Annotated in this window: 54 protein-coding genes (1 of these 54 cut by a window edge); 21 read left to right on the top strand and 33 right to left on the bottom strand. The window is 60.1% G+C overall.

Annotated elements, in window-relative coordinates; all coding sequences use genetic code 11:
• Nucleotides 1-17: 17 nt before the first annotated feature.
• Both irrA and SLH49_RS06120 read left to right on the top strand, forming a co-directional pair.
• The gene (irrA, locus tag SLH49_RS06125) at nucleotides 18-434 is read left to right on the top strand and encodes an iron response transcriptional regulator IrrA (protein ID WP_320240529.1); all 417 of its coding nucleotides are present in this window, start codon (nucleotides 18-20) and stop codon (nucleotides 432-434) included.
• 92 nt (nucleotides 435-526) lie between these two features.
• The gene (locus tag SLH49_RS06120; RefSeq protein ID WP_320268255.1) at nucleotides 527-1,648 is read left to right on the top strand and encodes a beta-ketoacyl-ACP synthase III; all 1,122 of its coding nucleotides are present in this window, start codon (nucleotides 527-529) and stop codon (nucleotides 1,646-1,648) included.
• A gap of 67 nt (nucleotides 1,649-1,715) precedes the next feature.
• Here SLH49_RS06120 and arsH read toward each other — a convergent pair whose 3' ends face one another.
• A complete protein-coding gene (gene arsH, locus SLH49_RS06115; protein WP_320268254.1) occupies nucleotides 1,716-2,429 on the bottom strand; it encodes an arsenical resistance protein ArsH in 714 nt (237 codons plus the stop codon).
• On the bottom strand, nucleotides 2,426-2,881 hold the full coding sequence (locus tag SLH49_RS06110; RefSeq protein ID WP_320268253.1) for a hypothetical protein: 456 nt from the start codon (nucleotides 2,879-2,881) through the stop codon (nucleotides 2,426-2,428). Before SLH49_RS06110 ends, arsH begins: the two co-directional genes overlap by 4 nt.
• Before the next feature lie 241 nt (nucleotides 2,882-3,122).
• On the opposite strand from SLH49_RS06110, the gene SLH49_RS06105 reads away from it, so the two are divergent.
• The gene (locus SLH49_RS06105; RefSeq protein ID WP_320240535.1) at nucleotides 3,123-3,716 is read left to right on the top strand and encodes a thymidine kinase; all 594 of its coding nucleotides are present in this window, start codon (nucleotides 3,123-3,125) and stop codon (nucleotides 3,714-3,716) included.
• Here the strand turns inward: SLH49_RS06105 and SLH49_RS06100 are convergent.
• Both SLH49_RS06100 and SLH49_RS06095 read right to left on the bottom strand, forming a co-directional pair.
• Entirely contained in the window at nucleotides 3,710-5,902 is a 2,193-nt protein-coding gene (locus SLH49_RS06100) for a primosomal protein N' (RefSeq protein ID WP_320268252.1), read from the bottom strand. The two genes, SLH49_RS06105 and SLH49_RS06100, sit on opposite strands and share 7 nt — an antisense overlap.
• Nucleotides 5,892-6,521, bottom strand: a complete 630-nt coding sequence (locus tag SLH49_RS06095) for a LysE family translocator (protein WP_320268251.1) — start codon at nucleotides 6,519-6,521, stop codon at nucleotides 5,892-5,894. Before SLH49_RS06095 ends, SLH49_RS06100 begins: the two co-directional genes overlap by 11 nt.
• A gap of 97 nt (nucleotides 6,522-6,618) precedes the next feature.
• Here SLH49_RS06095 and fsa point away from each other — a divergent pair, with 97 nt between their 5' ends.
• The 5 genes from fsa (at nucleotide 6,619) to SLH49_RS06070 (ending at nucleotide 10,706) form a co-directional block, all read left to right on the top strand.
• Nucleotides 6,619-7,272: a fructose-6-phosphate aldolase gene (fsa, locus tag SLH49_RS06090; protein ID WP_320268250.1), complete on the top strand. Its 654-nt coding sequence runs from the start codon at nucleotides 6,619-6,621 to the stop codon at nucleotides 7,270-7,272.
• Nucleotides 7,273-7,282: 10 nt separating this feature from the next.
• On the top strand, nucleotides 7,283-8,179 hold the full coding sequence (locus SLH49_RS06085; protein ID WP_320268249.1) for a lysozyme inhibitor LprI family protein: 897 nt from the start codon (nucleotides 7,283-7,285) through the stop codon (nucleotides 8,177-8,179).
• 122 nt (nucleotides 8,180-8,301) lie between these two features.
• Nucleotides 8,302-8,997: a DUF484 family protein gene (locus tag SLH49_RS06080; RefSeq protein ID WP_320268248.1), complete on the top strand. Its 696-nt coding sequence runs from the start codon at nucleotides 8,302-8,304 to the stop codon at nucleotides 8,995-8,997.
• The gene (locus SLH49_RS06075) at nucleotides 8,994-9,908 is read left to right on the top strand and encodes a tyrosine recombinase XerC (RefSeq protein ID WP_320268527.1); all 915 of its coding nucleotides are present in this window, start codon (nucleotides 8,994-8,996) and stop codon (nucleotides 9,906-9,908) included. Before SLH49_RS06080 ends, SLH49_RS06075 begins: the two co-directional genes overlap by 4 nt.
• 99 nt (nucleotides 9,909-10,007) lie before the next feature.
• Entirely contained in the window at nucleotides 10,008-10,706 is a 699-nt protein-coding gene (locus SLH49_RS06070; protein ID WP_320268247.1) for a CDP-alcohol phosphatidyltransferase family protein, read from the top strand.
• Here the strand turns inward: SLH49_RS06070 and SLH49_RS06065 are convergent.
• From SLH49_RS06065 to ileS, 5 genes are read right to left on the bottom strand one after another with little or no spacing between them, the layout of a single operon-like run.
• Nucleotides 10,703-11,155, bottom strand: coding sequence for a methylated-DNA--[protein]-cysteine S-methyltransferase (locus SLH49_RS06065; RefSeq protein WP_320268246.1), 453 nt, complete (start codon nucleotides 11,153-11,155; stop codon nucleotides 10,703-10,705). The two genes, SLH49_RS06070 and SLH49_RS06065, sit on opposite strands and share 4 nt — an antisense overlap.
• Nucleotides 11,152-11,385 carry a DUF3253 domain-containing protein gene (locus SLH49_RS06060; protein WP_320268245.1) on the bottom strand — a complete coding sequence of 78 codons (234 nt, stop codon included), beginning with the start codon at nucleotides 11,383-11,385 and terminating at the stop codon, nucleotides 11,152-11,154. The genes SLH49_RS06065 and SLH49_RS06060 overlap by 4 nt, the downstream gene beginning before the upstream one ends.
• Nucleotides 11,382-11,816 carry a PaaI family thioesterase gene (locus SLH49_RS06055; protein ID WP_320268244.1) on the bottom strand — a complete coding sequence of 145 codons (435 nt, stop codon included), beginning with the start codon at nucleotides 11,814-11,816 and terminating at the stop codon, nucleotides 11,382-11,384. Before SLH49_RS06055 ends, SLH49_RS06060 begins: the two co-directional genes overlap by 4 nt.
• A gap of 4 nt (nucleotides 11,817-11,820) precedes the next feature.
• The gene (locus SLH49_RS06050; protein ID WP_320268243.1) at nucleotides 11,821-12,162 is read right to left on the bottom strand and encodes a hypothetical protein; all 342 of its coding nucleotides are present in this window, start codon (nucleotides 12,160-12,162) and stop codon (nucleotides 11,821-11,823) included.
• Complete coding sequence (gene ileS / locus SLH49_RS06045) at nucleotides 12,159-15,137, bottom strand: isoleucine--tRNA ligase (RefSeq protein WP_320268242.1); 2,979 nt, start codon at nucleotides 15,135-15,137, stop codon at nucleotides 12,159-12,161. The genes SLH49_RS06050 and ileS overlap by 4 nt, the downstream gene beginning before the upstream one ends.
• 297 nt (nucleotides 15,138-15,434) lie before the next feature.
• On the opposite strand from ileS, the gene SLH49_RS06040 reads away from it, so the two are divergent.
• Nucleotides 15,435-16,613: a hypothetical protein gene (locus SLH49_RS06040; RefSeq protein ID WP_320268241.1), complete on the top strand. Its 1,179-nt coding sequence runs from the start codon at nucleotides 15,435-15,437 to the stop codon at nucleotides 16,611-16,613.
• A 110-nt stretch (nucleotides 16,614-16,723) separates the two neighbouring features.
• Here SLH49_RS06040 and SLH49_RS06035 read toward each other — a convergent pair whose 3' ends face one another.
• Nucleotides 16,724-18,340 (bottom strand): FAD-dependent oxidoreductase, encoded by a 1,617-nt coding sequence (locus tag SLH49_RS06035; protein ID WP_320268240.1) that lies wholly within the window; start codon nucleotides 18,338-18,340, stop codon nucleotides 16,724-16,726.
• A 111-nt stretch (nucleotides 18,341-18,451) separates the two neighbouring features.
• Between SLH49_RS06035 and SLH49_RS06030 the strand changes: the two genes are divergently transcribed.
• Both SLH49_RS06030 and SLH49_RS06025 read left to right on the top strand, forming a co-directional pair.
• A complete protein-coding gene (locus SLH49_RS06030; protein ID WP_320268239.1) occupies nucleotides 18,452-19,672 on the top strand; it encodes an NAD(P)/FAD-dependent oxidoreductase in 1,221 nt (406 codons plus the stop codon).
• A gap of 177 nt (nucleotides 19,673-19,849) precedes the next feature.
• Nucleotides 19,850-20,893: an aspartate-semialdehyde dehydrogenase gene (locus SLH49_RS06025; RefSeq protein WP_320268238.1), complete on the top strand. Its 1,044-nt coding sequence runs from the start codon at nucleotides 19,850-19,852 to the stop codon at nucleotides 20,891-20,893.
• Here SLH49_RS06025 and SLH49_RS06020 read toward each other — a convergent pair.
• The 11 genes from SLH49_RS06020 to SLH49_RS05970 form a co-directional block, all read right to left on the bottom strand.
• Nucleotides 20,890-21,777: an extensin family protein gene (locus SLH49_RS06020; protein WP_320268237.1), complete on the bottom strand. Its 888-nt coding sequence runs from the start codon at nucleotides 21,775-21,777 to the stop codon at nucleotides 20,890-20,892. The genes SLH49_RS06025 and SLH49_RS06020 overlap by 4 nt on opposite strands.
• Entirely contained in the window at nucleotides 21,774-22,697 is a 924-nt protein-coding gene (locus tag SLH49_RS06015; RefSeq protein ID WP_320268236.1) for a prephenate/arogenate dehydrogenase family protein, read from the bottom strand. Before SLH49_RS06015 ends, SLH49_RS06020 begins: the two co-directional genes overlap by 4 nt.
• Entirely contained in the window at nucleotides 22,697-23,782 is a 1,086-nt protein-coding gene (gene hisC / locus SLH49_RS06010; RefSeq protein WP_320268235.1) for a histidinol-phosphate transaminase, read from the bottom strand. The genes SLH49_RS06015 and hisC overlap by 1 nt, the downstream gene beginning before the upstream one ends.
• A gap of 154 nt (nucleotides 23,783-23,936) precedes the next feature.
• Nucleotides 23,937-24,731 carry a creatininase family protein gene (locus SLH49_RS06005; protein ID WP_320268234.1) on the bottom strand — a complete coding sequence of 265 codons (795 nt, stop codon included), beginning with the start codon at nucleotides 24,729-24,731 and terminating at the stop codon, nucleotides 23,937-23,939.
• Nucleotides 24,728-25,363, bottom strand: coding sequence for an NAD(P)H-dependent oxidoreductase (locus SLH49_RS06000; protein WP_320268233.1), 636 nt, complete (start codon nucleotides 25,361-25,363; stop codon nucleotides 24,728-24,730). The genes SLH49_RS06005 and SLH49_RS06000 overlap by 4 nt, the downstream gene beginning before the upstream one ends.
• A gap of 1 nt (nucleotide 25,364) precedes the next feature.
• Nucleotides 25,365-25,946, bottom strand: a complete 582-nt coding sequence (locus SLH49_RS05995; protein ID WP_320268232.1) for an NAD(P)H-dependent oxidoreductase — start codon at nucleotides 25,944-25,946, stop codon at nucleotides 25,365-25,367.
• On the bottom strand, nucleotides 25,947-27,353 hold the full coding sequence (locus SLH49_RS05990) for an FAD-binding oxidoreductase (protein WP_320268231.1): 1,407 nt from the start codon (nucleotides 27,351-27,353) through the stop codon (nucleotides 25,947-25,949).
• The gene (locus SLH49_RS05985) at nucleotides 27,350-28,618 is read right to left on the bottom strand and encodes a cytosine deaminase (RefSeq protein ID WP_320268230.1); all 1,269 of its coding nucleotides are present in this window, start codon (nucleotides 28,616-28,618) and stop codon (nucleotides 27,350-27,352) included. The genes SLH49_RS05990 and SLH49_RS05985 overlap by 4 nt, the downstream gene beginning before the upstream one ends.
• 3 nt (nucleotides 28,619-28,621) lie before the next feature.
• Nucleotides 28,622-29,500: an ABC transporter permease gene (locus SLH49_RS05980; protein ID WP_320268229.1), complete on the bottom strand. Its 879-nt coding sequence runs from the start codon at nucleotides 29,498-29,500 to the stop codon at nucleotides 28,622-28,624.
• A complete protein-coding gene (locus SLH49_RS05975; RefSeq protein ID WP_320268228.1) occupies nucleotides 29,497-30,288 on the bottom strand; it encodes an ABC transporter ATP-binding protein in 792 nt (263 codons plus the stop codon). The genes SLH49_RS05980 and SLH49_RS05975 overlap by 4 nt, the downstream gene beginning before the upstream one ends.
• A gap of 9 nt (nucleotides 30,289-30,297) precedes the next feature.
• On the bottom strand, nucleotides 30,298-31,302 hold the full coding sequence (locus SLH49_RS05970) for an ABC transporter substrate-binding protein (RefSeq protein ID WP_320268227.1): 1,005 nt from the start codon (nucleotides 31,300-31,302) through the stop codon (nucleotides 30,298-30,300).
• Between the two features lie 224 nt (nucleotides 31,303-31,526).
• Here SLH49_RS05970 and SLH49_RS05965 point away from each other — a divergent pair, with 224 nt between their 5' ends.
• Complete coding sequence (locus SLH49_RS05965) at nucleotides 31,527-31,937, top strand: RidA family protein (protein ID WP_413785267.1); 411 nt, start codon at nucleotides 31,527-31,529, stop codon at nucleotides 31,935-31,937.
• A gap of 151 nt (nucleotides 31,938-32,088) precedes the next feature.
• Complete coding sequence (locus SLH49_RS05960; protein WP_320268226.1) at nucleotides 32,089-33,378, top strand: MFS transporter; 1,290 nt, start codon at nucleotides 32,089-32,091, stop codon at nucleotides 33,376-33,378.
• Between the two features lie 28 nt (nucleotides 33,379-33,406).
• Here the strand turns inward: SLH49_RS05960 and SLH49_RS05955 are convergent, their stop codons facing one another.
• A complete protein-coding gene (locus SLH49_RS05955; RefSeq protein ID WP_320268225.1) occupies nucleotides 33,407-34,225 on the bottom strand; it encodes a protein-L-isoaspartate O-methyltransferase family protein in 819 nt (272 codons plus the stop codon).
• Between the two features lie 35 nt (nucleotides 34,226-34,260).
• Entirely contained in the window at nucleotides 34,261-35,679 is a 1,419-nt protein-coding gene (locus SLH49_RS05950; protein WP_320268224.1) for a homospermidine synthase, read from the bottom strand.
• Between the two features lie 133 nt (nucleotides 35,680-35,812).
• On the opposite strand from SLH49_RS05950, the gene SLH49_RS05945 reads away from it, so the two are divergent.
• The gene (locus SLH49_RS05945) at nucleotides 35,813-36,241 is read left to right on the top strand and encodes a hypothetical protein (RefSeq protein WP_320268223.1); all 429 of its coding nucleotides are present in this window, start codon (nucleotides 35,813-35,815) and stop codon (nucleotides 36,239-36,241) included.
• A 66-nt stretch (nucleotides 36,242-36,307) separates the two neighbouring features.
• Here SLH49_RS05945 and rpsD read toward each other — a convergent pair whose 3' ends face one another.
• Complete coding sequence (gene rpsD / locus SLH49_RS05940; RefSeq protein WP_320268222.1) at nucleotides 36,308-36,928, bottom strand: 30S ribosomal protein S4; 621 nt, start codon at nucleotides 36,926-36,928, stop codon at nucleotides 36,308-36,310.
• Nucleotides 36,929-37,265: 337 nt separating this feature from the next.
• Here rpsD and SLH49_RS05935 point away from each other — a divergent pair, with 337 nt between their 5' ends.
• The 4 genes from SLH49_RS05935 to SLH49_RS05920 all read left to right on the top strand — a co-directional run bounded on the left by SLH49_RS05935 (nucleotide 37,266) and on the right by SLH49_RS05920 (nucleotide 39,429).
• Nucleotides 37,266-37,631: a hypothetical protein gene (locus SLH49_RS05935; RefSeq protein WP_320268221.1), complete on the top strand. Its 366-nt coding sequence runs from the start codon at nucleotides 37,266-37,268 to the stop codon at nucleotides 37,629-37,631.
• Nucleotides 37,632-37,759: 128 nt separating this feature from the next.
• Entirely contained in the window at nucleotides 37,760-38,458 is a 699-nt protein-coding gene (locus SLH49_RS05930; protein WP_320268220.1) for a hypothetical protein, read from the top strand.
• Nucleotides 38,459-38,527: 69 nt separating this feature from the next.
• A complete protein-coding gene (locus SLH49_RS05925; RefSeq protein WP_320268219.1) occupies nucleotides 38,528-38,989 on the top strand; it encodes a DMT family transporter in 462 nt (153 codons plus the stop codon).
• Nucleotides 38,986-39,429 (top strand): DMT family transporter, encoded by a 444-nt coding sequence (locus SLH49_RS05920; protein WP_320268218.1) that lies wholly within the window; start codon nucleotides 38,986-38,988, stop codon nucleotides 39,427-39,429. Before SLH49_RS05925 ends, SLH49_RS05920 begins: the two co-directional genes overlap by 4 nt.
• Here the strand turns inward: SLH49_RS05920 and SLH49_RS05915 are convergent.
• Genes SLH49_RS05915 through SLH49_RS05905 form a run of 3 tightly spaced genes read right to left on the bottom strand, consistent with a single transcriptional unit; the run spans nucleotide 39,426 to nucleotide 42,249 of the window.
• Nucleotides 39,426-40,262 carry an NAD(P)-dependent oxidoreductase gene (locus tag SLH49_RS05915; RefSeq protein ID WP_320268525.1) on the bottom strand — a complete coding sequence of 279 codons (837 nt, stop codon included), beginning with the start codon at nucleotides 40,260-40,262 and terminating at the stop codon, nucleotides 39,426-39,428. The two genes, SLH49_RS05920 and SLH49_RS05915, sit on opposite strands and share 4 nt — an antisense overlap.
• Before the next feature lie 8 nt (nucleotides 40,263-40,270).
• On the bottom strand, nucleotides 40,271-41,047 hold the full coding sequence (locus SLH49_RS05910; RefSeq protein ID WP_320268217.1) for an HpcH/HpaI aldolase/citrate lyase family protein: 777 nt from the start codon (nucleotides 41,045-41,047) through the stop codon (nucleotides 40,271-40,273).
• Nucleotides 41,044-42,249: an FAD-binding oxidoreductase gene (locus SLH49_RS05905; RefSeq protein ID WP_320268216.1), complete on the bottom strand. Its 1,206-nt coding sequence runs from the start codon at nucleotides 42,247-42,249 to the stop codon at nucleotides 41,044-41,046. Before SLH49_RS05905 ends, SLH49_RS05910 begins: the two co-directional genes overlap by 4 nt.
• Before the next feature lie 144 nt (nucleotides 42,250-42,393).
• Here SLH49_RS05905 and SLH49_RS05900 point away from each other — a divergent pair, with 144 nt between their 5' ends.
• From SLH49_RS05900 to SLH49_RS05890, 3 genes are all read left to right on the top strand, one after another.
• Nucleotides 42,394-43,533, top strand: coding sequence for an Acg family FMN-binding oxidoreductase (locus tag SLH49_RS05900; protein WP_320268215.1), 1,140 nt, complete (start codon nucleotides 42,394-42,396; stop codon nucleotides 43,531-43,533).
• 7 nt (nucleotides 43,534-43,540) lie between these two features.
• Complete coding sequence (locus SLH49_RS05895; RefSeq protein WP_320268214.1) at nucleotides 43,541-43,987, top strand: MarR family winged helix-turn-helix transcriptional regulator; 447 nt, start codon at nucleotides 43,541-43,543, stop codon at nucleotides 43,985-43,987.
• A 91-nt stretch (nucleotides 43,988-44,078) separates the two neighbouring features.
• Nucleotides 44,079-45,449, top strand: coding sequence for a GntP family permease (locus tag SLH49_RS05890; protein WP_320268213.1), 1,371 nt, complete (start codon nucleotides 44,079-44,081; stop codon nucleotides 45,447-45,449).
• Between the two features lie 71 nt (nucleotides 45,450-45,520).
• Here SLH49_RS05890 and SLH49_RS05885 read toward each other — a convergent pair whose 3' ends face one another.
• The 6 genes from SLH49_RS05885 to SLH49_RS05860 form a co-directional block, all read right to left on the bottom strand.
• The gene (locus SLH49_RS05885) at nucleotides 45,521-48,826 is read right to left on the bottom strand and encodes an error-prone DNA polymerase (protein ID WP_320268212.1); all 3,306 of its coding nucleotides are present in this window, start codon (nucleotides 48,824-48,826) and stop codon (nucleotides 45,521-45,523) included.
• 180 nt (nucleotides 48,827-49,006) lie between these two features.
• Entirely contained in the window at nucleotides 49,007-50,494 is a 1,488-nt protein-coding gene (locus tag SLH49_RS05880) for a DNA polymerase Y family protein (protein WP_320268211.1), read from the bottom strand.
• Complete coding sequence (locus tag SLH49_RS05875) at nucleotides 50,442-51,119, bottom strand: hypothetical protein (protein WP_320268210.1); 678 nt, start codon at nucleotides 51,117-51,119, stop codon at nucleotides 50,442-50,444. The genes SLH49_RS05880 and SLH49_RS05875 overlap by 53 nt, the downstream gene beginning before the upstream one ends.
• An 87-nt stretch (nucleotides 51,120-51,206) precedes the next feature.
• A complete protein-coding gene (locus SLH49_RS05870; RefSeq protein ID WP_320268209.1) occupies nucleotides 51,207-51,530 on the bottom strand; it encodes a hypothetical protein in 324 nt (107 codons plus the stop codon).
• A 15-nt stretch (nucleotides 51,531-51,545) separates the two neighbouring features.
• A complete protein-coding gene (locus tag SLH49_RS05865) occupies nucleotides 51,546-54,686 on the bottom strand; it encodes an efflux RND transporter permease subunit (protein ID WP_320268208.1) in 3,141 nt (1,046 codons plus the stop codon).
• Nucleotides 54,683-55,761 carry the 3' portion of an efflux RND transporter periplasmic adaptor subunit gene (locus SLH49_RS05860; RefSeq protein ID WP_320268207.1) on the bottom strand. Its footprint extends 265 nt past the window's final position, so 1,079 of the gene's 1,344 nt are visible here — the last part of the coding sequence; its start codon lies beyond the right edge, outside the window; it ends in the stop codon at nucleotides 54,683-54,685. The genes SLH49_RS05865 and SLH49_RS05860 overlap by 4 nt, the downstream gene beginning before the upstream one ends.

The raw sequence follows: 55,761 nt of genomic DNA, 5'->3' as shown, positions 1-55,761 counted from the left end.
GCAGCTGACGAGCGACCATGACCGAGATCGAAACAAAACGCAGTTCTGACTGGCTCGCTGGCGCGGGCCTGCGCCCGACGCGGCAGCGTATGACGCTGGCGGGTCTGCTTGTGGGCGATGGGCAGGATCGGCATGTGACGGCTGAAAGCCTCTATGAAGCGGCGTCGAATGTCGGCGCGAAAGTGTCGCTGGCCACGGTCTATAACACGCTGCGCGCGTTCTGCGATGCGGGGCTTGTGCGTGAGATTACAGTGGATGGGTCAAAAAGCTACTTCGACACTAATATGACCGACCATCCCCATTTCTATTGGGAAGACACCGCAAGCCTGAGCGATGCGCCAGCCGAAGAGCTGGAGATCTGCAAGCTGCCTGAGGCGCCCGAAGGGGCCGAGATCGCTTCGGTCGACGTCGTCATCCGGTTACGCCGCACCTGATCATCAAACACGCTGCAGGGTGACGCACCGCCACCGGTGGACATTTGATCCCTGCTCCCCCTATCTTCCCCGAACTAATTCGGGGGGAGCCCATGCACAACGTCGCCATCACCGGAACCGGGGTGTTCACACCTGATCAGGTCATTACAAACGATGAATTGGTCGTCGCGTTCAACGCCTATGCCGACCAGTGGAATGCCGAAAACGCGATGGCTATCGAGAGCGGCGAAGCAGAGGCGAAGGCGCATTCCTCAACTGATTTCATCGTGGCTGCATCAGGCATCGAACGCCGCTATGTACTGGACAAAGAGGGCGTTCTTGACCCCAAGCGTATGTTCCCGAGGCTTGCGCCGCGCGATGATGAAGCCCCCGGCTACATGGCCGAAATTGGTGTCGATGCTGCAAACAAGGCGCTCGCGCAGGCCGGTGTCGCCGCCGAGGATATTGATCTGGTGATCTGCGCTGCGTCGAATATGGAGCGCGCCTACCCCGCAATTGGTGTCGAAATTCAAGAGCTTCTGGGCGCGGGCGGCTTTGCCTTTGACATGAACGTAGCCTGTTCCAGCGCCACGTTCGGCATCCAAACCGCTGCCGACATGATCCGTTCTGGCTCGATCCGCCGGGCGTTGGTGATCAACCCCGAAATCTGCTCGGCCCATCTGGAATGGCGCGACCGCGATTGTCACTTCATCTTTGGCGACGTAGCGACTGCCGCAGTTCTGGAGCGTGACGACGACCTGAGCGGCGACCGGTTCAGCATCCTCTCCACCCGTTGCGCCACGCAATTCAGCAACAACATCCGCAACAACAATGGCTATCTGCGCCGCACGCAGGACCGGATGGAAGACCGGCGTGACATGCAATTCATGCAAAATGGGCGCAAAGTGTTCAAAGAGGTGTTGCCGCTCGTCAGCCAACATATCGCCGAGCATATGGACGATACAGGGATCACGGCGGGTGACCTGAAGCGGCTTTGGCTGCATCAGGCGAACAAGACGATGAACGACTATATCGGGAAAAAGGTGCTGGGGCGGAACCCAGAGGCAGGCGAGCAGCCCAATATCCTGCAGGATTACGCCAACACGTCGTCCGCCGGGTCGATGATCGCGTTCTCGAAATACTCCGATGATCTGGCGGATGGCGACAAAGGCATCATCTGCTCGTTCGGCGCGGGCTATTCCGTTGGTTCCGTGATTGTGGAGCGCCGCGCATGAAGACGACCCTGATCATCCTCGCATTTCTCACCCTCACCGCCTGCGGCGTGCCCTTCGTGCCGCTGGTCTAGCCACTCACGCGTTTGTGGACATCTTCAAGGCTTTCCACGCGCTCCGAATACCGATCCGTCAGCATCGCATCGCGACCACGGGTCATCAGCGTGAACCGCGCCAATTCCTCCATCACGTCCACGATGCGGTTATACATGGATGACGGCTTCATCCGCCCGTTCTCAAACTCTTTCCACGCCATCGGGACAGAGGATTGATTGGGGATTGTGATCATGCGCATCCAGCGCCCCAGGATACGTAACTGATTGACAGCATTGAAGGATTGCGACCCGCCAGAGACCTGCATGACCGCCAGCGTCTTGCCTTGCGTCGGGCGGATGCCGCCAATGGGTGACAACGGGACCCAATCCACCTGTGTCTTCATGATCCCCGTCATGGCGCCGTGCCGTTCGGGGCTCGACCAGACCATGCCTTCGCACCACATCACCAGATCGCGCAGCTCCGCCACTTTGGGATGATCCGCATCCACATCATCGGGCAACGGCAGGCCGGACGGGTTGAAAAACCGCGTCTCGCAGCCCAGCGCGCGCAGCACCCGCGCGCCTTCCTCCGCCGCAAGCCGCGAATAGCTGGTTTCGCGCAACGAGCCGTAAAGCAACAGGATACGCGGCGGATGCCCGAGATCATCGGGACCTGCAAGGGCAGCAAAATCAAGCGGTTGCAACGCCCCCGGAACAATATTGGGCATATCGGATGTATCGATGCTCATCGCCCGGCCTCTTCTTCCAGTCGCAGCTTCATGTCGATCAAAACCTTCTGCAGCGCCGTTGTTTCCCGCAAGAGCCTTTTGGCCTCATTCACCGTGATCACTCCGTCGGCAATCGACTGATTATACTCCGCCATCAGCAAGGCGAAACGCTGGCTCAGCTTGATCACATCGGTATTGATCTCACCTTCCGCATTATTGCGCGTGGTGTCGTAAGACATTGTAATGCCGCGAATTTCAGCGAGGGCCGAGGTCACATGCGGATAGGATGAGGCGGCCTCCAGCTTTGCCACGGTATCGATTGGCATGAACCGGTCGGCATGTTCGTCGTGATCCGAATAATAGCGGCCCAGCGTGGCCTTGGATTTACCGGTCAACTCGCAGGCGTTTTCGATCCCGACATCCTTGACCAGCGCCTCGCTATGTTTCTTCAGATACCCGACATAACTCGCCATGCGTGTACTCCTTCTTACGCCACTACCGCAGCCTTTGGGGAAACTTGCCCCCTTATTCCCATGCAAGATGAAGCGGACCTGTGCCATTGTAAAACAGTCCGCAGTTTTTGGACGCAAGGAACGCGTATGTGATGCCGACGGGTGTCATTTTGGTTACGGATCGCGATCCACAAGCGGCTTTGCCCGCACCTGCCGCAAGGTATCTTGCCAAAACGATAAAACCGGCGGTAAGCAGCCGCTTATGGCAAAACTGTACTTTAACTATTCCACCATGAACGCGGGCAAATCGACCGTGCTTTTGCAGGCCTCGCACAATTACATCGAACGGGGCATGAAGACCTATCTGATGATCGCGCAGCTTGATAACCGCGCCGGTGAAGGCCGGATCGGCAGCCGGATCGGGATTGGCGCCGCGGCCGATACATTTGCACCCGGCGAAGATCTGTTTGAAAAGATCAAGCGGCGTCTGGATGAGGGGCCATGTGCTTGTGTCTTCGTGGACGAGGCGCAGTTTCTCGAACGCAAACAGGTTTGGGAACTGGCCCGCGCGGTGGACGATCTGGAAGTCCCCGTCATGACTTACGGGCTGCGTGTCGATTTCATGGGCAAGCTTTTTCCGGGCTCTGCGGCGCTTTTGGCTTTGGCGGATGAAATGCGCGAGGTCCGCACGATCTGCCATTGCGGCAAGAAGGCCACGATGGTCGTGCGCAAGGATGAATACGGGCAGGTCCTCACCAGCGGCGAACAGATCGCCATCGGCGGGAATGATCGCTATGTCTCACTCTGCCGCCGCCATTGGCGCGAGGAAATGGGTGAAAAGATCAAGGATCAATAAAAGCTCTGCGGGTCGATATCGATCGCCATGCGCAGATTTGTGGGCAGCTTGAATTGCCCGACCCATTTTGACAGCGCTTGCTGCAGGGCGGCCGTTTTCTCTGCCTTGACCAAAAGGCGTACACGGTGCCGCCCCCTAACGCGCGCAATCGGGGCTGCCGCCGGGCCAAAAACCTGCGCACCGATCTGGCGCAAGGGCGCATCCAGCCGCGCCATCTCTCCACCCAGATCAAAGACTTCCTGCACATTCGGGCTGCTCAGGATAATCCCCGCCATACGTCCGTAAGGCGGCACACCCGCCGCTTTGCGCTCGGCGGCTTCTGCGGCCCAGAACGCCTCTTCATCGCCCGCAAGGATCGCCCCGATCACCGGGTGCTCCGGCTGATAGGTCTGCAACAAAGCCTCGCCTGGCGTGTCGCCACGCCCAGCACGGCCTGCCACCTGACGCATCAGCTGAAAGGTTCGCTCAGCGGCCCGCAAATCAGACCCTTGCAGGCCCAAATCAGCGTCAATCACACCCACCAGCGTCAGCAGCGGAAAGTTGTGCCCCTTCGCCACCAATTGCGTCCCGATGATGATGTCCGTCCCGCCTGCCGCGATCTCTTCGATATGCGCCTTCATCGCGCGGGCCGAGCCATAAAGGTCCGACGACAGCACCGCGATCCGGGCATCGGGAAACAGCCCCGCAATCTCTTCGCCCATCCGCTCAACGCCGGGGCCCACCGCGCTCAGCTTGTCTTCGGCACCGCAGGCCGGGCACACCGTTGGCATCGGCTTGGTCTCACCGCATTGGTGGCACATCAGCCGCTTGAGGAACCGGTGCTCGACCATGCGCGCATCGCAATGATCACAGCCGATCTGGTGGCCACAGGCGCGGCAGAGTGTAATCGGGGCGTAGCCCCGGCGATTTAAGAAGACGAGCGATTGCTCACCTTTCTCAAGGCGCGTCTGGATCGCTGCCTGTAGGGCGGGTGAAACCCACCGCCCCGATGGCACATCTTCGACCCGCATATCAATTGCCGTCATCTTCGGCATGACTGCCGCTCCAAAGCGCGACGTCAGTTCCAGCTTGGCGTATTTCCCCGCCTCCACATTCGCCCAACTTTCCAAGCTCGGCGTGGCGGAGGCGAGCACCACCTGCGCCCCATTGATCGCCGCCCGCAGCACGGCCATGTCGCGCGCGTTGTATAGGACCCCATCCTCCTGCTTATAGGATGTGTCATGTTCTTCATCGACGACGATCAGCCCGAGGTTCTGATAGGGCAGAAACAGCGCTGAACGGGCGCCCACAACCAGCTGCGCATCCCCTTGCCCGACCATGCGCCAGCAGCGGCGACGTTCGGTCATGGTCACACCGGAATGCCATTCGGCGGGTTTCATCCCAAACCGCGCCTCGACCCGTGTGATGAACTCTCCTGACAGCGCGATTTCCGGCAACAGCACCAACGCCTGCCGGCCCATGCGCAGGCATTCCGCCGCCGCCTCCAGATAGACCTCGGTTTTGCCCGATCCGGTCACCCCTTTCAGCAGGGTTGTGCTGTAGCTGTCCGACAGCAAGGCCTTGCGCAGCGCCTCCGCCCCCGCCGCCTGATCGGGACTCAGTTCCTTGCCGCCACAGTCGGGGTCGAGCCGGGGATAGGGCGTGTCGCGCGGTGCCTCTTCCTCGGACACGGCCCCCAGCTTGACGAGGCCTTTGACGACAGATGTCCCGACCCCCGCCATCTCGGCCAACTCGCGCAAGGTGAACGAAAGGCCGCCATAATCGCGCAAGACGCTCAAAACCTTTTGGCGGGCATCGGTCATGCGGTCCGCGTCGCCCGATCCCAGCCGATAAACCTTGCGCATCGATTGCGGATCACCCAGCCCCGGTGCCCGCGTGCCGAGCCGCAGCATCGCAGGCATCGGCGTCAGCGTATAATCCGCTGCCCGGCCCAGAAACTCCCGCATCTCATCGCGCATCGGGGCTACATCCAACACGCGGATCACCGACCGGATTTTTGCCCGGTCATAGTCTCCCTTGCCCGGCCCCCAGACGACGCCCAGCACCTTGCGCGGCCCCAGCGGCACCTCAACAAACGCGCCCAGATGGCAACCGCCTTCGGGCGCCTTGTAGTCCAGCAAACGGTCCAAGGGCTGTGTGGTCAGTACCCCGACCAGATCGCCCTCGTGAAAGAACTCAGTTGGCACGGCGTAAGGTAGCCGTCAGCGCCCCCATCGTGATCAGCGCCGCACCACCCGTACGGGTCATCCAGGTGAGGATCGCGGGTCGCCGGATCGTGGCACGCAGCCGGTCGGCCAAAAGGGCATAGGCCAGCGCATTCAACGCCGCCAACCCCACAAAGGTGCCGATCAGGATCGCGAATTGCGGCAAAAGCGGTGCGTCAGGACGAATGAACTGCGGGACAAAGGCGATGAAAAAGACAATCGATTTGGGGTTCAGCGCCGTCACCAATGTCGCGTTCCGAAAGATGCTTTTGGCTGGCAAGGCTGGCACATCCACCACGCTCAACCCCTTTTGACGACCCGCCGCTCTCAGCATGCCGATGCCCATCCAGATCAGATAGGCGGCACCGACCCACTTGATCGCCGTGAAGAGCGTGGCCGAAGTCAGCACGAGCGCGCCCAACCCGGCCAGCGAAGCCGTCATCGCGATCAGATCACCCAGCGCCACCCCTGCCGCTGACGCAACCGCCACCCTACGCCCTTGGCTCATCGCATAGCTCAGCACCAGGATCACCGTCGGGCCGGGGATCAGCAGCAAAGCAATTGAGGCCGATGTGAATGCAAGCCAGACCTGAGACTCCATGAGACCGCTCCGATTGACGTAGGGGCCTTTCCCCCCGGACCCCCTTGAGGTAAACGAGGCCTGAGCAAACGCCAACCCCTTCCCCGGAGCAGATGAGATGAAGTTTTTCGTAGACACCGCCGAGATCGACCAGATCAAGGAACTCAACGACCTTGGTATGGTGGACGGAGTCACGACAAACCCATCGCTGATCATGAAATCCGGGCGCGATATTCTCGAAGTGACCAAGGAAATCTGCGACATGGTTGACGGTCCTGTGTCCGCCGAAGTCGTCGCTCTCGAAGCAGACGACATGCTGGCGGAGGGCCGTAAACTGGCCAAGATCGCGGACAATATCGCCGTCAAAGTGCCGCTCACATGGGCGGGCCTGAAGACATGCAAAACGCTGACGGATGAGGGCACGATGGTCAACGTGACCCTCTGCTTCTCCGCCAATCAAGCGCTACTCGCGGCAAAGGCGGGTGCGACCTTCATCAGTCCTTTCATCGGGCGGCTCGATGACATCAACATGGATGGGCTGGACCTGATCGAAGATATCCGCACGATCTATGACAATTACGGGTTTGAGACCAATATACTCGCGGCCTCCATCCGCTCAGCCAATCATATGAGCGAATGCGCCAAGATCGGCGCTGATGTGGCCACCGCCCCGCCCGGCGTGATCAAAGCCATGGCCAATCACGTGCTGACGGACAAGGGCCTCGCGGCATTCATGGCGGATGCGGAAAAGGCCGGGATCAAGATCGTCTAGGGGGCTGCGCATGATCATCAGAGCCAAGACTCTGCTTGCGAAACTGGCTCTGCTGACGGCGCTTTGGCCCAACATTTCGGCGGCTCAGGTCGCCCATAGCTGCGGCTCTGCTGAGACCCTCTTGATGTATTGCACCGTTGAAGGTGGCGCGCGCACGCTGAACCTCTGTCGGTCGGGCGAGACGATCACCTACGCGTTTGGCCCCACAGGCGGCACGCCCACATTGGAAATGACGCGCGCTTTTGATGATGTCAGCTACACGCCGTCGGAAGACGATGACGGCACGGTTCGCGAGAATGTCACCCTCTTTAACGGCAATTACGGCTACGAGATGTTCACCGCATCCCGTATCCGCACCGACCCCTCAACCCTTGCCGAAGGCGGGATCATCGTGCGTCTGCCTGACGGGCGGACGCAGACGCTGCGCTGCGATGAAGGCAGTGTTGCGCCCAACGATCCGTTTGACGGAATAGGGCAGCTGGCCCGTTTAGGCGAGGAAGCACCGGACGACCCGCTTGGCTTTTGTCTGAGCACACGCAGCCCTGAGGCACCTGCCAGCCAATGCCTGGGCCGCCTGCGCGACAGCGTCATCGCCGCAGGCACTTGCAACCCGGCAAGCCACACTACCAATTGCTGGCAGGCCGAGGCCACGGCCTGGGACGCGCTGATGGACGAGCAACTGACCGAAACGCTTACCGCGCTCAGCCTCGTTGTGAACCTGCAATTCATGGAAACATTTCTTGTGGCGCAGGAAACCTGGAACACTGGCCGCGACCTGGATTGCGAGATCAACAGACGCAACCCGGGCGCCATTGATCAGGGGCAGGCCCAGTGTCGGGCCGAGTATGCCGCGCGGCGGATCAGTTTCTTTGAAAGCGTTCTTGCTGGCGCAGAGGCTGGCCGCTAGCGCCCGCCTTGCCTTTCCAGGTGCGGCGCAAAAACCACCGTCGCATGCACAATGCAAATTAAGTGAAGAAATCCCTGCAACCCTCTGCTAACCTGTCAAAAACAAATAATGAGCAGGCAGACATGAACAAACAAATCATGGCCGATGATCTTCGTGAAAAGATCATCGCAAATCCCAATGTCCTTTTGGAAGATGCTGATGTGATGCGCGCGCTTGTTGGCGCAAATGATGATGCTCTGGGCAGTAACATCGTCGATCTGCGTGGCGTCGCAATGGAGCGGCTGGAGGCGCGGTTCGACCGGCTGGAAGACACACACCGCAATGTCATCGCTGCCGCTTATGACAATCTGGCCGGCACCAACCAGGTGCATCGCGCGATCCTGCGGATGATGGATGCGCAATCCTTTGATCAATTCCTGATCGATTTAACGGGCGATGTGGCAGATATCTTGCGGGTCGATGCGATCCGGCTGGTGCTGGAAAGCGCTGATCCGCAAGCATCAGATGATCTGCGCCCGACCGTTGCGGTGATGCCTGAAGACTTTATCGAAGGCTACATCACCCTTGGCCGCAACATGCCCGCGCGGCAAGTCACGTTGCGCAAGTTCCACAAGGTCGGCGGCAGTCTTTATGGCGAGCGTGCTGGCTATATCCAATCAGAGGCCTGCCTGAAACTCGACCTTGGGCGTGACCGCCTGCCGGGCCTCCTGGTGATGGGCAGCGGCGATCCGCAGCAATTCACACCGCAACAGGGCACCGATCTGCTCGGCTTTTTCGCGGGCGTTTTTGAGCGGTGCCTGCAGCGCTGGCTGGGATGATCTCACCGGCGCTCAGCGATGCGTTGGCACGGTGGCTGGATCATGAACGGGCGCTGGCCGGAGCGGCGGAGAACACGTTGAAGGCCTATCAGACGGATGTTCTGGGCTTTCTCGCCTTCATGACGCAGCATCATGGCGCGATGCAAGGGCTTGCCCCCATCGCACGAATCTCGGTCCGCGACATGCGGTCATGGATGGCGCATGAGCGGGGACGCGGGATCGGTGTCCGCTCGCTCGCGCGGGCGCTTTCGGCGGTGAAATCCTTCTATCGCTGGCTTTCCGAACGTGAGGGGTTTGAGCCGACAGCGGTCCTCTCAACCCGCGCGCCGAAATTTCAGAAGAAACTCCCGCGACCTTTGGCGCCTGATGCGGCCAGTGCGATGATCGACACCGTCGAATTCCAAGCGACAGAGCCTTGGGTGGCTGCCCGCGACAGCGCCGTGGTCACGCTGCTTTACGGCTGTGGCCTGCGGATTTCGGAGGCGCTGGGACTGAAAGGCAAGGATGCTCCCCTGCCCGATGTGCTGCGGATCACCGGCAAAGGCGGCAAGGAGCGGATCGTGCCGGTTATCGATGCCGCGCGCGACGCCGTTGACGCCTATCTGCGCCTTTGCCCCTATCCGCTTGAAAACGACAAACCGCTCTTCCGCGCCTTGCGCAGCGGGCCATTGTCGCCTCGCGCGATCCAAAAGGTGATGGCGCAGGCGCGCATGCAGCTGGGCCTGCCCGCCACCGCCACGCCGCACGCGATGCGTCATTCTTTTGCCACCCATCTGCTGGCTGCGGGGGGTGATCTGCGGGCGATCCAGGAACTGCTCGGCCACGCATCACTTTCGACCACGCAGGCTTACACCGCCGTGGACGCCGCGAAGCTGATGGAGGTCTATGACAAGGCACATCCCAAAGCATAAGGGTGCCACAAAACGGCCCGCTTCTTGCGTCATTTGCCCGCGATGACCACATCACGAACGACCATTGCCCCCGCCTCCATTTTCGACCATGAAGCCCCGATGACCTTACGCGCCAAAGCCCTATTCGTTCATCTGCTGACCGCCACTGGAGCCGTTTTCGCGATGCTCGCCATGCTGGCTGCGGTGGAAGAGGAATGGAGCCTCATGTTCCTCTGGCTGGTCGTGGCCTTCTTCGTTGACGGCATCGATGGCCCGCTGGCGCGGCGCTATGATGTCAAGACCAACTCACCCTCCTTCGACGGCGTGCTGCTGGACCTGATCATCGACTACCTGACTTATGTTTTCGTACCCGCCTATGCGCTTTTCAAATCTGGGCTGCTGCCTGGCTGGACAGGGTGGTTTGCGATCATCATCATCACCTTCGCCTCGGCGATGTATTTCGCAGACACCCGCATGAAAACAAAGGACAATTCCTTTTCCGGCTTCCCGGGATGCTGGAACATGCTGGTGCTTGTGATCTTTGCGCTGCAGCCCAATTTCTGGGTCTCGCTCTTTCTCGTCGGAAGCCTCGCGATTGCGATGTTCCTGCCGCTGAAATTCGTGCATCCCGTGCGGACCGAGCGCTGGCGGGCAATTACCCTGCCGATGGCGCTGGCCTGGACTGGCTTTGCGGGTTGGGCGGCTTGGGTGGATTTCGACCCCAATAGCTGGGCGCATTGGGGCTTGGTGGTGACATCCGTCTATCTGCTGGTGGCTGGGGTTGCGCAGCAGATCATCCCGGCCCGCAAGCCCGGCTAAATCAACAAACCCGCCGCCCCTTCCAGCCGGAGCAGCTTCACCTTTGACTCAATCCCACCCTCACCCGAATAACCGCCAAGACCATTCGCGGCGAGCACGCGGTGGCAAGGGATCAGGATCGCAATCGGGTTCGCACCGCAGGCTTGTCCGATCGCCTGGGCAGAGACGCCAAGATCGCCCGCCAGATCGCCATATGTCCGGGTTTCGCCATAGGGAATGGCCAGAAGGGCAGCGTAGAAATCCTTCTGAAAGGCGGAGCCTTTCGGCGCAAGCGGCAGGGTGAAGTCCTGCCTTTCACCGGCAAAATAACCCGTCATCTCATCCACAAACTGCGTGGCGAGTGGCCCTTCTGTCAGGTTGCCCGCCCGCCCCCAAATCAGATGGGTGATCGCCTGCCCGTCGCTATTAGCGCCCAGACGGCCAACAGGGGTTTCCACAATTCCACTCATGCGCGGCCCAGCCGAATTGGCCCTTTGGCCGCGAGAGGATCGACGTCTCGACCCTTTTGCGTGGCGATGATCTGCGGCATCTCCCCCGCCACCTCCCTCACCAAAGGCATCAAGGGTCGCCAGTCCTCCGCGAGGTCACGCGCCACTTCCGAGGGGCAAAAGGTCGTGCCTGGTCTTAACCTGGCCGACCGTTCCAGCAACGCGGCAGTGACGGCCTCTCGCCTAATCATTGCAACCCGCGCACGGCCATCATCGTGGCCGAGATCGTCGCGACCAATTTCTCCTGCCCAGCTTCAATCGCCACCGCCCTCCCTTCGGTGAAGGTCAGTGTCCGGCCCGCCTTGACGACATTGCCCTCAAACCGGAACGCCTCCCCCTTGGCCGGAGCCATGAAGTTGCATTTGAACTCCACGGTCAGCACTTCGGCGTCGGCCTCCATCAGCGTAAAGGCAGCAAAACCGCAAGCGCTGTCCATGACGGTGGTGATCACACCGGCATGCATGAAGCCGTGATGCTGGCTGAAATCCGCATTAAACGGCATCTCCAGCACCACGCGCCCCGGCGCCACATCGCCAACCGTAATCCCCATCGCGGCCATCGCGCCCTGACGGTCAAAATCCGCCTTCATGCGCGCGACGGCCTCTGGGTTGCGGTATTGCATCAGATCAGCAGGAAACGGGGACGTTGCCCACGCCGATGTCCCCCAAAATCTGATTTTCCGGCACCGGTGCCCCGCGATAGCGGCAGCCTGTCACCTGTTCGACCGTAGGGATCACATCGCGGCTGATACTCAGCCAATTCGCCATGCCCGGAACAGGCTCGGCATAGGTAACGAAGACGACCCCCTCGGTCATGGCCGTATCGTACTGAATGCGGAGGTTGACCCCACGCACCTGTGCCACAACCGCCCGCTCGCTCGCGCTGGTCATCGGAGGTGGTCCGTCATTGCCGCCGCCGCAAGCGGCTAGTGCGACAAGGCAAACAAGGCTGGCGAGGATGTTCTTCATGATCCGTTTCCTTCCACTTCGCTCAATGCATCGTTGCAGCGGCCACAGACACCAGCATAGGCATACATGCCCACATCCGGCAGGATCTTCCAGCAGCGTTGACATTTGGTGCCTTCCGCGCGGGCAAAGACCACCGCAATGTCCGGCACATCCTCCAACCGGAACGCATCTGCAGGCGCGGCTTCGGTGCTGATTTTGATGCCGGAGGTGATGCAAAGATCCTCAAAGCTGACCGTTTCCAGCACCGCCGCCACATCAGCCGCGACATAGACGGTCGGCGCCGCCTCCAGCGAGGCGCCGATCACCTTGTTTGTCCGCTGAACCTCCAACGCGCCGGTCACAACCCGGCGGGCCTTGCGGACGATTGCCCATTTCTCGGCCAGTTCCGCGTCGCGCCAGGTGGCAGGCGTCTCGGCGAAGTCCTCCAGATGCACGGAGCTGTCGTCACCGGGGAACCGCTCCAGCCAAACCTCTTCCATCGTGAAAGTGAGCATCGGTGCGAGCCAACGCGTCAGGCGATGGAACAGGATGTCCAGCACAGTCCGCGCCGACCGCCGCCGCAGCGTATCGCCATCGCAATAAAGCGCATCCTTGCGGATATCGAAATAGAAGGCCGAGAGGTCCACGGTCGCAAAGGTAAAGATCGCCTGGAATACGCCCTGGAAGTCGTATTTCGCATAACCGTCCCGCACGACCTCATCGAGTTCGGCCAGACGATGCAGCACCCAGCGCTCAAGCTCCGGCATCTCCGCCGCCTCAACGCGGTCGCCTTCCGTGAAATCGCTTAGCGATCCCAGCATGAACCGCAGCGTGTTGCGCAAACGGCGATAGCTGTCGGCCACCCCTTTCAGGATCTCGTCGCCGATCCGGTGGTCGTGCTTATAGTCGGTCGTCGCCACCCAGAGCCGCAGGATATCGGCCCCATATTGCTTCACGACTTCCGCAGGGGCGATGATGTTGCCCAGCGATTTGGACATCTTCTCGCCCTTCGCATCGAGCGTGAAGGCGTGGGTGACAACCGCCCGATAAGGCGCATGGCCCATCGTCCCGCAAGCCTGCAGCATCGAGGAATGGAACCACCCGCGATGCTGGTCGGTGCCCTCAAGATAGACATCGGCCATGCCGTCATCAGAACCGTCCTCGCGGTCGCGCAACACAAATGAATGCGTCGAACCAGAATCGAACCACACATCCAGAATGTCAAAGACCTGCTCATACTCGTCATGCGGCACGTCATTGCCTAGGAATCGCGCCTTCGCGCCGTCCTGATACCAGGCGTCCGCACCCTCGGCCTCAAACGCCTCCAGAATGCGCACATTCACCGCCGCATTGCGGAGCAGGTAATCGGGGTCGGTCGGTTGAGCCCCTTTCTTGACGAAACATGTCAGCGGCACACCCCAGGCGCGCTGGCGCGACAGTACCCAATCTGGCCGCGCTTCGATCATGGAAAAAAGGCGATTGCGCCCGGTCTTTGGCGTCCACGTCACAAGCTCGTCGATAGAGCGCAACGCCCGCTCGCGGATCGTCGTGCCATAGGTGTCGTTGTCATCACCCACGGTCTTGTCAATCGCTGCAAACCACTGAGGCCGGTTGAGCCGGATCACTGGCGCCTTCGACCGCCAGGAATGCGCGTCCGAGATCGCGATACGCTTGCGGGCGAGCAGGGCACCCACCTCAACCAGCTTGTCGATGACCACCTTGTTGGCGCCACCGGGTTTGCCATTGGGTTTGAGGATTGCCTCACCGGCAAAGAACGGCAAATCAGCGCGATAGGAGCTGTCATCGAGGATGTTATAGGTCATCGGCAGGCCATGCTTGATGCCGATGGCGTAGTCGTCATCGCCGTGTGAGGGGGCCGTGTGGACAAAGCCCGTACCCGCGTCATCAGTCACGTGATCGCCGGACAGCATCGGCACGTCGTAATCCCATTCGCCGTCCGCACCAGCGGCACCGCGCAACGGATGGGCCAGCGTCAACATGGCAAGCTCATCCACCGACACATCCCGCAAACGCCGGATCATCTCATCACCCTGCAAACGACCAGCAGCAAAAACCTCTTCGGCCAGCTTGTCCGCCACGATCATCGTTTCACCGATTGTGGCCCAGCATTCCTCGGGCCGCCCGATCACTTCGTAAAGCCCGTAAGTGATGTTCGGCCCGTAGCAAACCGCGCGGTTCTGCGGGATGGTCCAGGGGGTCGTTGTCCAGATCAGGACCTTCGCCTTTTTCAGATCGGTCGCGATATCGAAGAGCGCATCATCGAAATCCGTCGCCTCGTCCAGAAGCGCCAACGCCTCGGACTTTGGGACGACCGGAAACCGCACCCAGATCGCATCGGTCTGGCGGTCGTGATACTCCACCTCAGCCTCGGCCAGCGCAGTCTTCTCCACCGGAGACCACATCACAGGCTTGGAGCCCTGATAAAGCGTGCCGTTCATCAGGAATTTCTGGAATTCCTCGGCGATCACACGCTCGGCGTGGAAATTCATCGTCAGGTACGGATCGGCCCAGTTGCCGGTCACGCCCAGCCGTTTGAACTCATCGCGCTGCACATCCACCCAATGCTCGGCAAACTTGCGGCATTCCTGACGGAAATCGACGACATCCACATCGTCCTTGTTTTGCCCCTTGGCGCGATACTGCTCTTCGATCTTCCATTCGATGGGCAGGCCGTGACAGTCCCAGCCGGGCACATAGCGGGAATCATGGCCCATCATCTGGCGCGAGCGGACGACGATATCTTTCAGGATCTTGTTGAGCGCATGGCCGATATGCAGATGGCCATTCGCATAGGGCGGGCCGTCATGCAGGGTAAAGGGCGGGCGGCCCTCCTTTTCGCGCAGGCGGTCATAAACGCCAATCTCTTCCCAGCGCGCCAGCCAATCGGGTTCGCGTTTGGGCAATCCCGCGCGCATGGGAAAATCGGTGCGAGGCAGGTTCAGGGTATCTTTATAGTCGGGTGTGTCGGCGCACATCTTGGGCGTCCTTTAACTACGGTGATTGGGTAAAACAAAGGGCGGTGCGCAGGCGCAGACACCTTGTCCCGGCAGGCGCATCAGGCCGCCGGGCAAATAATGCCTATGATCATGTTCCACAACATGCGCCGCTTATAGGCAGGGACCCGCCAAGGGTAAAGAGGGGCAAACCCGGTGCGAAGCATCTCATCAAACCGCGCCGTCTGTGCCCCTCGCATTTCTTGACGCAAAATGACCCGGCGGTGTATTTTGCCGGTATTTCAAGACCAATTTCGCACAGTTATTCAGGATCTCCATATGACCGATCAAACCACCAATCCGGCCCGCGTTTCCGCACAAGCCGACGCAACGACCAGCCACACCCCTGCCACGCGCCCCTTTTGGGAAGACCGTCACGTCGATGTGTCTGCCCGCAGGAACTGGCTGTTTTTGTATTCGACGGAAGCAACCCGCTGCCAGCCCGATCAGGATTATCTGGACAAGGGCATGCTTTTGGTTGGGACAAAGGATGATGCCTTGCCGCTGGTCATCGGCGGGTTGAGCCTGACTTTGGCCACGCTGGTTGCGACACTGGATGCGACCTATGGCGCCACCTGCCCACGCGACAGTATCAGCCACTATTTCTATGCGCCGATTGCCGGATCGGCGTTTATCATCATTTTGGGCTTTATCGCGGCTTTCATGTTCGCTTATCGCGGGCAAAGCCGATGGGACGGCTGGATCACAACAATCGGCGCATTCGGCGCGATTGGGACAGCGGCATTTCCGACCACCGGTCTTGGTTGCCCGGATGGGCAACTCTTTGATCTCAAACTGATACAGAACAGCGCTGTTATCCTCGAAAGCGGGCGCTACTATGCCGCCCAAATGCCCGAAATCGACACGCTCGGCAGCCAAATCGTGGGCCGGTTTACCGAAGCGATCACGATTTTTGATACCGAGCAAGCGACCGCAGCCAATGACGTCACTCAGATCACGACCTATACGATCGCAAACAAGACATCGCAGTCAGTGCACCAGATATCAGCAGCCGTGCTGATCGGCAGCCTGATCGTGCTCAGCATCCGGCACCTGCTACGCTGCAATTGGGTCGTCTACAACGCCAGGTCCGACACGTATCTGATCCGCAAAGTGCAGTGGGGAGAGACATTCGCCACAGGCATAGCGGTGTTTTTCATGATCATCGGCGGGGTGATGGCTGCCGGGCTCTTTCCTGCAATCGCGGAAACGGCAAGCCTGATCGTCGCCAGATTGGGTGTGATCGGATATTGGCTCTCGGGCGCCGACTATTCCGCCGTGCCCCGCCCCGTTTTTCATGGAGAGCTTGTGGCACTTGTCGCCTTTGGCGCCGCATGGATCACCCAATGGATTTTCTATTTCCGCTTTACCCGCAAATTCGCCGGGGCGCAGGTCAACGATGCCATCGCCGAGCGGAACCACAAATATCAGGACACGATCCGCAGCGGCGCAAAATAGGGCATCTTCAAGGGCTGTCTGCGAGGGCCCTGCTGCCCGAGCAGCATACAAAGTTTGGTTCGTCATTTACCCGCCAAGCCGGATCTTGCGATCCGGCAGCACACTATTCTTTAAGCGTTCACAACGTCCCAGACCTTGGAAATCACGACCGATCCTTCGCCGACGGCAGAAGCCACGCGTTTGACCGATCCCGCGCGCACATCACCCACCGCAAAAATACCATCATGCGATGTCTCATAGGGGGTTTGGCGCCCCACTGCCTCGCCGGTCAGGACAAAGCCCTTTTCATCCAATTCCACCAGCCCCGATAACCAGCCGGTATTCGGGGCGGCCCCCACCATGATAAAGGCCGCGCGGGCACCGATCTCTTGCTTGCTGCCATCTGCCTTATGCAGGACCGTCACTTTCTCAAGTTGTTTGTCGCCCTCCAACGCGCAGATCTCGCTTTGATAATGGATTGTAATTGCCGGGTCCGCCTCAAGACGCGAAAGGAGATAATCCGACATTGAGGCCGCAAGGCTTGGTCCTCGCACCAGCACATGAACATGGCGGGCCGTGCGCGACAGGTACATCGCCGCCTGCCCTGCCGAGTTGCCGCCCCCGACGACAACGGCATCTGTGTCGCGGCAATAGCGGGCCTCCACATCAGTAGCGGCGTAATAGATGCCCGCCCCCTCAAATTCTTCAAGCCCGTCGAGCGGCAATCTGCGATACTGGACACCCGTCGCCACGACGACCGCCTTGGCACACACCTCATCGCCGTCATCGAGTGTTGCGCAAAACACGTCGTCCTCGCGTTGCATGAGCGCACGCACGCGACGCGGTACCGCGAATTGCGTGCCGAACTTCATCGCCTGCACCTCACCCCGCCAAACCAGATCCGCACCCGAAATGCCGGTCGGGAAGCCCATGTAGTTTTCGATCCGCGAGGACGTCCCCGCCTGCCCACCGATGGTCAGATCTTCAACCACCAGCGCACAAAGACCCTCGGTACCAGCATAAACACCTGCAGCGACACCTGCAGGGCCGCCGCCCACTATCAGCACATCAAAAACCCGCTCATCGCGCACAGCCATATCGAGGCCCAGCATCCGCGCGATTTTTGAGGGCGTGGGATCAGGGACAACATCATGTTTGCCAAAAATAACCGCCGGCTTGGCCTCACCAATGTTACAGGAATGGGCGACCGCCTCAGCCTCATGTTCGCCAAGGGTCAAGCTGCGCACGGGGATTTTGTTGCGCCCGGCAAAGGCCGCTATCTGCCGGATATTGCGGTCGGCCTCCGCCCCGATCAGGGTGAGGCTCGCCTCGCCGCTTTCCAAAAGGCGCCGACGGCGGGCCGCAAAAACAGTGATGATGATATCCGACATCTCTGGAACACGACCCATCAGTTCCAGCATTGGCTCTCGGTCCACGGTGATCACGCGGGATTTCTCCATGCAGCGCGCGCCCATCATCGCCTTGCCACCGGATAGAAAGCTGATTTCGCCAAAGAATTGAGTGGGCCCCAAATGCGCATTGCCGTAACGGCCACCAGTGCGAGGATCGACCGCCTCAACCGCGCCCTCGACCACATAGTGGAATGTCACGGCAGGCTTGCCATATTCCTGCAGCATTGCACCCGCTTCCCACTCCCGCTCGACCCCGATTTCGCGCAAGGCAGCCACATGACTGTCATGCAGTGGGGTGCGCACCATCGTGGTGAGGTCTTGGGCCAGGCTTTCCATCGGATTCTCCTTATGTCGCGTCAGAAGTTAATGTCATTTCGGCGCAATGGAACCGGGCACCCGCCAAAATCGCGCATTGCCTCTCTATGGCATGCTTGTCATCAAGCGCCTATGACAGCACGCAGGCATATCGCGATTGTTGGTGCCGGGATCGGCGGGCTTGCCGCCGCGTCGCTTTTGGCCGATCACGGGCATCGCGTTGAGATCTTCGATCAATTCGCCACGCCGAAACCGGTGGGCTCTGGCCTTGTGATCCAGCCTGTCGGCCAAGCGGTGCTCGATCAGATCGGTGCCGGGAAGACCGCGCGCGCCAAGGGGCAAAAGATTAAGCGGATGCTGGGGCATGAGGCCGACCACGGCCGCCGCGTGCTCAATGTCTGGTATGACCGGCAAGGCGCCCGGAATTGCGGCCTTGGCATTCACCGCGCGAGCCTTTTTGCCGCCCTTCTTGAGGCGGTCAGCGCGCGGGGTATCGCAATAAGGTCGGGACACACGGTAACAGGCACCGAAGAAGGCTATCTGACTTTCCGGGAATGCGACCGACAGGGGCCGTTCGATCTGATCATCGACAGCGCCGGTGCCCGTTCCGCTCTGTCGCCGCTTGCTGGGTATGGCCTCCCCTATGGCGCTATCTGGGGCACAGTCGATTGGCCGGAGACCAACCTGCCCATTGATCAATTGCGCCAATGCTACCGCCGGGCCGATCGGATGATGGGTGTCCTGCCCATGGGCGCGTTGCCGGGCGACACAAGCCCGAAAGCGGCGATCTTCTGGTCCCTGCCGCGCGACGGATACCAAGGCTGGCAGGATGCCGGTCTTGCGGCGTGGGTCGAGGAGGCAACGGCGCTTTGGCCCGATTTCGCCCCCTTTGCCGCACAAATCACCGACCCGGCCCAGATGACCATGGCCCGTTACAGCCATGGCACGATGCGCAAACCCTGGTCGCCGGGTCTTGTCCATATCGGCGATGCCGCGCACCGGGCGAGCCCGCAATTGGGCCAGGGTGCCAATATGGCGCTCCTTGATGCGCTGGCGCTGTCTCAAGCGCTGGAAACGGCCGAGGGCGACGCGGCCTTGGCCCTTTATGCGAAGGCGCGACGCTGGCATGTGATGGTCTATCAGGCGATGAGCGCGGCGTTTACGCCGCAATATCAATCCGATAGCCGTTGGCTGCCCGCCTTGCGCGACCGCGTGCTTTACCCCCTATCGCAGGTCCCGCCCGGTCCCAGCATCCTCACCGCGATTGTCTGCGGCACGATGTTGCCGCCTACTGGGCGGCTTTCAACGCGCGCATCGCACGAGAGGCTTGCCGTCAAAGCCGCAAACCGCTAGACGACCCGCATGGCCACGATGACAAAGAAAACCATGACCACAAAGACCACCGCGCTGGCGGAGGTTTGTTTGGCATGGGTGCATCACCGCTAGGAAAAGCCAGACAAAGCCCCGCCGGACCGGACGGGGCGCAAATGGCAACCTCCCCGTCTTCCGCCAAAACAAAGGAAGACCGACATGAACGCATATTCTCCAGACCCGATTGACGCCCCCGTGATCGCCATTGTGGGCGCGACAGGTGTGGTTGGTCAGGCGCTGATCGACAGCCTCCAGCGTCGCAGCTTTCCATTGCGACAACTGCGCCTCCTGGCGTCGCCCCGGTCTGCGAGTCAGTCAATGGCATTTGACAAGCAGGCCATTGTCGTGGAAGCGCTGAGTGAGACAAGCTTTGAAGGCGTCGATATCGCCTTTTTTGCGGCAGGCGCCGCGATCTCAAAGAAGTTCGCGCCATTAGCTGTGGCCGCAGGGGCGCGCGTCATCGACAATTCCTCGGCCTTTCGCATGGACGATCATGTGCCACTTGTGGTGCCGGAGGCGAATGCATACACGCTGGAACAAGAGGCCTCCATCATCGCCAACCCCAACTGCATCGCCGCAATCCTGACAACGGCCCTCGCCCCACTACACGCGGCTTGGTCCATCACGCGTTTGTCGCTAACCACCTATCAGGCTGCATCAGGCGGCGGGGCCGCGATGATGGATGAATTGGAGGAAGGAACGCGCGCCGCATTGGCGGGTGAGAATTTCGAGCCTCAGGTCCTGCCGCACCCTTACGCCTTCAACTTCTTCAGCCATAACGCCGATGTCGACCCCGAAAGCGGATATAACGGCGAGGAACTGAAAGTGGTCGCCGAAACCCGCCGCATCCTTGATCTGCCCAAACTTCCCATTGGCGTGACCTGCATCCGCGTCCCAGTCTTGCGCGCCCATGGCATCGCCCTGTCGGTGCGGTTCGCCGATCACGTGCCAGCCGATTGCGTGCGGCGCGCGATTGCGGATGCGCCGGGCCTGCGGCTGGTAGATGACTGGTCCGCAAACCACTTTCCAATGCCCAGCGAGGCGTCTGGCGGAGAAGACGTGTTGGTCGGACGTATTCGCGCCGATCTGGGTGATCCGTCTGGTCGCTCTGTCACGATGTTCATCGTGGGTGATCAATTGCTGAAAGGGGCCGCGCAGAACGCCGTGCAGATTGCAGAGACTTTGCTGAGACAAGCTGCCTAGCGGCAAAATGCACCGCCGCGATGTCGGGCAGTATCGAAATGGAAGTGGTCGCGGTGAAACCTGTCGGATTCAGGCCCCAGAACGGTGCCAAACGGCCCGCAAGCCGCGCGCCACATCTGACGCAGTTGCGCACCGTCGTCATCCGAGTTCCAATCTGTGAGCAATGTCATCTCGCTCCCGTCGCGCAGCCGAATCCCTGCAATATCGATGGCTCGGCCAAAGGAATGTTCGGACAGGCGCGCTCCCGGCTGATGGTTGCGGGTGCGGCAGGAATAGTGCCCCACCACACGCAGGGCGGCCACGCCGCCGCCTTCACCACCTACAGCCGGGATCACACCTCGCTCCACCCAGGTTTTCAGCGCAGATGCCGTGCGGCAATCCATCATCGCCTGCTGGCTGAGTGCAACACCGGCCACGGACCGCACTTTGACCGCTGACGAGATGCCGCAGGCACCGGGCCCAGGCACCGCTCCAACGGTCGTGCCTTGAATGGCAGGGTCGTCGCAGACCTGACCGCGCAGCCGTGCGATCCGCCGCTCCTCTGCTGCCGCTTCAATCGAGGCAGGTCGCAAAAGCGGGCGCATGGACTGCCTCAAAGCCAATGGACTGAAGGCGAAGAGGTTCTGTTCGGCGCGGAAAATCGCCCGCGTCTGCGCCCCAAAGGCAAGATCAGGCCGGGTATATGGCCGAGGGACCGGGCGCAGCGGAGTCCCGGCCAGCTTTGCCGCCATCGAGCCGCGCATGAGCGGTCGCACCGTCTTTTCGTCTGGTGTTTGCACGGTCACCGGCGCCGCTGCCGCAACCGGCCTCGCAATGGGGCGCACATCCTGGGCAGACACCGGACCCGCCAGAAGGCAGGCCAGAAGACCTGCCCAAACCCTCATCCCTGACGCGCCTTGACGCGGCCAAAGTCGGGCGCATCCGTGTCCTGCCCCGCTTCGATGATCCCGCGCCGGATCGCGCGCGTGCGGGTGAAATAGTCATGCAGGTGGTCGCCATCTTCCTGACGGATCGCGCGTTGCAAGGCGAACAGCTCTTCAGTGAAACGGCCAAGGATCTCCAGCGTTGCTTCCTTGTTGCTGAGGAACACATCGCGCCACATCACGGGGTCAGAGGCCGCGATCCGGGTGAAATCACGGAAACCCGCCGCAGAGTATTTGATGACCTCGCTATCGGTCACCCGCCGCAAATCATCGGCCACGCCGACCATCGTATAGGCGATCAGGTGCGGCGTGTGGCTCGTCACCGCCAGTACCAGATCGTGGTGCTCCGGGTCCATTTCCTCGACCAGAGCGCCCATGCCTTTCCAAAGAGCGGTCAGACGCGACACCGCTTCGGCGTCGCTGCCCGGAACCGGGACGATGATCGTGTAGCGGTCATCAAAAAGTTCAGCAAAGCCCGACCGTGGCCCGGAATGCTCCGTTCCCGCCAAGGGGTGCGCGGGGATGAAGTGTACGCCATCGGGTATATGCGGGCCTACAGCCTCAATCACATTGCGTTTGACCGACCCAACATCGCTAACCGTAGCCCCGGGTTTCAGAACAGGGCCGATTTCGCGGGCAACCGTACCCATCGCGCCTACTGGCACGCAAAGGACCACCAGATCTGCATCTTGCACCGCCTCGGCGGCACTGTCGGTGATGACGTCACACAAACCCATCTCGCGCGCGATCTTGCGGGTTTCGGCGGATTTGGCATAGCCCACGATTTCTCCGGCCAACCCGTCACGCCGCATCGCATGCGCCATGGATGACGCGATCAGCCCCAACCCGATCAGCGCAACCCGCTCATAAACCGGCACCATCAGGCGACACCTTTGAACTGCGCGACCGCATGGGCCACGCGGCGGCAGCCGCTTTCGTCACCCACCGTGATCCGCAAGCAATGCGGCAGCCCGTAGCCTGCGACCTTGCGCACGATGATGCCCGCACCGCGCAGGTGCTCATCGCAGGCATTCGCCTCAGCCTCATCGGCAAAGCGCGCGAGGATGAAATTCGCGGTCGAGGTGTCCGACGGCACGCCCAGTTCCGCCAGCGCGTTGGCGAGCCAGTCGCGCCATTTGGCGTTCTCGATCCGGCATTTTTCCGTATGCGCAGTATCGCGCACCGCAGCCTCTGCCGCTGCGAGGGCAGGAGCCGACAGGTTGAAAGGCCCCCTGATCCGGTTAAGCACATCAATCACCGCCTGCGGGCCATAGCCCCAGCCGACCCGCATGCCGCCCAGCCCGTAGATCTTGGAGAATGTGCGCGACATCACCACGTTTTCGCTCGCCTCGACCAAGGCCTTGCCTGCATCGAACCCATCGACGAACTCCGCATAGGCCCCGTCCAGCACCAGAAGCGCTTGCAATGGCAGCCCTTCGGCCAGACGCGCGACCTGCGCCTCGCCAATCATCGTGCCGGTGGGATTGGCCGGATTGGCGATAAAGACCAGCCGGGTCTTGTCTGTGCAAGCCCCGAGGATCGCATCCACATCCACCACACGCTCATTCTCGGGCACGACCACGGGTGTCGCCCCGCAGGCGCGCGCATAGATCGGGTACATCGAAAAGCCGTGTTCGGTAAAAACGACCTCATCGCCGGGGCCTGCATAGGCCTCGGACAGCAGCTTCAGCACCTCGCCCGAACCAACCCCGCAAAAGACGCGGGCCGGGTCGACATCCCAGACACCGGCAATTGCCTGACGTAAGGCAGCATGATCGGTTGAGGGATAAAGATGCAGGCTATGGCTCGCCCGGATCGCAGCCTCTTTCGCCGCATCCGATGGGCCCAGAGGGTTCTCGTTCGACGACAGTTTGAGCACATTGCTCACCCCGTCCAGATGCGATGCACCGCCCTTGTAAAGCGCAATCTCCATGATGCCGGGTTGCGGTTTGAGCGCCGTGTTCATCTGGTCTGTCCCTTGATCGTTTGGGACCTTCTATCGCTGTGTCAAAGGCAAGGCCAGTGCGAAGGTGGCGCGCGGGCTCGGGCCTTAACTCGTTGTGCGTTTTCCCACCTCAATCTACAAGCTGGAGATGGTTCTTAGCCGTCCGGGTAACGCCCTAGCGGGCGGTTGGCGCATCCGAGACTGGTTCAAACCCGCTGATGTCCTGCGCCGCGATCTTTTGCAGCACGGTGATCACATGGGCGACATAATGATCGGCCGTCCTGCGCCCCTTTTCGGCGGTCGCCAGATGCGCCTCGCCGGCCACACCGGCTGGGTTCACATCCGCGGCGATCCAGCCGTGGGCGACCGCACCAACGGGCGGGATATCGCCCTGCTCATTGCTCCAACGGAAATCCTGCGCTTTCGTCATATCCACCGTATCGGGCCGGAAATGCAGCATCAGCGATGTCTCATTGTCGCCGCCATGAATACCCTGTGCCATTTCTTGCGCGCTGTAGACACCGTCGGGCACACCGCCAGCGCCCCAACCCATTCGCACGCAATACATCCCCGCCTGCACCCGCAACTCCCGCGCGACAATGGAAATGAGATCGGTATTGCCGCCATGGCTGTTCACGATCAGCATCTTGCGCACGCCCGCGCGGGCGACAGACAGGCCGATTTCAGTCCATGCCCGCAATGCGGTTTCAGCGGTCAGAGTCAGCGTGCCGGGGGCGTAGAGGTGCTCGTTTGACTTGCCGACCGCCATGACCGGCAGCAGTCGGATATCGAGATCAGGCGGGCAACGTTCGGCCAGCAGATCGCAAAGGCCCTGATTGATCATCGTATCAACACCAACCGGCAGATGGGGCCCATGTTGTTCCACTGCTGCAGTGGGAAGGATGGCAATCGTCTTGTCCGGATCAATCCGCAGATCAGTCGCCGGATAGTTGATCCAGTAGCGGCTCATTGAGTCTGCGCCTGCGGTATTGCGGAGGATGTCTTCAGGCCTGTCAGCTTGTCGACCTGCCGCGCGACCTTGGCCAGATGTGCCTTCAGTCCATCCTCTTGCGCACTGTCCATCAGATAATGCGCCGCAAAGACTTTGCGCGTCCGCGGCGCCAGCAAAAGGCCCACTCCCCGCATCAAAGTCCGCTTGCCAGGCGCGCCAATGAACATAGTCAACCACCGGCTTGCACCACAGGTCGTAAACACGCCCAGCCGGTTGATATGATGCAGACCTGGCTTGATGTTGTCGCCCTCACCCTTTGGCATAATGAAGGCCACGTCTGGCAACAGTACCCGATCGAGCCAGCCTTTCAGCATCGCGGGCAGCCCATACCACCAGGTCGGATAGACAAAGATCAGCGTATCGCACCACGTCACGTCAGCCACCTGATCCGCGACGGGCACCTGATTGCCGGGGCAGTCGAGGTAGTCCGTCCACTCATCTGTCGTCAGCACCGGCTGGAACCCTTGGGCATAAAGATCATGCAGCCGCACCTCAGCCCCCGCCGCCTGCAACCGTTCCAGCACGGTATCGCGCACGGCTGCGCTAAAAGACCCTTCGCGGGGATGGCAGTACACGACCAGGGCACGCATGTCAGAATGCCTCCATTTCCCTTTTGACCCGGGCCAGATACGCGGTGCAGCCTGCGGGTGTGATGTTGTTCATGTCATATTGCGCGATGTAGCGCATCTTTTCAGGTCTGATTGTGCCCCAAACGGCCCGTTTGAACAGCCGTTTCGGCGGATCACCCGCGAGGAACGCCCGCATCGGTGTCGCGCCATAGGTTGTCACCGCAGCGATCTTGCGGATGTTGTTGAGACACGCCGAAATCTTGCCGTCCTGAAGATCAAAGGCCACGCCCGGCAGCATCACCCGGTCAAAGAAACCTTTGAGGATTGCCGGGTAACCGAAATTCCAGATCGGATGGCACAGGATGAAAGCATCTGCCGCGCGCATCCGATCGACGTAGGGCTGCACTGGGCCGCAATTGATCGTTGTGTCGTGGTAATTCTCACGCTCTTCCCGGCTGAGAACCGGGTCGAACCCTTCGGCATATAGATCGCAATCATCCACCTCCCAGCCCCGCTCCGTCAGCGTCTCAACCACTACCTGATGCGCCGCCGCGTTCAGGCTTTCAGGAACAGGATGGGCAAAAACGACAAAGGCGCGGGCCATCTATTCTGCCGCTGTTTTCGGCTGCAGGCCGGGCCACGCATACATGCGGTCATAGGACCAGTCGGGATCGTCCCAGGCGATCATCTTGCCGGGGTTCAGAAGACCCTTTGGATCAGCCTCGCGCTTGAAATCCAATTGCCGTTCATCGACCGATTGCCGCCCGCCCTCTTCCAGCGTGTAGCGGTGCGGGTTGAAGTTCATCGCCCCCATCTCTTCATGGATGGCGATAATTTCGTCGAGGCGTTCTTCGGTGGTGAACTTCACCAGCGTCAGGCCGCCCATCGCTACTTTGCCGTTCATGCGGGTCACTTCGATATGCTGCAGCACCTCGGGGCTCAGCCGCTCTTTCACTGCCTTGACCAAGGCGATGGGGTCGTCTGTGCCATAGGCAATTTGCAGATAGGTGATCGATGGGTCGACTTTGAGCGCTCGCAAGGTCGTGTGGTTCCAGCCATATTCAAAGACCAGACCGGGGTCGCGCGGCCAGTCGGTTTCCCCTTGTACATAGATCGTGCGGGCACCGGGATAGCCCTTGGTAAAGGTCTCCCACCCCGGCATGGCGTGGGGGGCGACCATGAGGGCAACAAGCGCGTCGTTCTCTTCGACATGCGGTGCCACACGCTGGAAGTAATCCTTGGCGATAGGTGCTTCGAATACGGTGGCGAGTTTGATCAGCAACCCGTCGCAGGAGGCGAGATCATAGCTATACTGCAGCGCCTCGTCGAAATCCGAAAAGGCGAGGAAGATGCCCTTCCACTCATAGGCCGGGGCGAGGGGGATTTCGATTTCGGTGATGATCCCGTTGGTCCCGTAAGCGTGGCTGACGCGGTGCAGATCGTCGCCAGCAATCTCCAGCGTCCGCGGCTCCGCCTCCATCGTCACCACCCGCAGACGGATGATGTTGCCGGGGTCACGCAAGCTTCCCCAGCGCACCGACCCGATCCCGCCGGAGCCACCCGCGATGAAGCCGCCAATCGTCGCCGTCGCCCATGTGGACGAATACATGCGGATTTCCTGCCCCGTTTCATTGCAGGCCGCGTCAAGGTCTTTCAGCAGGACACCGGGCTCACAGATCAAGCGACCGGGTTGGATGTCCTTGACCGCGTTCATCTGGTTGAGATGCAGGATACACCCGCCAGCCAGCGGCATGGCCTGCCCGTAATTGCCCGTCCCTGTCCCTCGCGTGGTGACCGGGACGTCATGGGCGTAGCAGGTCTTGAGGATCGATATGACCTCCGCCTCGTTCTTTGGCGTCGCCACGAAATCGGCGACCACGTGGTCAAGCCGATCCTTGAGCACCGGCGAATACCAGAAGAAATCCCGGCTTTTGGCCTTCACGCTGGCCGGGTTCGTGTCGGTCTCAATGCCCATCTCTGTCAGGGCGGCGATTGCGGCGGCGATGTTCATGCTGTCTCCATCAGGTGATCGAGTTCGGCGTAGTCGGGCAAGGTACGGTCGATCTGCTGCCCCCCCCGGATGACGATCCGGTCGGATTGTGGGCGGGCGAAAAGCTCGGTCCAGCTACGGGCGTTGCAGATAACCAGATCGGCAGGAGCGCCGGGTCGTAGGCTGGGCGCGGCAAAGCCGCAGGCGGCGGCGGGGTTTTGCAGATAGGCGTGTGTCCAGTCGACAACGGAATGGTCCAGATGGCCGATCCGGGTCGCCTCGCGCATCACCTCCAGCATATCCATATCGCCATAGGCGTAGAACGGATCGCGGGTATTGTCGGATGCAAAGCTGACCGGAATACCCCGCGCCGTCATTTCATGCACTAACGTAATACCTCGATTGCGCGGGGTGCGGGCGGCGTGGCGATCCTGCAGATACATGTTGCACATGGGCAGGCTGACCACATGCAGACCCCCGCGCGCGACGACATCCAGCGTATGGAGTGCCTCGGTTTCGTCCATCACCGAAAGCGAACAAAGATGGCCAACGACGACCGGCTGGTCAAAGCCGCGATCGATGACCGTCTGGGCGATGTCGCGCAGGGTGTTGACGGTCGGGTCCATCGTCTCATCCACATGAAAGTCGGCAGCCAGACCGCGCGCCTCAGCGGCCGCGAAGAAGGTGTCAAGCTGTGCCTGTAGATTGTCGCCCGGATAGGTGACCATGCCAAGGACACCATCGGCACCGGCGACCAGATCGGCGGTGGTCGCGAATTCATCGGTCAGCGCATAATCGCAGGCGACAAGGCAGACCGCCTGCAGATCGATCTTGCCCGCCCATGCCGCGCGTACTTCCGGGAAGACCCCCCAACTGATCGCGTCCTGCGGCGCGTGGCTGTCGAGATGCGTGCGGATCGCGCGTGTCCCATGGGCGTAAGCACAACGCAGCGAGAACTCCATGCGCGCCCTTACATCCTCAGCTGACCAATGCGCCGCGGTATCGCAGCGTACGGCCCCAAGGGCACCCTCGAAACTGCCATCGGGGTTTGGATTGCGTGGCCAGATATGCCCCTTGTCGAGATGTGTGTGCATGTCGACAAAGGTCGGGAACGCGATGGCGCCACCCATATCGATCCGTGCGGCACCTTCGACTGCGTCCACAATCTGCCCATCAGCAAGAGTCAATGTGGTCTCTACCAACCCCTGCCCCGCACCTAAACAGGCGGCAGGCACGCGCAGATTGTCCAGTTGCACCGGGCCATCGGGTATTGTCGGCAATGGCATGACTTACTCTCTTTTCAACGCGGACTCGTGCCACTTGCGAAGCGCGAAATGCGCGATCAGTGAGGTTGTTGCATAGATGATCACACCGGTCACCGCGATCAGGATCAGCGCCGCAAACATACGCGGGATCTGCAGTCGGTAGCCCGCTTCGAGGATACGGAAGGCAAGGCCTGACCCGATCCCGCCCGTGCCTGCCACGTATTCGGCGACGACAGCACCGATCAGAGCCAGCCCTCCGGCAATCTTCAAGCCGCCGAGGAAGTAAGGCAGCGCCGAGGGCAACTGTAGATGTACCAGACGCTGCCAACGATTGGCCCGGTAAATCGTGAACAGATCGCGCAGGTTATGATCCGCCGATTTCAGCCCCAGCGTCGTATTCGCAAGGATCGGAAAGAACGCGACAATCCACGCGCACAGCAGCAACCCCACCAGCCTGCTTTCGACATAAATGAATATCAGCGGCGCGATGGAGACAATCGGCGTCACCTGCAGGATCACGGCAAAGGGCGAAAACGACATCTCGGCAAAGCGAGACAGCGAGAACAGCACCGCGAGGCCCACTCCGCCCACCACGGCGACAAGCAAAGCCAGCCCCGTGATCTGCAACGTCACCAACAGGGACGAAGATAAGGTCCCCCAATCCTCGATCAGGGTCGACAGAACCAGGCCTGGGCGCGGCAGGATGTAGGGCTCGATCTCGTTCCAGACGACCAGCCTGTCCCAGAACCAGATGGCGAGCGACATCACAACGACCGGTATCACGTATTTCGCGATCTCTTCGTTGCGCTTGCGCCGCGCGCGTCGCTCCTCATCGGCGTCATACATGGGGCCTTTGTCATGGGCCACATGCTTTGCGGTCTCGGTATCTGTGCTGATTGTCATGCGACGAGGCCTCCGACCGGATGAAGCGCGCCGTTCAGCGCATCTGACGTCTGCCGCGCAACTTCGCCATAGCGGGGCGATGTGCGCCATTCGAGGCCGCGCGGATAAGGTGCGGTGACCTCTATTTCCGAGATGACACGTCCGGGGCGTGCGGCCATGACAAGGATGCGGTCCGACAGGAACACACTTTCAAAGACCGAATGGGTGACAAAGATGACAGTCGCCCCGGTGCTCGCTTTCAACGCCAACAGGTCATCATTCAGCTTCTGGCGCGTGATTTCATCCAATGCGGCGAAGGGCTCATCCATCAGGATCAGCCGCGGGTTGGTCGCAATGGCCCGCGCGATGGACACGCGCATCTTCATGCCCCCGGACAATTCGCGCGGATAGCTCTTGGCGAATTTCTCCAGGCCCACAAGCGCCAGCACCTCGTGAATCCGGTCGCGTACCGCAGGAAACCGCTGACCCCGCAAACGGAACGGCAGAAACACGTTCTTTTCGACCGTCGCCCAAGGCATCAGCGTGGGTTCCTGAAACACCACACCAATGTCATCCGCACCTGCACCCGCCTCCCACTCAATCCGGCCCAGTGTGGGTGGCATCAGCCCCGCGATCAGCCGCAGGGCTGTGGATTTCCCACAACCCGATGGCCCCAGAAGCGAGATGAAATCGCCTTCATTCACTTGCAGTGACATGCGGCGGAGCGCCACGACCTGCCCGCTGAAGGTCTTGTCGACCTCCCGCATGTGCAGGATCGCGGCGCGTTCTCCTAACGGGGCAACAGGCATGCTGGCAGCTTACTCCGGTCGCAGTTCAAGCCCCAAGCCCTGATTGATGTATGTCAGATCATAGGCCTTGGTGAATTCCAGCCCCGCAGGCAAGACGCCCGCCTCAACCATGTCGTTGTAAAACGATTCCGAGCGTTCCGCAGTCATCGCGCCAATACCCAGGTCCAATGTATCACCGCTATCGACGATTCCGTTTGCAATCATCGCTTCGATGGCGAAATCGATCTTGTCCTGCGTCATGTCGGGGTTGTCCGACAGGATCAGTTCATTGGCTGCACTGTTGTCCCCATAAAGATAGTTGTACCACCCCAGAATAGAGCTTTCCACAAAGCACCTCACGACCTCCGGCTGCTCATCCAGCATCTCCTGCTTGGTCTGGATGGTGGTGGAATAGGCATCATAGCCCGCATCGGCGATCAGCCAGACATCGACTTCGATCCCCGTCTCCTTCAGGATCGCGAAGGGCTCGGAGGACAGATATCCCTGTTGCGCACTGTCTTCATTCGCGAGGAACGGTGCGGAGTTGAACGTGTAGGGTTGGCGCACTTCATCGGTAAAGGCATATGCGGCCTTCATCCATTCATAATAGGTGGCCGCGTCCTGCACGATCATCGTCAGATCGGCCTCTTGCATGCCCGCAAAGCTATCGACCTTTCCGGGATGGGTCATCAGAACCTGCGGGTCTTTCTGGAAGGACGCCATGACGTTCACGATGGGCAACCCTTCAGCGACGGCAAAGTAAGCGTCCAGATGCCCGCCCATGTAGAAATCGATCCGACCCGCCAGCATCAAAGCCTGATTGTTCACCTGCGGCCCGCCGGGCAGGATCGTTACGTCAAGCCCACATTCCGCATAAGTGCCATCGGCCACGGATTGGTAGAAGCCGCCATGCTCGGCCTGGGCGACCCAGTTGGTGCCGAAGGTGACCGGTGTGAGTTCCTGTGAAGATGCTTGTGTCGCCAGGCCAAACAGGATGGCCGATGCGGCACAGGCAGAAGTGACGCGTTTTGTCATAACAATCCCCTGGTAATGATGCCCCAAGACAAGACAGGGTGACGTTGGGGCACAAGTGCAGTGACAGTTTCCAAAAGGTTAACGCCGAAGCCGCCCAAATGGTAGGCAACAGAGCGAGCCTTCTGCTGAAAACCTGTGCAGACGGTCATTCATCCACCGTTGCAGGCTCAATCATTGGACGGATAAGACGGGCTTGCGCGACGACAGGTGAGAGGAGCAAGGATATGGCGCTGAACCCGCTGAACCCGACGACGATTGCCGCACCCTTTGGGAGATATGCCCATGGCATCGCCTTACCTGCCGGTTGGCGGATCGCGATGACATCGGGGCAGTTGCCGCTGGCAGCGGATGGTTCAGTGCCAAAAGGCGCGCGGGCGCAAGCCGCGCTTTGCTTTGAGAACTGTGCCGCAATCCTAGCTGAAGCGGACATGGGGCCGGGCGACGTGATCCGCATCGCCGCCTACGTCACCGACCGCGCGCATATGGCCGATTACATGGCCGCACGCGATGCCTGGCTTGGCCCCCGCGATACCCTTCCCGCGTCAACACTCCTAATCGTCACCGGCTTTACCCGGCCCGAATTCCTTGTTGAGGTTGAAGTGACCGCAGCGCGCCCGGACGGTGCAAGGCAATGAAGCAATAAGGACAAGCGACTACTGCGAAGGCCCGCTTCACTGACAAACGGGGCGTTCGCCGCGCTTGTTCGAACGACCCTGGTGCACACCAGATAAACATCAGCCCCGCGAAGGTATTGCGCAAGTTGCCTGCAGAGCAGAAGGTGCGGCCATGGCAACCGAATTGGAGTTCTCCTTTGCTGCGCTGACCGGTCCAGCGAGACGGCACATCCGGGTGTTTCAAATCCACCAGTTTCTCGATCGATTTGCGATGGGTTTGACGGTTGCCGTTGTTGCATTGGCGTTGACCGACCGTGGAATAGACCTCTTCCAGATTTCGCTGCTTTTTGGGATCTACTCGCTGACGACCATGGCGCTGGAACTCCCGTTCGGCGGATTGGCCGACGCCATTGGACGCAAGCCGGTTTTTCTGGCGGCGGTCGTCGCCAGCTTGATCTCGCTCGCACTCTTTCTGTCGACAAGTGATTTCTACGTTCTTGCGCTCTCATTTGCCTTCATCGGTTTTGGGCGTGCGCTGCGGTCAGGCACGCTTGACGCGTGGTTCGTTGAGACCTTCAAAGCCGCGGCACCCAATGTGGATGTGCAACCCGCGCTTGCAAAAGCGCAATGGGCCAATGCCATAGGCTTGGCGGTGGGGGCTGTTTTTGGAGGGCTTCTGCCCGATCTCTTTGGCGCTTCGGCAGAGGGATTGGGCGTCAGCGTCTATGACGTGTCCTACGCCGCGAGTTTGGCAGTCATGCTTGGCGTGTTCCTTTACACCGTTTTCTTCATCGTCGAAAAACCGCGCCCGCTAAACCCTCAAGCGCTGAAACAAGGGTTCGCAACCGTACCATTGGTAGTCAAAGAAGCGAGCCTTCTCGCCTTGCGACATCCAGCGCTGTCGTTGCTTTTGGCCGCTCTGGCGTTTTTCCTCATGGCGACCAACCCGGTCGAGGTGCTCTGGCCGACCCATGCAAAACCGATGTTGGAGGAGGGCTATGCAAACACGATTATTGGCGTCCTGACCGCGACCTACTTCTTCTCAATCGCGTTCGGTGCTTGGCTGTCACCGCATATCAATCGGCTTTTCAGGCGGCGCCACGCAATGACCCTTGCAGTGGCTTTTGCCTGCATGGCAGGCGTTCAGATCGCATTGGCTTTGCAGAGCAACATCGTCGGCTTTTTGCCGGTTTTTGTCCTCTATTCCATTGCCCTTGGTATTTCTGAGACGCCAGCCAGTACCATTCTTCATCGATGCGTCGAAGACCGCCAGCGCTCGACAATGCTGTCTCTGAGGTCGCTGATACAGCAACTTGGCGCAGCTTTGGGCCTGATTTTGGCAGGGGCCATCGCGGAGGTTTACTCCACACCTACCGCCTGGACAATCGGCGCTGCGTTTCTCGTCATTGCCGTGATCCTGATCGGCATCCTGGCCAAACGGCTTACCGCTGAAACTGGATAGCGGCCACTTCGGCGATTTTCAGCATCAGTCAGGTTGAAGGCTCTATGCGGATAGCACCGTTCTCTGTCACAATCCGCAGCCGCCAATCCGCAAGGCGGGAAGCATCGCGAAACAAGGCGGTAATGCGGTCAGCCAACGCGTCGTCCCGCGCGCCTGCGCAGGGATAAACACCACACCGGCCAAGCGTCACTGCTTCGAACCCGTCACCACGTTTTTCTGCGAGGATCGTCGCGCCCCACCAATCAGCCCCCGTGAACGGCACCAGGACGCGCCCACCCGCCGCGAGCCGGGACGACCATATGTCAGGAATATGGGTGACACCGGCAAAGGCGACAACAAGGTCGAAATCCTCATCATCCTCAAGGTCAGTGGCCGCGTTCCCATGCCGGACCGTCACATTCGGCCAATGCGCAAGGTTCTTTTCGGCACGCTTAGCCAAGTCACTTTCAACTTCATACGCCAACACCCGCCCTTCCGGGCCCGCCAACTGGCGTAGAATGGCGGTGTAATAGCCAACCCCGGTACCGACCTGCAGAATCCGCGCGCCCGGTTTGATATCGGCGCGCAAGAACCGCCGTGCCCAGAACACCGGGTCGCCTATATTGATGCCCTTTTCTTCGTCCATAACGATCAGGACAGCGTTATAGAGCCATTTGGGGTCGGCATCAGGCGTCACCTGGACCGGCAGGCTGAACCCCTCATGCGGAGACCGCAGCTTCCACGGCCCGGGCCCGGCAAAATCTTCGCGCGCAACTGCCTTGAATGCGTCAAGCACACGATCGGTTGCTGGGCCCTCTTCCAAAGCGCCCAAGATGCGCAGTTGATCTACAAAGGTATCAGCATTCATGGCGTTGCCCCCTTATGGATGCGGGCGCCAAGCATTCAAGTCGCCAGCACGTTCCTGAATTGCCACGGGTCACTGTGATCGAGGTTCTCAGGGAAATGCTCCCAACGGTCCTGCAGCGGGGTCCAGTCGGTGTAATGCGCCTCAACCGGGCCGAGATAGGGTGTCTGCACTTCAAGACAGCGCACATGGTCCATCTCATCGGTCTCAACAATCCCGGCTTCGGGGTTTTCCAGCGCCCAGACCATGCCCGCCAGTACGGCAGAGGTCACCTGCAAGCCCGTCGCGTTCTGGTAAGGGGCGAGCGCCTTCGTCTCATCATTCGACAGGCGCGAACCGAACCAGAGCGCGTTCTTTTCGTGCCCGTAGAGAAGCACGCCCAGTTCGTCTATCCCTTCGACGATCTCATCCACGTCCATAATCTCATGCACCTGTTGCTGCACACCCGATCCAAACATCTCATGCAGGCTCAGTACCGCATCATCGCAGGGATGATAGGCGTAGTGACAGGTGGGGCGAAACTCCGGCGCAGCCGGATCACCGACTGTAAAGTAGTCAGCGATGCTGATGGATTCGTTGTGGGTCACCAGAAACCCGAATTGCGGCCCCGGCGTCGGACACCAGGTATGCACGCGGGTGATCGCCCCCGGGCGCTCCATCCAGATCGCCGCCTGACAACCGGCTTCATGGCCATGCGCATTGTCGGGCATCCATGTCTCATGGGTGCCCCAGCCCAGTTCCGCCGGTTGGAACCCTTCGGCGATGAACCCCTCCACCGACCACGTATTCACAAACACATCGCGCGGACGCGGCTTGTCACGGGCCTGCGTGTCGCGTTCAGCGATATGCACGCCCTTTACCCCGAGCGACTGCATCAGCTTGCCCCAACCGCCGCGATCCTGCGGGATCGGATCGTCGCGTCCCAGATCGCGGACGAGCGTCATCAGGCCTTCCTTGACGAACCAGCTGACCATGCCGGGATTGGCGCCGCAGCAACTGACCGCCGTGGTGCCGCCGGGATTGGCGGCCTTTTCATCCCGCACGGCCTGCCGCAAGGCGTAATTGGTACGTGCCGCATTATCGGTTGTGTCAAAGTAAAAGCCCGCCCATGGCTCGACCACCGTATCGATGTAAAGCACGCCAAGCTCACGGCAGAACTTCATGAGGTCGAGCGAGGACGTATCGACCGAAAGGTTCACACAGAACCCTTTGCCATCAGGAAAGCGTGCGCGCAGCACTTCGCGATAGTTTTCCGGGGTCAAAGCTACCTGGTGATAGGTGATGCCAGCATCCGCCAGAAATGCGGCACTGTTTGGATCGGGATCAATGACGCTAAATTTGTCAGTATCATAGTCAAAATGGCGCTGGATCAGCGGCAGCGTCCCCTTCCCGATTGAGCCGAAACCAATCATGACAATATGGCCGTCGATACGGCCGTAAACTTGGTGGTCGGTCATGCGCTAAATCCTCACTCTGCCTTGCGTCTCACAATGCGACTTTGCCTGCGGGATTTGCAACTCCCTTCGCGCGTGCTGGGCACGTCCGCTTCCGCCGCTAGGTTATGAAGGAAATTGTCACATGGAGGGTCGGATGGCAGAGCGGGCAGATATCGAAAGCGAGGGGCGCGAAGCAGATCGCGAGGCTCTCTTCTTTGAGATCCTGACTTCAAACAAGATCACCGTGTCAGACGAAGCGCTGGCCTATTTTCGCAAACATCCCGAAGAGGTTGATGAGGTCACCGCAGCAACACGGGTACACATGTTCTTCCTCTGGGTCGGGCTGGGCGTTGGGATCGTGGCGGTCGCAATGTCAAAGTTGCTGTCCGCCCTGCCGCTTGAAGACTATATCGGTGGGGGTTTTGAGGAATTCCTGGTTGAGCTGGTCTTTGAGGGCGGTGTCGCGCTGATTGGTGCCGCGTTGACGGCCTATTTCCTCGGCGTCCTGCTGAACAGGCAGCAAGAGCGCGCGAAGGCCTTCCGCAAGGAAATCCGACGGAAGCTGCGCGAGGATGCGCCCTAACCCGGCGCTGACATGCAAAAGGCCGCCCCAAGGACGGCCTTTTTGATGTTTCGGCAGAAGAACGGCTTAGTTCTTCGCGTAGAATTCGACGACCAGGTTTGGTTCCATCGTGACCGGGTAAGGGACATCGCCCAGACCAGGTGTGCGCACGAAGGTGGCCGCCATTTTTGAGTGATCGACTTCCATATAATCCGGCACGTCACGCTCTGGCAGTTGGCTGGCGACCAGTACGATTTCCAACTGCTTGGATTTGTCGCGCACGGCAATCACGTCACCTTCGCTGACGCGGTAGGAAGGGATGTTCACCTTCTTGCCGTTCACGGTCACATGGCCGTGGTTCACGAATTGACGGGCCGCAAAGATGGTTGGCACGAATTTCGCGCGGTAGACGACAGCGTCCAGACGACGCTCCAACAGACCGATCAGGTTTTCACCGGTATCACCTTTGACCCGCTCGGCCTCGGCATAGATGCGGCGGAACTGCTTTTCGGTCAGGTCGCCGTAGTAGCCTTTGAGCTTTTGCTTGGCGCGCAACTGGATGCCGAAATCGCTCAGCTTGCCCTTGCGGCGCTGGCCGTGCTGGCCGGGCGCATATTCGCGGCGGTTAACGGGGGATTTGGGGCGACCCCAGATGTTCTCGCCCATGCGGCGGTCAATTTTATACTTGGCAGCAGTGCGTTTGGTCACGGCTGATCTCCTTCTTCAGGCTTTAGAAGGGCGTTGTCCTCCTCCCCGGATTTTGCCGGGGCGACAGGTTTCCTCTTACGAGGGCCACCAACACCAATGAATGCGCGGCTTATAGACAGGAATCTGGGTGTGTCAACGCCTGATCGGCGATGGTCGCGGCGTCACAAGGGCGGCGTCTTCGAAAAACACCGAGAATGAACATATTTCGTCTAATTATCACCTTATGCGAACGATATCACGGCCTTAGGAGCAGTGATGAGGACCAATTTTGACTGTCGGTGTTAGTGTTTTGTTAATGAGTGTGGCCGTCGTTTGCATTTTCTTGCACATGGTTGCGATGCGTCGCTTTCGCGATCTTGAAACGGGCCTGCCCGCTGCATATCAGCGTGCGATCACTGCTCCACCCGACGATACGGATGCGCCCCACCTCATTGCGTTAGCTATTGATCTGACACGCAAAAAACGTAGCACCCTGCCATATGAGGACCTGACCGAACGCGAAAAGCGGCTGGCACTTCATGCCCTCGCGGTCGAACAGCTTCCCGGATGGGTCGTGGCCCAGTCCGCCCGTCGCCTGCCGGGCACCGACCGCAAGCTCGTTCACCAATTACGTCACATCAAAACCTCGCGCCCTGCCAAGAAGGCGCAGCATTTCGGCGCAGTCCAACGCGTGCAGAGAATCCGCGCCTCTTCAAAAAGCTGACCGAACGGCCTGCTGCATCATTGCTACTACCGAATGCACACATTATGCGGACACTTCGTTCGCCCGTTGCGACGCTTTTTCACCGGACATGCGATCCGAGAACCAAAGAACCCCGTAGGAACTGAAAGATGCAGAACTGGTTTAGCGAACGTGTTGATGCTTTCGCCTTTCTGATAGCACATCCCGGTTGGTTCGCATTTGTCATTTTGTTTGCGTGGTTCTCCTATCGGCTTCATACGCGTTTGTTCACGCGCGTCGCGCGAAAGCAGTTGGAGGCGACTTTTGCCGGCTGGCAAACGCGGGCTAAGGTTGCGAGCCGCAGCCACGAGACCGGCATCGGATCACATGATGTCCTGATCATGAAACCACCACGCCGCAATGTGTCGATTGCGCTTTGGACCCTCGTTTTCTTCGGCGGCGGTGCCGTGTTTTTCTGGCTGGCCGTCCTTCCAGATCCAACCGAACAGACTTTCGAAAACTGGCTGGGTTTTGGCCTCATGTGCGCGTTTTCGGCGTTTTCGATCATCCTTCTTGCGAGTACGCGCACGCGTATCGAATTGTCCCCCTCCGACATCGTAAAGCGGGGGTTTCTGCGCGGACGGCGCACCTATCCGCTGAGTTCAATCATCGGCGCTGAGTTCGCAGGGAAGAACCCGGCAACCGGGATCACGCTAACGTTCTCTGACGGCAGAAAGCTGAGACTTTTGGCCAGCAACGACGGCTATGCAGATGTTATGCAAAGACTTCAGACGGCGCATTCAGACTTACCGAGACTGATTGCAATGGGACGCATGATGCATTCGGCGATGAAGCGGCGGGCTCATTGAACCAAACCGCCCTGACGCGGGCAAGAAAATCGGTTGCGTTCCGTTCTCTTCATGTGACAGATCGTCCAAATGTCAGCAAATGTTCCACGGCTCTATCACTTTGCCGCTGCATTCGGTGCAGGCGGTCTGTTGACGCTGATGGTTCTTTTCAACGGAACCTTGGCCGTTCACGGGTCGCTTTTCTTTGCGTCCTGGGTGCCGCATCTGACGGGGACATTTGCGGCACTCCTTCTTTTGCTCATCCTACGTCCGAAACGCGTCTCGGCGACCCGCCCGCCGCTTTGGGCCTATCTGGGCGGGGTGTCAGGCGGGATCACGGTGATGCTGACCTCGGCCACGATGAACACCGCTTTGGCGCTTTCCGGCACGATCGCGCTTGGTCTGGCGGGACAAGTGCTATTTAGCCTTTTTGCCGATATGCGGGGGCTTTTCGGCCTGCCAAAGCGGATGCCCAGCGCGCGCGATTACGGCGCGCTGGCGCTGATCCTTCTCGGCAGCGTGATCCTGATCTTCTTTGGACGCAGCGCATGATCGTCTTTGCAGCCCTCGCGGTGCTGGCGGGCGCGCTTGTCTCGCTCAGCCGACAAATCAACGGGCGGCTGGCGCTCTCGACCTCTGCGATGGAATCCTCGTTCTGGAACCATATCGTGGGGCTAGCCTTTATCACCGCTGCTGCCTTGCTGTTCGGCGGTCTGTTCGCGGGTGACCCGCTCGCCGCCCCATGGTGGGCCTGGTTGGGCGGACCCGTTGGTGTTGTGTTCATCGCGGCGGGCAGTTGGCTGATCCCACGGATTGGCGCGGCACAAACGGCCATGCTAATCATCGCGGGGCAGATGATTTCAGGTGTGCTGCTTGACCTGATCATGGGCGCACCGGGCAACCCCTTGGCGCGCATCACCGGCGTCGCGCTGATCTTTGCGGGAATGTATGTGGGCCAACCCGCAAAGGCAGTGGCAAGTAAACAAACCTAATTCTCCTTGTGGTCATCCACGATGTTCAGCGCAGCCAAACCGGAATTCCCCAATTCAACCGTAGCAAAGGGGCCGCCAATGCAGAGATTGCCCAAATCCTTGTTATTGAGCGGAGGGGTTTCGGCGAAGACCTCCTTTGCAAAGACCTCCGCATTGTCCTTGGGCCGGTAACCGAGATGGCCCGCCTTGGTATTGTCCACCACTGCCCGGTCATTGTTCGAGATGCCGTAGACAATCGTGAAGCCCACAACTGGGCTGTCGATGGACCGTTCGACCAGATGAATCATGTCGTCATAGGACAGCCAAGTGCCAATGCTGCGCGCATTCGTGGCCGGCGCGCATGAGAATATCCGCAGACACACCGCCTCAATGCCGCGCTTGTCCCAGTAAAGGCTGGCCAGATCCTCAGAAAAGCACTTCGCGAGCCCGTAATAGGTGTCCGGCCGATGCGGTGCATCAAGGCCAATTGTGTCGGTCTTTTTATGCATGCCCACAGCGTGGACCGAACTGGCATAGACGACACGTTTGACGCCATGACGATAGGCGGCTTCCCACACATTATAGGCACCAATGATATTGGATTGCAGGATATCTTCCCATGGCGCCTCATCTGCGATGGCCCCGAAGTGGACAACCATATCAGCCTCTTTAGCAAAGCCTTCTACAGCGTTTAAATCGGCTAGGTCCGCCTGGACATAAGTCTCACCGGGGTAAAGTGGACCAATGTGATCGACGATATCTGTTGAGACTAGTGTCTGGCACATCTTGGATAGCGGCTCGCGTAAATAAGAGCCAAGCGTGCCAGCGGCACCCGTTAACACCAGTTTTTTCATCATTATTGTTATTCCTTCGTCACTTGCCGCATCTGCGCTAGCAATTCGTCCGTTGCTTTCTTCAAAAGCCCTGTATCCGTTCCGCAAGCGACAAATGTAAAACCTTCGGTCAAGAGCGTGGTGGCAAATTCCGGGTCCGTGACCAACGTGCCGACTGGCATGCCACGCGCCATCAATGCGCGTGCGACTGGGACAATCACCGCCCAAACCTCTTCATGCATCGGCTGGCCAATAAGGCCCATGTCGGCGGCAATATCAGCCGGGCCAAAGAAGATGCCATCAACACCTTTAACGCCTGCAATGTCTTCCGCTTGCTGCAGGGCTGACAAGGTTTCGACCTGCACGATGACAGCAGTCACGTCGTTTACCTTGGCATAGTAATCGTCGATCCGGCCAAACCGGCTACCGCGCATCGAGCCCGCAACACCACGGATGCCGTCAGGCGGATAGCGTGTCGCCGCGACGGCTGCCTGCGCCTCTTGCGCCGTTTGGACCATCGGAAACAGGATGCCTTGCGCGCCAATATCCAAAAGCCGCTTGACCATCACCGGGTCATTCCAAGGGGTTCGCACTATTGCGGTGCCGTGATAGGGTGCGACGGCCTGCAGCTGGCTTAGCGTCGTTTCCACGCTGCCGGGGCTGTGCTCCATATCAACCACCAGCCAGTCGTAGCCGGCACCGGCAGTCACTTCGGCGGCATAACTGCTGGCCATGCTCACCCATAGCCCGATTTGTTTGTCCCCATTGCGCAGCGCATTGAGGAAGCTGTTTGTCGGCATCTTCATATCACGGCCTTTTCCACGAATTTCGCACCCTTTTCGATCCTGTCATAGTGAAAAGGTGTCAGATCAAGCGAGCGGTAAATGCCATAAGTGATCCACTCTGCCGTACCGCGCCCCATGGCCGGGGATTGCTGAAAGCCATGACCCGAAAAGCCGTTCAAGAAAATGAAGTTCCTTATCTCGCTGTGCGGCCCCAGGATCGCGTTCTGATCGAACGTATTGTAGGCGTAGTGCCCAACCCATGAATTGCGCAACCTTATTGCCTCAAATTGCGGTATGCGGTGCGCGAGGACGGGCCAGACCTTGTTTTCCCACAAAGAATGATCGGCCACGAAATCATCGTAATCAACCGCCCGGTCGTCGTCTGGAGGACAGCCTGCAAGGTAATAGCGCCCATCCGTCCGCATATGCACACCCGACGGATCAATGGTGAGTGGCAGGTCTTGGTCCAAGGGCGTTTCGGCCTCGAAGATATATGTATAGCGTTTGCGCGGCTCGACGGGGATGTCGATCCCCGCCATTCGGGCCGTCAGCACCGCGCGGGGCCCGGACGCGTTGACGACCGCTCCGCAGCTGATCACCTCTCCTGACTTCAGGATCACGCTTTCGACGCGGGTGTTGGCAGCATTGCGGTTCATCGCGACAACTTCGTTTGAGAGGTACTCCACCCCCCGCTCGCGGGAGGCGCGCTTCCACCAGTCAAACAGCGTCGCGCCGTCAAAGTATCCTTCATCAACAAGGTTGTGGTTACCTGCGATGATGTCGTCGAGTTGATAGAATGGGTACGTCTCTGCAATCTCATCCCGCGTCATATGACGTGTCCCGGCCCCGCAAGCTGCCTGAATTTCCTGAGCCGCACGCAAGCTGGCGGCAAAGGCTTCTGTATCCGCAAGGTAAAGATATCCAAAGCTCTGCAGGGTTGGCTGCGGGACGCGTGGGTCATCGCCCATAAAGCGGCGGAAGTTCTTCACATAATCGGCGGCGAATTGCGATACCTGCACATTGATCGCTTCGCTGAATTGCTGGCGCATGCAGGAATTGGTGTGCGAGGTCGAGGCGAACTCGTAGGTCGGGTCCCGCTCAACCACGAGGATGCTGCCATCAAAATCCGGGTTATCGGCCAGAAACCAAGCGACTGCGGAGCCAAACATGGCCCCGCCCACAATGACAACGTCATAGCTCGTTTTGCTGGGTGTTTGGGTCATGCGCTTTCCTTCCGCGACGCCGCGCGGTTTCGTTCCGTCTTACCTAGCCGCTGCACCAGGTGCCGTCACGAATAATCGCATGGGGGTTGATTTAGTTCGATTTCGGATCATATAGTGCGATATCGTACTATATGGAGATTCGACATGCAAAGACGCAAATTCCTGAGCCTGGCCGGTGGCGGCGTTGTTCTGGCGGCGACCGCGACCTTTGGCACTATCGCGACCCGGCAACCGACCAACGCGCTCGCCCCATGGGGGGATGCGGGCGCGCTCTATCAAGAGCCACGCAGGCGCGCGCTGTCCTATGCGATCCTCGCGCCCAACCCGCATAATCAACAGCCTTGGCTTGTTGACCTTTCAATCCCCGACAAGGTGGTTCTGCATGTGAATCGGACCCGGCTGCTGCCGCATACGGACCCGCTGAACCGGCAGATCACGATCGGGCTGGGTTGTTTTCTGGAACTGATGGTCATGGCGGCGGCGGAAGACGGCTATGCGGTTGATCTGGAGGTTTTTCCCGAAGGCGCGGACATCACCGCTCTGGATGACCGGCCTGTCGCCATTGCCACATTTCGGCAGGAAAGCGGCACCACACCCGATCCTCTTTTCGCCCATGTGATGCAGCGCCGTTCGAATAAGGAACCATTCGATACAACTCGCAAAGTTGAGCCTGAAACACTTGCAGCGATCCAAACCGCCGCGCGTCACGGCAGCCGCATCGCGGGCGATGTCAGCGACAGTGGTATCGCGGCCCTGCGGAAGATCACGACCGACGCGCTGATCGTCGAGATCGAGACACCGCATGCATTCAAAGAAAGCGTCGATCTCTTCCGGATCGGGAAGGCCGAGATCGAGGCAAACCCCGACGGCATCGACTTCTCCGGGCCGATGTTCGAAACCCTTGGCGCTTTGGGTCTGATGACACGCGAAGGCACGCTCGACCCTACATCAACGATGTTTGCGCAAGGCAAAGCTGCGGTCCTGGAAAACGCGCAGACGGCGATGGGGCATCTTTGGCAGACCACGACGGGAAACACCCGTTTTGATCAGATCGACGCGGGCCGTGACTGGGTCAGGCTGAACCTTGCAGCAACAGCGTTTGGGGTCGGTATGCAACCGCTCAGCCAGGCGCTGCAGGAATACCCCGAAATGGCCTCGCACTATGCACAGATCCACCAGATGCTTGCGCAAGAGGGTGAGACCGTGCAAATGCTGTGCCGTCTGGGCTATGGCGTAGCGATTGGGCCAAGCCCGCGCTGGCCGCTTGAGGCCAAATTGATCTGAGGGCCGGATGAACACAGAAGACAAGGCGCTGTTTCAGTTCTTTAACGAGATCGGGATCATCAATCAGCTCAGCAGCGCCTTGTTTCAGGCCCGCCTGCCCGACGGGCTGCATGTGTCGCATTTCGCGGTGCTCAACCATCTGGTCCGTTTGGGGGACGGCAAGACACCGCTCGCCATCGCGAATGCGTTTCAAGTGCCTAAGACGACGATGACCCATACGCTGGCCGTGCTGGAAAAACGGCACTTCATCCGCATGGCCCCGCATGAAACAGACGGGCGCAGCAAGGTCGTTTTTCTAACTGACGCAGGCCGGCAGATGCAGCGGGATGCCATCAGCAGCATGGACGGCCCATTGCGGCAGATGGCGGACGATCTGGGGGCTGAACTGTTCACCGAATTGCTGCCCGCGCTCGAACGCGTACGGACATATCTGGATACGCACCGCGACATGTGAGCACCGGGGCGACCGCAACGATTGCAAGTCTTGCTGCACTGCGGCAAAGTGATACCGCAACCGCATTCCAGCCTCGCTGAGGCCCGCAAAAATGTCGATCCTGTTGACCCTTCTTTTGCCGTTGGGCCTGTTGATCTGGTCCGTCTATCGCGGCTGGCCCGTGCTGCTGGCAGCACAGGTGATGGCCTTGTTTGCCGCCGGATTGGCGGCTGATCCGATCTTTGCCACGCTGACCCAACGCTTTATGCCCGCAGCGGGCGGATTTGTGATCGCGTTTCTGCCGCTCTTCCTGCTGGGGGCCGTCTTTGGCAAGGTCATGGAGGATTCAGGGGCGGCCATGGCGCTCGCGCGCTTTATCGTCGCGCGCCTTGGCCCCGCACAGGCCTTGCCTGCCGTTGTGCTGTCATGCGCGGTCCTGACCTATGGCGGCGTGTCGCTCTTTGTGGTGGCCTTTGCGGTTTATCCGCTGGCTGTCGCGCTCTTCCGCGAAGGACAGATCGCTCAGCGCCTGATCCCAGCGGCTATCGCACTAGGCGCCTTTACCTTCACGATGAGCGCTTTGCCCGGATCACCCGCGATCCAGAACGCGATCCCGATGCCCTATTTCGGGACGACAGCCTTTGCGGCACCCGGTCTGGGGATCATTGCCGGGCTGATTATGGCTTTGGGAGGGCTGGCCTATCTACAACTTGCAGCGCGCGCGGAGGCGCCTGTCTCGCCTGCTTTGTCTGAAACGGGTACTGACCGACCAATCCCCAACCTGCCCCCGCTTTGGTGCGCTGTTGCGCCCATCCTGACTGTCTTTGCGGCCAATTGGATTTTGGCCGAGATGGTATTGCCGCGCGTCGATCTATCCTATCTCGCGGATCCAGCATGGGGCGGCGTGACGGCCTCCGACGTCATTGGCGTCTGGGCGCTGATCGGGGCTATCACGCTGGCCATGCTTTTGCTGCTGGCGATGACATGGACCCGGCTTGAGGAGCCGCGCCAAACGCTGAGCGCCGGATCGCAGGCGGCCTTGCTGCCGCTCTTTAACACCGCAGCACTTGTGGGCTTTGGCGCGGTGGTTGCGGGCCTGCCTGCCTTCGCAGCCGTCAACGCGCTGACCAACGACATCCCCGGCGGGGTACTCACGAGCCTCGCAGCCTCGGCCAGTTTGCTTGCCGGGCTGACCGGGTCGGCGTCCGGCGGTATGTCGATCGCGCTCGACACACTTGGCCCGCGCTACCTGGAAGCCGCATTGGCCGAAGGGATGGACCCCGCCGCCCTGCACCGGATCGTGGCGCTGGCGACAGGTGGGCTGGACGCATTGCCTCATAACGGGGCAGTGGTGACACTTTTGGGGATTGCGGGGCTGACTCATCGCGAGGCCTATGGCCCGATCTTTGTCGTCGCCGTAGCGATCCCGGTGGTGGCGCTGCTGGTTACGCTCATGTTGGCGACGTGGTTTGGCGCTTTCTGAGAAACCTTCCCCGCGGGGAACACGTTCGGTGGACTAATCATCTGATAATGTTTGCTTTTGAGGCCTTGTGGTTAGTGAAAATCCCGTGACTTCGGGATCACCCGCACATCGCGCGGATGGCGTATGCGGTGATCGACATCGATATTGCGCTTGACCTCGTCCGCATGGGCCAAGGGCGGCTCCATCACATCGTTTGACAGCCGCGCCAGCGCGTCACTGCGATCCGTCAGGTGGTGGGCCACCACATGGATCACATCATCGCTTTTCTGAATGATGCCCCGCACATCGATGACACGGGCCTGCATGATCACCTTGCGATAGGCCGCCATCACCTTGGGCCAGACAACCAGATTGGCGACGCCCTTTTCATCCTCGACCGTAATGAAGCAGACGCCTTTCGCACTACCGGGGCGCTGGCGGACCAGGACGATGCCAGCGAGTTTCAGCGATTGGCCATTGCGCATGGTCTTGAGTTCGTCAGTGCGGGTGTAGCCCTGTTTGGCCATACTTTTGCGTAGGAAAGATATGGGGTGCGCCTTCAGTGACAGGCGTGTCGTCTGGTAATCGGCGACAACATGTTCACAAACCGGCATCTGGGGCAGATCAAAGCGGATTTCCTCGCCCTCATCCTTTTTCTCTGCAAAAAGTGGCAGGTCCGGGGCATCTCGGAGCGCCCGCGCATCCCAGAGCGCCTGCCGCCTGTCGAGCGTCATGGACCGGAACGCATCCGCAGCGGCCAATTTGCGCATCGTACCTGCATCGACCCGCGCGCGCTTTTTCAGATCAGCAATATCCGTGAAGGGCGTGTGGCGTTCGGCCATCATCCGGTGCGCTGCATCCTCGCGTACCCCATCGATCTGACGCAGGCCGAGGCGGACGGCAAAGGTGTCGGGGCCGACAGGTTCCAAAGTGTTGTTCCAGTTGGAGTAATTCACATCCGCTGCGCGCACGATGACCCCATGTTCGCGCGCATCCCGGACGATTTGCGCGGGCGCATAGAATCCCATGGGCTGAGAGTTCAGAAGTGCGACACAGAACACATCCGGGTAGTGGCATTTGATCCAGCTGGACACATAGACCAGATGCGCAAAGCTCGCCGCGTGGCTTTCGGGGAAGCCGTAATCGCCGAAGCCTTTGATCTGGTTGAAACAGCGCGCGGCGAATTCCGGTTCATAACCGCGCGCGATCATGCGGCTGACCATCTTGTCTTCGAGTTCTCCGATAGTTCCCTTGGACCGGAAGGTCGCCATCGCCTTGCGCAGCTGGTTCGCCTCATCGGGGCTGAATTCGGCGGCAACCATGGCGAGTTTCATCGCCTGTTCCTGAAAGATCGGCACGCCCTTGGTACGTGAGAGGACCTGGCGCAGTTCATCCGGGTCATGCGGCGGTGCGGGGGATGGGTAATCCTCGGCCTCTAGCCCATTACGCCTGCGCAAGTAAGGATGCACCATATCGCCCTGAATGGGGCCTGGTCGGACGATGGCGACCTGAATGACGAGGTCGTAGAATTCGCGGGGTTTCAGGCGGGGGAGCATGTTCATCTGAGCCCGACTTTCGACCTGAAAGACGCCGAGGCTGTCGCCCTTGCAGAGCATGTCATAGGTGGCTTTGTCGCCGCCTTTTATGCTCGCGAGGGTCAGCTTTTCTCCATAATGCGCCTCGATCAGGTCAAACGCCTTGCGGATGCAGGTGAGCATGCCGAGGGCCAGCACATCGACCTTCAGGATGCGCAGCTCATCAATATCGTCTTTGTCCCATTCGATGAACGTGCGGTCGGGCATTGCGCCGTTGCCAACGGGCACCGTCTCGATAAGTTTCTTCTCGGTCAGGATGAACCCGCCCACATGCTGGCCCAGATGGCGGGGCATCCCGATCATCTGATCGGCGAGCTTTATCGTGCGGGCCATCAGCGGGTCTTTGAGGTCGATGCCTGCCTCCGCCGCCTCCTTTGCGCCGACCTCACGCCCCCAGGATCCCCAGATCGTCTTGGCAAGCGCCGTGGTGATGTCTTCGGAAAGCCCCATGACCTTGCCCACCTCACGCACGGCCATGCGGGGGCGATAGTGGATTACGGTCGCGCAAAGCGCGGCCCGGTCGCGCCCGTATTTGTCGTAGATATGCTGGATCACCTCCTCGCGCCGTTCATGTTCGAAATCGACGTCGATATCGGGCGGTTCCTTGCGTTCCTCGCTAATGAACCGCTCAAAGAGGAGGTCGTTCTTGTCCGGGTCCACGGCGGTGATGCCAAGCACGTAGCAGACGGCGGAATTGGCAGCTGATCCCCGCCCCTGACACAGGATCGGCGGTTTGCAGTCGTAACGGGCGTAGTTCACAACTTGTTGGATTGTCAGGAAATACTGGGCGATTTCCAGTTTGCCGATCAGGGTCAGTTCTTTGCGCAGCGTCTCTTTCAGCGACGCGGGCACGCCATCCGGGTAGCGCTGTGAGGCCCCTGCCCATGTGAGTTCCTCAAGGTATTCCTGCGGCGTGCGCCCTTCCGGCACCGTCTCCTTGGGGTATTCATAAGCCAGTTCACGCAGGTCGAAATCGCAGGCATCCGCCACATCGCGCGTGGCCCGGATCGCGTGGGGCCAGTCGGCAAAAAGCTGGACCATCTGGGTCGGCGATTTCAGGTAGCGTTCGGCGTTGGCGTCCAGCAAAAACCCCGCCTTGTGGATCGTCGTCTTGTGCAGGATGCAGGTCATCACATCCTGTAGCGGCCGCCGGTCGGGCGCGTGGTAGCGGACGTCATTTGTCGCAAGGATCGACAGGCCATGCGCCTTGGCGAGGCTATCCAGCCGGTTGATCCGCGCCCGGTCGTCACCCTGGTAAAGGTAACTTGCCGCGATGTGTTTCAGCGTCGGCAAGGCGCGTTTCAGGCGGCGAAACCCGGCCTCGAAATGGTCGATTTGCGGGCCGGGGATTGCGATGAGTTGGACGCGTTCACTGTGCTGGGCGAGATCACCCAGGGTGATGTCACAGACGCCCTTGGCCTGCCATTCACCGTTAGTGTCGTGCATCTTGCCTTTTGAGAGCAGCATGCAAAGCCGTCCGTAAGCCTCACGGTCACGCGGATAGGCGAGGAATTCCTCACCGGTGACCAGTTGCAGACGGCAACCGATCACCGGAGTGATCTGCGCCTTTAGCGCCTCGGCATGGAGCCGGACAACACCGGCCATGGTGTTCAGGTCGGCGCAGCCCAGCTTGTCGTAGCCCAAAGCGTTGGCCGTCGTGGCGAGGTCTACTGCGTCGGATGCTCCGCGCAGGAAGGAGAAACAGGTGGTGAGGCCGAGTTCGACGAAAGGAGCTTTTGCATTGGGTGTGAACCCATCGTCTTCGATTGTGCGCCGTGGGCGCTGGTTGTCCATTTCAGGCATGGCGAGACCTTAGGGCCGCGCCCGACCCTGGGGCGAAGGCCGTCTCGCAAAAGGTCCAGTGGACCTTTTGAGGCCGTAGCGCGCGGGAGCGCAGGGTGCATGAAATGCGCCCTCCCGGGGGGAGGGTCGGGCGCGGCCCGGGCCCTTTCAGGACCCGCGCCAATAAAGACGCCCACCTCATCACGCAAAACACCCATGCACAAACCAGCGCGGGTCACCGCCGCGCCCATCCTCGTGCAAACCTTCGCGATAAAGCCAGATGCGCCGCCCCGCCTGATCCTCGACCTTGAAATAGTCGCGCAACCTTGTACCCGGCCGATCTTTCCACCATTCCGGCGCGATCCGTTCCGGCCCGGCATAGCGTGCGACTCGGTGGGTCTGCCGCCGCCACACAAACTGCGCGGGCGGGCCTTCGGGCACCGCATAAAGCACGCGCACCTCTTCGGGATGATCGAACAGGCGCAGGGGGCGCTCTTTCGCCACCGCTTCCCCCGTCTCAACCATGGTCGCCAAGGCGGCCACCTGCCCCTCGGCCCGTTCGGGGATATGGCTTTCGCGCAACACAGGCCGGGTCACCGCGTGGGCCCCGAATTTCGCGCTGAGCCTGTCCACCAGCCGGGTCAGGTGCAGATCGTCATCCGACCCGCCATCCAGCCGGTTCTGGCGTTCTTGCATTTCCTCAACGCCGCCCGCCTCCAGCGTGATCAGATCAAAGCCGAAACCGGGATTGATCCGCTCGACCTTGTCGCGGAAGAGCCCATGCAAATGCCCCGGATCGCGGGTCGTGGCCGAGGTCGCTACATCCACATGGCTCACATCCCCATCCGTGCGGTAAACGGTCAGATGCAACCTGCGGCAGCCCTGCCCTGCCTGTTTCAACACCTCGCACAGGTTCTCACACAATTCCGGCAGGTAAGGCGTGGGGTCAAAGATCGGCTCGGCTAACCGGCTTTGCACCCGGAAACGCGGCTGCGCATCGACGCTGGCGACAGGTTCCGCGAGCTTGCCCAACGCCTGATCCAAACGCATCAGCGGGTTCGCCTCCAACCCCGCTTTCACAAAGCGTCGGGTCAGTGACAGGCGCGGCACATCCATAACCGCACCGATGGTTTTCAACCCCAAACGGCGCAAGAGCAGCACGGTTTCACCATCGAGCCGCAACCCGGTGACAGGCAAAGCACCCAGCTTCACCCCCACCTCATCCGGCCCGCAAATCGACCGGACCGGCCCAAACCGCGCCAAAGCCCAGGCAGCACCCCATGTCGGTGCCACGGCCAGTTGCGCGGAGAGGCCAAGCAAGGACAATTGCGTCTCCATCTCCACCAGCATCGCGGCCTCACCGCCCAGCAGGTGGTCAGAGCCGGTGGTGTCGAGGATCAGTCCATCCTCGCCATCGCGCACGGTCCAAGGGCACCAGCGCCGCGCCCAAAGCACCAGCCGGTCCAGCGCCGCCTGATCCCCGACTGGGTCAGCATATTCCACCTGCAATTCCGGGCAGATCGCGCGCATATCGACAACGCGTGACCCTGGATGGATGCCATTGAGGCGCGCGGCCCGGTTCGCGGCATGGATGACGGGGCCATGATGCCCCTCCCGCGCCAGTACGATTGGGATATCATCCGGCGGCGCGTTGCCCTGCCGCTCCATCACCCGTTGCCACCGCTCCATCGCGAACTGGGGCAGCGATATCGAGACTATCCGCCGCCCGGTCATAGGTCGCCACCCATTGGCCCGGCGGACGGCGGCGTGAGCGGAAGAGATCGAGCGACCAGCGCGGCAGGCCCGGCGCCTGTGCGTCGTGCGGATGCGTTGCGGCAGGCAGCGACGCGATGCGCCAACGTTCGCGTGCGGCACTCAGATCGGGCGATGCCGCGCGCCGGATCAGCCAGCAGGGCACATCCGCCGCCTCGGACCGCATCGCAAGCCGCTTGGTCGCGGTGAAATCGAGTGCCGCAGGATCGCCCCACACCTCGCCAATCACGCCACCCAATGCCTTGCATCGCAATCCATCCTCCATCGCCCAAAGCACATCCACAGCGCGAGACAGATCGACCATGATCAGCGGGCGATCCGCGCCAATCCCTGCGAGATAAGGACGCCCCGCCTCCTTGCGCGACAGGAGGTCCTGCACCCACAGGATCGGGGCGGTGCTGCGTGGCAAACGGGCAAGCACGAACCCCATAGCTGCCGCGTCGGTCGCCGTGTCGGGAAAGGCTTCGGACAGGGTATGTGTTATCGGGCCAGGGCCATTCGCCTGACCTGCCAAACGCTGCTGAACCCTGAGCGACCCCATACACGAGACACCGAATCTACACTAATGTTCTTATTTTGTTCTAATGCAAAAATCCCTTTTCCGCAACGGGGGTAAAGCTGATCCGGGTCAGTTCCCCCTCGCGGCAGCCATGTCGCGCATTTCCTGCTCGGTCAGCAGGCCGTCCCCATTGGCATCGAGCCGCTGAAAGACGCGGTCATAGAGGCCGGCATTCTTCACCCTGCTGGCACGGCCCAGATTGTCGGCCGCGTTCAGATCGATCAGCTGCCGGAACTCATCACTATTCATCGCACCATCGCCATTTGCATCTGCCTGAGCCAGATTCTCGGCGATTTTCTGTCTGTCGGCGTCCGACATCTGTTGGGCCAATGCGGGGCTTATCGCAAATACGCCAAGCCCCACGGTCAGGCAAAACAAAGTATGCTTCATCATTCTTTCCCTTTCGGTTCAGGGAGTACGCGCCTCTGTGGTCTTCACATCTTCTGATCTCTGCTGATCCTGATCATCGAACTGACCCATCCAGTGCCGCACGCTGAACATGTCGAAATAGATCGACATGACGGATGGCAGCACAAGCACCACAAGCACCATCGCGGCGAGCAAGCCGAAGGCGACAGCCACGACAAGCGGCACCAGCGTCTGCACCTGCGGGCTGGTGTCAAAGATGATGGGCAAAAGACCTACAAAGGTCGTGGCACTCGACAAAAGGATCGGGCGGAACCGGTCGCGCACCGCATCGAGAGAGGCAGAGACATAATCATCGCCCCGCAGGTTTGTCTGGAAGAAGGTCAAAAACAGGATCGCGTTATTCACCACAATCCCCGCCAAAGACGCAAAGCCCACAAGGCTGGGCATCGAAAGATCCATACCGAGGGCCAGATGGCCAAGGATCGTCCCAATCAGCGCAAAGGGGATCGACAGCATCACGACAACAGGCAGGCTATAAGACCGGAACTGGAACGCCAGCACCATATAGACGCCAACCAACCCGATGCTGAGATAGGTTGCCATGGATTTTTGCGATTCCTGTTGTTCTTCTGTCGCGCCGCCGATTTTGACCTCGATATCCGGGTAAGTCGTCGCAAGTTTCGGGGCGAGTTCGTTGAGGATCACGCCCGAAATCGCAGTTGATGTAGTGACAGAGCGGTCGATCTTGCCCTGAATGCGTGCCACGGCCTGACCATTCTTGCGGGTCACATTGGGGTAACTGGCTGACGCTGTCAGGTCAGCAATTGTCGACAGGCTGGTCTGTGCACCGCCGGGCAGGACGATGGGGAAGCGCTCAAGCTCGGTGACGCTGGCGATTGTATCGGCCAATTGCACCCGCACCGTGCGCGTGCTTGCCCCTTGGCGGAAGTTGTCGGTTTCAGAGCCTTCGAAAGCGGTGCGCAATTGCGCGGACAGGGCTTGTGGCGTCAGGCCGATGGAATAGCCATATTCATTAAGCGCGATCTGCACCTCTTCACGCCCGCCATAGAAATCCTGAAACGCTTCGGTCACATCCTCGCGGGCAAGAAGATCGCCAAGGAGGAGACCTGCCGCCTCTTCCAGTTCAGCCAGGTCGCGCCCAAGAAGTTCCACATCAAGGTCCAGGCCGCCGGGGCCGAGCTCGGATTGCGAGAAACTGATCTGCACCACGTCAGGCAATGGCCCAGCCGCCGCACGCCAGGCGGCCAGCATGTCATCTGCCGTGACATTGCGCAGCGAGCTTTCCAGCAAATCAACGGTGATCGTCGCCGTGTGCGAACCGTTGTCGCGGACATCGGCGTTGACCGCATATTGCACCAGAACACGCTCAACCAACGGGGCGCCATCCGCAGTTCCGGGTGTCAGGTCTGCATCCACTGCCTCAAGACCGTCGAGCAATTGTTCGACCGTGGCGACGGTCCGTTCGCGCGCGATGCCGGATGTCAGCGCAACGCGCGCAACAACGGTGTCGCCTTCGGTTGAGGGAAAGGCGATCAGCTTGACCGTGCCAGAGGTCACGAGGCCCACGCATAAGATCAATGCTGCGATCACGGTGCCCAGCGTCAGGTAACGCAGTTTCACCAGCGCGGTGGCCACGGGCAGAACAACCTGTTCCCGCACCCATTCCAATGCACGGTCGGCGGGGCGTTGTTGGGGCGGCTGATCATCATCCCCGCCGGAATGGCTGAGGTGATGCGGCAGGATCAGAAAACCTTCGATCAGCGAAATCGCGAGCGTGATCAGCAACACCATCGGGATGAACCGCAGGATCTGCCCCAATTCGCCCGAAATGAACATGAGCGGACCAAAGACACAGGCGGTCGTGATGAAAGACGACATCACACCCGGCAGAACCTCCATCGTGCCCTTTGCGGCAGCCACCAGCGGCGGGGCCTTGCGCCGCCATTTGGCGATGTTTTCTGCAATCACGATGCTGTCGTCCATGATCAGCCCAACAGCCATCAAAAGCGCGATCAGCGTGATCATGTTGATGGTGATGCCCAGCATGCTCATCACGAAAAAGCTGCCGAGGAAGGACACGGGCAAAGCCGCCGAAATCCAGAGCGCTTCGCGAAGGGAAAAGAAGAGCCACATCGTCACAAAGACAAGCACCAGACCGACCGCGATATTCTGGGTAATCAGCGTCAGACGCTCGGACACGAGGTCAGCGAGATTGTTGATGACAACGATGTCAAACGGGTCCGGATAGGTCGCGAGTTCGGCGTTGATCACGTCCTCGACCCGGTCAAACACATCGATACTATCGTCATCGGCGGTCTTCGAGATCGAGATAATCGCCGTTTGTGCCCCATCGATAAAGCTTTGCCGGGTCTCGTCACTGTCGACGAGGCTGATCGTCGCCAGATCCGACAGGCGCACGATTCCGCCATCTGCATTTTCAATGATGATGAGGTCTTCAAGTTCCGCAATGGTCCGCGTCGCGCCCACATAGCGCAGCACCAGATCGCTGTCTTCCAGCGCGGCAGAGCCAAGCGGTTGCCTGAAAGAACGGGCCTCAATCGCGTCAACCAGATCCTGGCTCGACAAACCAAAGCGGCGCAGGTCCTGCTCTTCGAAAGTCACTTGCAGCTCGCGGTCAGTGATGCCCGTCACGGTGGCTTCGGCCACGCCGGGCACCATCAGCAAACGGTCAGAGAGTTCATCGGCATAGGCGACCAGCCCCTCTTTCCCGCTGATGCCTGAGATCGCGATCAGCGCGACCAGATCGGTCTGGGCCGCAATCTCAACACTTGCGGTTTCTGCGTCGGACGGAAAGTCGTTGATACCTGAGACGGCCGAAAACACATCATTGAAGAACTGGATCAGGTTGCCACCCTCATCGAGTTCCGCTGTTGCCGAGGCCCGTCCATCAAGCGAGTCGCATTGGAAATCGACAAGCCCGGTGATGCCGCTCACCGCATCTTCAAGTGGCGCGCAGATTTCGTCGTCAACATCGACGGCAGAGGCTCCCGGATAGGGCACGGTGATCACCACGCTATCGGCGGTGAATTCAGGAAATGTCTCACGCTCCAGATTGCTGAGCACCGCGATGCCCAGCACGACAAAGAGCAACATCAGGATATTTGCGGCGACCGGGTGCCGGACGAAATAACGGATCATTGGGTGACGCCCGTATCTTCAATCGGAGTCAGGGAAAGCCTTTCAATCGGGGGGCGTGGCGCGGAGAGGATCACGCGGTCACCGGCTGCGAGGCCGTCCTGGACCAGGATCATGTCCCCCGCAACAGGCCCAAGAATGATGGGCGTGATGGCCAACCGATCATCCGCGGTCGCGGTATAGACGAAGGGTGCGCCATCATCACCCTGCCGGATCGCGGTGCGCGGAACAGCAATGGCTTCAGCTGGCGTTGTCCCTTCAAGAACAACACCGACAAAGGCGCCAAATTCAAGCGGTGGCCGACCTCCATTGGTGTCCACGACCAGTGGATCATCGATGCGGACGGCGAGACCGATCGTGCCGGTTTCACTGTCGATGGTCCCGCGAAACCGGGCCAGCTGGGCAGGATAGCGGGCCTGCACCCCTGCGAACTCCAGTGCGACATAGGCTTTGATATCGCCGCGCTTCATGATCTCGATGACCTGCGTTGCATCGACCTCGGTCACATCAGGATTTCTTCCGTCAAATGCCGCGCTCACCACCGATGCAAAAGCCTGTGGTTGAAAGGCGCCGACAACTTCTGCGGTATCAATGGCGTCAATGGTCACAAGCTGTTCGCCCGTGCGAATGAACTGTCCCACCTGCACCATTTCTGCAGAGACGCGTCCACGGAAAGGGGCGGTAATTGTTGTGTTGGACAATCCGCGCTCGGCCTCGGCAAGCTCTGCCTCGCGCACCGCCAAAGTCGCCTCGGCAGATTGGCGCTGCGCCGGGTAGAGGGCGATAGTGTTTGTCAGGTTGGTGACCGCATTCTCTTGTGCCAAAAGCGTCTTTTGCGCCGCATCGAGTGTCGCTGCACTGGCCGTGCCACTGTCAAAGAGGTTCTGGTTGCGGTCAAATTCGGCCTGCGCCACCTCAAGACTGCGCTGCTCCAGCGCCAACAGATTTTGCGAATTCTCTTCCTGCCCGTCGAGTTCGGCCAGCTGGGCCTCAGCAGCGGCGATGTTCGCCTCGCTCTTTTGTATGGCGAGTTCGTAATCGGTTTTGTCGACCTGGATCAGAAGCGCGCCCGCATCAA

The sequence above is a fragment of the Cognatiyoonia sp. IB215446 genome, from assembly GCF_033963825.1.
Lineage (GTDB): Bacteria > Pseudomonadota > Alphaproteobacteria > Rhodobacterales > Rhodobacteraceae > Yoonia.
This window is presented reverse-complemented; position numbering and strand designations above follow the sequence as displayed.

What these genes read in the sequence shown, in the direction of transcription:
- SLH49_RS06040 (WP_320268241.1), top strand. Translation starts at nt 15,435, where the DNA reads ATGACCGATCAAACCACCAATCCGGCCCGCGTTTCCGCACAAGCCGAC.
- SLH49_RS06065 (WP_320268246.1), bottom strand. Translation starts at nt 11,155, where the DNA reads ATGAGTGGAATTGTGGAAACCCCTGTTGGCCGTCTGGGCGCTAATAGC.
- SLH49_RS05900 (WP_320268215.1), top strand. Translation starts at nt 42,394, where the DNA reads ATGCAAAGACGCAAATTCCTGAGCCTGGCCGGTGGCGGCGTTGTTCTG.
- SLH49_RS05995 (WP_320268232.1), bottom strand. Translation starts at nt 25,946, where the DNA reads ATGGCCCGCGCCTTTGTCGTTTTTGCCCATCCTGTTCCTGAAAGCCTG.
- SLH49_RS05870 (WP_320268209.1), bottom strand. Translation starts at nt 51,530, where the DNA reads ATGATGAAGCATACTTTGTTTTGCCTGACCGTGGGGCTTGGCGTATTT.
- SLH49_RS05960 (WP_320268226.1), top strand. Translation starts at nt 32,089, where the DNA reads ATGGCAACCGAATTGGAGTTCTCCTTTGCTGCGCTGACCGGTCCAGCG.
- SLH49_RS06060 (WP_320268245.1), bottom strand. Translation starts at nt 11,385, where the DNA reads ATGATTAGGCGAGAGGCCGTCACTGCCGCGTTGCTGGAACGGTCGGCC.
- SLH49_RS05930 (WP_320268220.1), top strand. Translation starts at nt 37,760, where the DNA reads ATGCAGAACTGGTTTAGCGAACGTGTTGATGCTTTCGCCTTTCTGATA.
- SLH49_RS05865 (WP_320268208.1), bottom strand. Translation starts at nt 54,686, where the DNA reads ATGATCCGTTATTTCGTCCGGCACCCGGTCGCCGCAAATATCCTGATG.
- SLH49_RS06095 (WP_320268251.1), bottom strand. Translation starts at nt 6,521, where the DNA reads ATGGAGTCTCAGGTCTGGCTTGCATTCACATCGGCCTCAATTGCTTTG.
- SLH49_RS06025 (WP_320268238.1), top strand. Translation starts at nt 19,850, where the DNA reads ATGAACGCATATTCTCCAGACCCGATTGACGCCCCCGTGATCGCCATT.
- SLH49_RS05880 (WP_320268211.1), bottom strand. Translation starts at nt 50,494, where the DNA reads ATGGAGCGGTGGCAACGGGTGATGGAGCGGCAGGGCAACGCGCCGCCG.
- SLH49_RS06035 (WP_320268240.1), bottom strand. Translation starts at nt 18,340, where the DNA reads ATGGAAAGCCTGGCCCAAGACCTCACCACGATGGTGCGCACCCCACTG.
- SLH49_RS05970 (WP_320268227.1), bottom strand. Translation starts at nt 31,302, where the DNA reads ATGACAAAACGCGTCACTTCTGCCTGTGCCGCATCGGCCATCCTGTTT.
- SLH49_RS06110 (WP_320268253.1), bottom strand. Translation starts at nt 2,881, where the DNA reads ATGGCGAGTTATGTCGGGTATCTGAAGAAACATAGCGAGGCGCTGGTC.
- SLH49_RS06020 (WP_320268237.1), bottom strand. Translation starts at nt 21,777, where the DNA reads ATGAGGGTTTGGGCAGGTCTTCTGGCCTGCCTTCTGGCGGGTCCGGTG.
- SLH49_RS05975 (WP_320268228.1), bottom strand. Translation starts at nt 30,288, where the DNA reads ATGCCTGTTGCCCCGTTAGGAGAACGCGCCGCGATCCTGCACATGCGG.
- SLH49_RS05965 (WP_413785267.1), top strand. Translation starts at nt 31,527, where the DNA reads ATGGCGCTGAACCCGCTGAACCCGACGACGATTGCCGCACCCTTTGGG.
- SLH49_RS06030 (WP_320268239.1), top strand. Translation starts at nt 18,452, where the DNA reads ATGACAGCACGCAGGCATATCGCGATTGTTGGTGCCGGGATCGGCGGG.
- SLH49_RS06075 (WP_320268527.1), top strand. Translation starts at nt 8,994, where the DNA reads ATGATCTCACCGGCGCTCAGCGATGCGTTGGCACGGTGGCTGGATCAT.
- SLH49_RS06105 (WP_320240535.1), top strand. Translation starts at nt 3,123, where the DNA reads ATGGCAAAACTGTACTTTAACTATTCCACCATGAACGCGGGCAAATCG.
- SLH49_RS06015 (WP_320268236.1), bottom strand. Translation starts at nt 22,697, where the DNA reads ATGGTGCCGGTTTATGAGCGGGTTGCGCTGATCGGGTTGGGGCTGATC.
- SLH49_RS05925 (WP_320268219.1), top strand. Translation starts at nt 38,528, where the DNA reads ATGTCAGCAAATGTTCCACGGCTCTATCACTTTGCCGCTGCATTCGGT.
- SLH49_RS06055 (WP_320268244.1), bottom strand. Translation starts at nt 11,816, where the DNA reads ATGCAATACCGCAACCCAGAGGCCGTCGCGCGCATGAAGGCGGATTTT.
- SLH49_RS05950 (WP_320268224.1), bottom strand. Translation starts at nt 35,679, where the DNA reads ATGACCGACCACCAAGTTTACGGCCGTATCGACGGCCATATTGTCATG.
- SLH49_RS05980 (WP_320268229.1), bottom strand. Translation starts at nt 29,500, where the DNA reads ATGACAATCAGCACAGATACCGAGACCGCAAAGCATGTGGCCCATGAC.
- SLH49_RS05920 (WP_320268218.1), top strand. Translation starts at nt 38,986, where the DNA reads ATGATCGTCTTTGCAGCCCTCGCGGTGCTGGCGGGCGCGCTTGTCTCG.
- SLH49_RS05910 (WP_320268217.1), bottom strand. Translation starts at nt 41,047, where the DNA reads ATGAAGATGCCGACAAACAGCTTCCTCAATGCGCTGCGCAATGGGGAC.
- arsH (WP_320268254.1), bottom strand. Translation starts at nt 2,429, where the DNA reads ATGAGCATCGATACATCCGATATGCCCAATATTGTTCCGGGGGCGTTG.
- SLH49_RS05985 (WP_320268230.1), bottom strand. Translation starts at nt 28,618, where the DNA reads ATGCCATTGCCGACAATACCCGATGGCCCGGTGCAACTGGACAATCTG.
- SLH49_RS05885 (WP_320268212.1), bottom strand. Translation starts at nt 48,826, where the DNA reads ATGCCTGAAATGGACAACCAGCGCCCACGGCGCACAATCGAAGACGAT.
- SLH49_RS05915 (WP_320268525.1), bottom strand. Translation starts at nt 40,262, where the DNA reads ATGAAAAAACTGGTGTTAACGGGTGCCGCTGGCACGCTTGGCTCTTAT.
- SLH49_RS06070 (WP_320268247.1), top strand. Translation starts at nt 10,008, where the DNA reads ATGACCTTACGCGCCAAAGCCCTATTCGTTCATCTGCTGACCGCCACT.
- SLH49_RS06005 (WP_320268234.1), bottom strand. Translation starts at nt 24,731, where the DNA reads ATGAGCCGCTACTGGATCAACTATCCGGCGACTGATCTGCGGATTGAT.
- SLH49_RS05935 (WP_320268221.1), top strand. Translation starts at nt 37,266, where the DNA reads ATGCGTCGCTTTCGCGATCTTGAAACGGGCCTGCCCGCTGCATATCAG.
- SLH49_RS06050 (WP_320268243.1), bottom strand. Translation starts at nt 12,162, where the DNA reads ATGAAGAACATCCTCGCCAGCCTTGTTTGCCTTGTCGCACTAGCCGCT.
- SLH49_RS05890 (WP_320268213.1), top strand. Translation starts at nt 44,079, where the DNA reads ATGTCGATCCTGTTGACCCTTCTTTTGCCGTTGGGCCTGTTGATCTGG.
- SLH49_RS05875 (WP_320268210.1), bottom strand. Translation starts at nt 51,119, where the DNA reads ATGGGGTCGCTCAGGGTTCAGCAGCGTTTGGCAGGTCAGGCGAATGGC.
- SLH49_RS05990 (WP_320268231.1), bottom strand. Translation starts at nt 27,353, where the DNA reads ATGAACATCGCCGCCGCAATCGCCGCCCTGACAGAGATGGGCATTGAG.
- SLH49_RS05945 (WP_320268223.1), top strand. Translation starts at nt 35,813, where the DNA reads ATGGCAGAGCGGGCAGATATCGAAAGCGAGGGGCGCGAAGCAGATCGC.
- SLH49_RS05955 (WP_320268225.1), bottom strand. Translation starts at nt 34,225, where the DNA reads ATGAATGCTGATACCTTTGTAGATCAACTGCGCATCTTGGGCGCTTTG.
- SLH49_RS06080 (WP_320268248.1), top strand. Translation starts at nt 8,302, where the DNA reads ATGAACAAACAAATCATGGCCGATGATCTTCGTGAAAAGATCATCGCA.
- fsa (WP_320268250.1), top strand. Translation starts at nt 6,619, where the DNA reads ATGAAGTTTTTCGTAGACACCGCCGAGATCGACCAGATCAAGGAACTC.
- ileS (WP_320268242.1), bottom strand. Translation starts at nt 15,137, where the DNA reads ATGTGCGCCGACACACCCGACTATAAAGATACCCTGAACCTGCCTCGC.
- SLH49_RS05895 (WP_320268214.1), top strand. Translation starts at nt 43,541, where the DNA reads ATGAACACAGAAGACAAGGCGCTGTTTCAGTTCTTTAACGAGATCGGG.
- irrA (WP_320240529.1), top strand. Translation starts at nt 18, where the DNA reads ATGACCGAGATCGAAACAAAACGCAGTTCTGACTGGCTCGCTGGCGCG.
- hisC (WP_320268235.1), bottom strand. Translation starts at nt 23,782, where the DNA reads ATGAACACGGCGCTCAAACCGCAACCCGGCATCATGGAGATTGCGCTT.
- SLH49_RS06120 (WP_320268255.1), top strand. Translation starts at nt 527, where the DNA reads ATGCACAACGTCGCCATCACCGGAACCGGGGTGTTCACACCTGATCAG.
- SLH49_RS06000 (WP_320268233.1), bottom strand. Translation starts at nt 25,363, where the DNA reads ATGCGTGCCCTGGTCGTGTACTGCCATCCCCGCGAAGGGTCTTTTAGC.
- SLH49_RS05905 (WP_320268216.1), bottom strand. Translation starts at nt 42,249, where the DNA reads ATGACCCAAACACCCAGCAAAACGAGCTATGACGTTGTCATTGTGGGC.
- SLH49_RS06085 (WP_320268249.1), top strand. Translation starts at nt 7,283, where the DNA reads ATGATCATCAGAGCCAAGACTCTGCTTGCGAAACTGGCTCTGCTGACG.